This is a genomic window from Mesotoga sp. UBA5825 (assembly GCF_002432955.1).
Taxonomy (GTDB): domain Bacteria; phylum Thermotogota; class Thermotogae; order Petrotogales; family Kosmotogaceae; genus Mesotoga.
Genome location: NZ_DJHG01000022.1, coordinates 374 through 57,080, shown reverse-complemented (window position 1 = coordinate 57,080; position 56,707 = coordinate 374). Strand labels below are relative to the sequence as shown.

Genomic DNA, 56,707 nt, shown 5'->3' with positions numbered 1-56,707 from the left:
ATAGTCAATGATCATCCTGTGAGTATTGAATCTACTCCCAATCTCCTTTATGGAGTTCTTCATTCTTTTCGCCCATTGCCTTGCAACACCGTCTTTGTCTCTTGAGTAATAGAGAGGTATTATCTCCTTCTCCAGAGTGCTATATATCGAGACCGAGTCTATTCTGTCCTGGAGCTCATGGTCCTTGTAGTCTCTGTTGTCTCCTATGGCCCAGCCGTTTTCCCCATTGAAGCCTTCAACCCACCAGCCATCGAGTACGCTGAAATTCAAAACGCCGTTCATGCCTGCCTTCTCACCGCTCGTTCCGCTGGCTTCGTGCGGTCTCCTCGGTGTATTGAGCCAAATGTCAACCCCGCTGACAAGATGCCTTGCGATATTCATATCGTAGTTCTCGACGATGATTACTCTACTCTTGAACTCGGGGGTTCTGGAAATCTCATAAAGCTTTCTTATAAGCTCCTTGCCGGGATCGTCTGCAGGATGGGCCTTTCCGGCAAAGACAAACTGGACAGGTCTTTCAGAGTTAGTGATTATTGATTTCAATCTGTTGATGTCCTTAAAGATAAGAGTTGCGCGCTTGTATGTAGCAAATCTCCTGGCAAAACCAACTGTGAGCACATTTTCGGGAAGGGCTTCCTCTACTTCCAGAAGATCTTCTATCGTCTCTCCGAGTCTCATTCTCTGCTTCTTAAGCCTGCCCTGAAGAAATCCTCTTGCCCTTGACTTGAGGGACATGTGAAGCTCCCAAATCTCTTTTTCGGGAATGCTATCGACCCCTTCCCACACCTCTGGGTCGTATACCTTTTCGTGCCAGCCTTTAGGCAGGTACTTGTCGAGCAACTCGACGAGGTTAGGATTGAGCCACGTCCAGATATGGACACCGTTCGTCACGTGGGTTATTGGAACCTCAACTGCGGGCAAATCCGGATATATGTGGTTCCACAGGTTTCTGCTCACTCTTCCGTGTAGCTTGCTTACGCCATTGGCGAGCGCAGACAATCTCAACGCTAGAACGGTCATGCTGAATTGTTGGCCCCCGCCTGGAACCTTTTCGATCCCTAGATCCATGAATTCGTCTCTTTCGGCCTTCATTTTGCTCCAGAAGTCCCGGAAGTACTTGTCAATCATGTCGAGACTGAACGTATCATTGCCTGCAGGGACCGGTGTGTGAGTTGTGAAGACACTGCTCGTCTTGACAATCATAGAAGCCGTCGAGAAATCCATTGAGTCTTTCTGAACGAGCTCTCTTATTCTTTCGACCGACAAAAAGGCAGCGTGACCCTCATTCATATGCCAGACTTTTGGAGAGTATCCGAGCATTCTTAGGGCTCTAACTCCACCGATGCCTAACAGTATTTCCTGCTTTATTCTCATCTCGCGATCTCCACCATACAGAGTAGCCGTGATCTTTCTATCATCGGGCTCGTTCTGAGGGATATCGGTGTCGAGAAGATAAAGCGACGTTCTGCCTATGGCTGCCTTCCATATCTTAGCCCATATTTTTCTTCCGGGAAAATCAACATTCACGAACACTTCATCACCGGAAGCATCCAGCGCAGGAATTACCGGGAAGTCTTCAAACTCATAGGAATGATACATATTCTGCTGCCATCCAGATTCATCTATCATCTGCTCGAAGTATCCATTCCTGTACAGAAGGCCGACTGCGACGAAGTTAAGTCCTAGATCGCTTGCTGTCTTAAGATGATCACCGGCTAGGATTCCAAGGCCGCCCGAATAGATTGGAAAGGATTCATGAAAGCCATACTCCGCACAGAAGTACGCTATACACTGATTCTTTCGCTCACCATGGGCCCTTTCAAGCCAGGTGTCCTTCCCAGCAATATACTCATCGAATTGCCTTACTACGCTTTCGTACATTTCCGCGAAGTCTTTGTCTTCAGAGAGTTCATAAAGTCTGTTCTGGCTGACCCTACGAAGCAAACGGACCGGACTTCTCTTCTCCTGATACCACATCTCAGGATCCATGTATCTGAACATTTGCTGAGCAGGGTAATTCCAGCTCCACCAAAGGTTTCTCGCAATCTCTTCGAGTCTATTCAGTTTTTCTGGCAGTCTCGGTACCGCCATAACCCTTTCGAGGAAGTACATCAATATACCCTCCTAAATTCTGGTGTTATGTCCAATTATACCTTGTTAGGAACGATCTTGCTCTTGTATTGTGCTCTTGCACATTGTTACTGGTCGGTATGCCAAACAAAAAAGGGAGCACCGCTCCCTTTTTATATCTCTTGGACTATTCTGCATTATGGCCTTTTACGGATACCTCTTTTCTTGTCGAGTCTTCTCTTAAAGGCAGATATCTTCTCGCCGCTATCTCTCATGAACTTGGCCAATTTCTTTTCGAAGTCCTGACTTGTCGTTCCTTCTTCTGAACCCTTGCCCTTGAGATCCTTGATTGACAGCTCCCACTTTCCGTCCTTCGTTGTCCCAAGAACCTTTGCTTCCACTTTCTGACCGACTTTGAGATAGTCTTCAATGTTCTTCACGTACTCTCTTGCCACTTTGGAAATATGAATGAACCCTTCCTCACCGCCTTCAAGATTTACGTACGCTCCGAATTTCTTGACAGAAGTTACACTTCCCTCAACAACGGTACCCACTTTCACACTCACATGACTAACCTCCAATTGACTATATACTTGAGAGAGCGCAGAACGCTGACTCAGTAATTGTCTCCGTATTTGTTTCTGAACTTCTGTACTCTTCCTTCAGTGTCGAGAATCATTGAAGATGCATCTCCACGGAAGAAGGGGTGGCAGCTGGAACAAAGGTCAATCTTTATGTTGTCCTTTGTCGAGAAGAATTTGTGTTCTGCGCCACAGGTACACTTTACGGTAATCAGCTTCATCTCAGGGTGCATTTCTTTTTTCATCGGGGCTTCACCTCTTCATGTTGTAATTTGCACAAAACTCATTATATCATAGAGAGGAAAGCGTGTCAAAGACTTACTTATGGCTGAAAGCTGTCGTAGAATGGAGAATAGTGATGATTACAGATGTTTTGGGTAGACTCAAACAGTCGGCCTCTTCTCAGGGCTTCTATACTTATTATAGCAAAAGAAAGGAACACATCGAAAGACTGTCCAGTCACCTTAAGAAGAACCCTGTGAGTAGTGCAGCAATCGCAAAGGTAAGAAAACGGATTCCCGATCTGAGCTCTCTCTCTTATGAAGAGATGGAGTTTTCAATAGACATCCTTAGAGAACGAGACAAATCACCTGAAGAAAGGGTCGATTATGTTTCGTCTCTGTCGGAAGCTTCTCTGGCCAGTATCGGTCATTTGCTTTTCTTGATCGATCCCAGAAATAACCCGCCCGTTACCGGCCCTATCATAAAGGAAATCAAATCGGTAGACGACTATAAAGAATGGCTTTCCTTCTGTAAGTCAATCGGCAGACATGGAATCCAGAACTTCGTCATGCTTGAGGCGGCGCTACTGTACGAGAGAGACGATTTAGCCCAGAAACCCGATCTTGCTTACAGAGTTGGCCAAGCGGTGTATACTAACATCACTGAACTCGAGCTGTTGAGAGGGGCGATTTCCAATCTGTCCAGACAGGAGAGGAGAGGACTGGCGAATCTAAAGTTCACGCATCCGTATGTGAAAACGGTCCTCTTATCTAGTCACGCAAGATCGGTAGTTGTAGATGGAAGCAATATAGTATTCTCGAAGAGCGATCATGCCGATCTTAACAGAATCGATGACCTCTTCCTTAGAATGTCGTTTTGTAGAATCGCCTTGTTCCCTTACAGGATCGTCTTTGATGCCAACATCAGGTATACTCTCGGCGGTTTCCAGCAGGAAAGCCTTAACAAACTGCTCTCGTTGCCACAAGTCGAGACCTATTCACCTGCTGATGATAGGATAATCTTCCTCGCGAGAGAGAACAACTCAGTGGTTGTCACCTACGACAGATTCCTGGATCATTTGGTTGATGATATAAAGATAGTGCGGCCGGAGGACATAGATGAAAGTCTCAGACTTTGATTACGATCTTCCACAAGAATTGATTGCTCAGGAACCTGCTGATCCGAGAGACAGCTCTCGACTACTGGTGATCAACAGGGAGACAGGCCTATTTGAACACAGAGTCTTCTCAGAAATCACTGAGCTCCTTCGTCCGGGTGATGTTCTGGTGTTAAACAACAGTCGGGTCGTCCCGGCGAGACTAATAGGTAGAAAGGAAACAGGTGCCAGTGTGGAAGCCCTCTTGATAGAAAAACTGGGCTCAGGCCTCTGGAAAGCGATAGTGAGACCTGGTTCCAAGATCAAGCTGGGAAATGAGCTTATCTTCAGAAGCATCTCTTGTAAGGTCGTAGAACACTGTGAAGACTCTAGCAGAGTCCTTGACTTCCATGGAGCTGCCGATGAAGAGATAAAAGAGGCCGGTCTCCTTGCGATTCCTCCGTATATTCACAAGTATCCGGATAATCCCGAGTCTTATCAGACTGTGTATTCGCAGAGGGAGGGCTCAGTCGCTGCCCCTACCGCAGGGCTTCACTTCACGGATGAGCTTCTCGGATCCATTGAGAGCAAAGGAGTCGCTATTGAGTACATCACGCTTCACGTTGGAATAGGAACATTCAGGCCGGTGAAATCAGAGGTCTTGAATGAGCACAAAATGCATAGCGAGTACTTCACGGTATCATCGGAAACGGCAAAGAGGATAAATGACGCGAGAGCAGAATGCAGGAGAATTGTCGCTGTGGGTACCACAACAGTTAGAACTCTTGAAAGCATTGCGACACGACACGGGAAACTCGTGGGAGACAGCGGCCAGACGGATATATTCATCTTTCCACCTTACAGATTCCGGATAATCGACTCGCTTGTCACAAACTTTCATCTCCCAAAATCGACTCTCCTTATGCTCGTTTCTGCTTTTGCAGGGAGAGAATTGATTTTCTCTGCTTATAAACAAGCTATCTCTATGAAATACAGATTCTTCTCCTTTGGAGATGCATGTTTTATTATGTGAGCTTCGGGTAGATCATGACAGTCGCAGTTCGTAGCTATCTCTTACTCGCCGAGTTGACCCTGTTCCTCTTCTTCGAGCATCGGTGAGAAGAAGTGGATCCACATCATCTTCAATATAATGCCAAACGGAACGGCAACAATCGCGCCAAAAAGCCCGAGCAACTGTCCTGCCACCACAATCATCAAAATGACTATTACTGGATTGATTCTGTTGTAGCCCTTCATGAATACCAGGAAAAGGATGAAGGCCGCCGCGTGAACTATTACTAAAACGACAAGGAGTATCAGGACAAGAACGAGATTCTGTGTGGATACGGCTAGAAGAACGAGGGGCACAATTTCAAGTGGTACTCCCACTATGGGTATGAGATTAGTAAAAGCAGCCCAGAGCCCCATTAGGAGGCTGTATTTCAATCCCATCGACTGAACCACAATGCCGACTACGATCCCCACAATCAATGCTATCAGAACTACCGAGATCACGTACCTCTCAAGGTTCTTGTACGTGTCTGAAAGGAAGTTGAGAGCAATATCGCGAATCCTCTTCGGATAGAGTTTTGGAGCGAACTCCTTAACTGTCAGAAAGTAGTAGCTTAGGTAGATCGCGCCCACTATCGTGAAGAAAAGAACGAACCCCGTGGTGGTTACGAAACTGGGCACCTTTTCCAGTACTCCCGGAAGGAATTTCATAAGGCTGTTCTGCACCTGAATGAGGAAATTCCTTACGCTTTCATAAGTTGCCCTACGTCTTGCCGGATCGATGTTTTTCGGCATGAAGTATTCCACTACATCTCTCCACAGTTCCTGTGACTGAACTATCATTGCATTCTCCATTACGATGGCAGAAAGCGACTCGGCCACTTCGGGATTCAGATAGTTTGCCACGATGCCATGAATCTCGTCAAATGAAGCTTGCTTATACTTGCTACTGCTGACAATCACAAGATAGTCACTGCGCTCTTTGAGAGTCTCCTCAAGCAGAGCGAGATCCTGTTCCAACCCCTCCGGGTTTGCAGGTATGGGCCTCATTACGTCAACGAAATAGTTCTTCAGATCTTTAGACAGTAGATCGAGCGAGTCGATCTCTTCATGAGAAAGCTGTGCGAGGAGGTCTTCGTCCGAAAGAAATCTGTCGATGTTCGCATTCACTTCGAAAGAGGTAATTTCAGCCTCCTGAACGGAAGGGAAGAAATCTCTGACAATATTGTAGAATTTCGAGGCCTCCTTTGCGACAGGAGTCGTCAGGAAGACAATCAAAAGAGTTATTCCTGCGAACATAATAGTCAGTCCAATTCCCAAAGAGATTGAACGCTTGATTCTAAAATACTTTTGTGCGAACCTTGTCCAGGGTTCAAGTAAAAGAACAACTGTGAAAGTCGCAAAGAGAATAACGGCAGTTCTTAGTGAAACCGAGAATACCACAAAGCAAATTGCAAGATAGAATAATGTGAATACCGCTGCTTGAAAACGAGGTTTCTTCAGTACTTCACGTCCCACGTCATGCCCCCTTCAAAGGGAGTTTAAAGAGTCTCTCGATTTCCGCCATTTCACTTGTGATCCCCATTATAACTATCAGTTTGATTCTTGCTTTTATTGAGGACAACTCCTGAGCAAAGATCGCGCCTAAATCGGCCAGACTCTTTCCTCCACCGACATATCCATAAACTCCAAGAACCCTTCCCTTGAAACACCTTGAAGTAATGATAACAGGAAACTCTTTCGCTCTTATTAGGTATTTTACTACGTGATAGACTTCAACGGGTACGTTGCCTCTCCCAAATGTCTCAAGAACCAATCCTCTGAAGCCCAGCTCGGGCAGAATTCTGAGGATCGAGCCGTCATCGCCAGTGAAGGTCTTGACAAGGGCGACTTTCGGTTCAATCTTATCAACGTTAAAAACCGCTCTGAGCAAAGGCTTTCTGAAAAAGATAACTGAATCTTCGTCAACTATTCCAAGCGGGCCATGGCCAGGAGAGTCAAAGGTCGCAACGTTGCTGGTGTAGGTCTTTGTTACCTCTCTGGCTGCGTGGATTTCGTCGTTCAGGCAGACCATGGTTCCCATTCCAACTGCGAGCGGATTGACAGCAACTCTGACAGATGAGAGCACATTTCTTGGACCATCGGTTCCCATTTCGTCGATGTTCCTCATTGCTGCTGTGCAAATCACGGGTTTCTCGCTCCTTATTGTTAGATCGAGGAAGTAGGCCGTCTCCTCGAGAGTGTCCGTTCCGTGAGTAATGACTACTCCGCAAACTTCCTCCCTGTCTAAGAGCCCCTGCACCCTCTTAGAGAGGTTCCACATGGTCTCCGGGTTGATATAAGGGCTTGGGATGTTTGAAAACTCATGGTGCTCAACAAGAGCTACTTCTTTAAGCCCCTCGACATTGGCCACGTGTTTGTTTAACCCCTGAGCCGGAATCGAAGCCCTTGTAACAGGGTCGGTTACCATAGCGATAGTGCCGCCTGTAGTAACTAAAACGACTCTCTGCTTCATATTTGCTTTCCTCCTAGTTTTGTCCTAACCAACGATAGTGTCTTGTGCGTTTCGGGTCCCACAATCTCTACCAGTTCTTCTACCGTCTTGGGCCTCTTCATAACTAGCGATCTTGCCCTATCTTTTCCTATTCCGGGCAGATATTGGAGCTCTCTCTCACCGAGCTCATTCAGTTCAGTTCCAACGGGAAGGCCGGTTACAGATCTCATGCCGTGGTCAATAACGACAAAGTCGGTCTTCTCTTTAAAGCTTAGAGGAGTACCGACCAGAATAGGATAAGTACCCAGAGGTCTGCCAAAGTGAACCATTCCATCGCTGTATTCCGGAAGGACGCCTCGTATAACCGCTCCAACAGGGAAGACTGCCCTTAGCATCGAAGTGTCTACTGATTCTCTTATACGCCGTTTGTGATTTTCGAACAATCTATGATCGATTTTCGGCCTCTTCATCTTGGCAATCGCTGCCCCCTGAAAGACCATTACCTGCCTTATATTTATTCTTCGTACAAGTAGCCCCTTGTCTCTTATGCAGACCAGGTTTTCGTAGTCCACTTCGTAACTGTTTCTGCTATGTCCTGGAAGACCATAAAGCAAGTTGATACCCGGAAGCAGTTTCGGGACACCATCAACTCTTGTACCACCTACTTCATTGACCAGATCAATAGCGAACATTATGTCTTCAACGCTTCCTCCGAGGTTATTCCTCTCCCGAACTTCGTTGTCGAAGCTCTCCACGCCGAAAGAAATCGTGTCTCCTGCGGAATTATACCTGACTATCGATTCAAGCACGGATCTCGATTCGACGGGATGGTTGGCAATGAAAATCGGATTTCCGTTGTCAATGTGAAGCACTTCGGGTTCCAGTATGTGTCTGGCTGATCTGAAAAGTTCTTCAATTAAACGTGTATCGAGTTTGTCGCTATTCTTGTAGTAACCGTACGCGATCACGTTTGCACTCCTTCCGAACCTAATTGCCTTTACGCCGAGCCTCCTCAGAGCTTCAAATTCCGAGATAATCCCCTTTAGGTTTCTCCACTCAAAACCTCCGTAGAGAATAGATTCAGTGCAGAAAGAGCAATAGCCGTCACTTCTCTCACAGCCTGAAGATATGTCGATTTCAGCTATTACATCTGGATAAGAGGGATGAAGTACGATAATATTCGCTCCGGCCTCGTACAGCTTGTTCAGCAGCGAATAACGCGAACCGTCGTAATCTATGCCAAGCAGCTCAGCGAGCTCGAATTCGTCCCTGAAGAGATGATCTGCTCCTAGAAAGCGAGGAGCAAAGGCGGTTGTACCTCCTCTCAGAGTATAGCCAACAGACACTAAGGGACCGCTGACGATTTTCACCGGGTCCTTATTCGCTTCAAGAAGTCTCGATATTTCGGAGCTGGATATCGGGGTTCCTCCTAAGTACCTGCCTGAGGTTGTGACCCCCCCATATACTAGAAGAAAATCGTAGTCGTTTGGTCGGTTCCAATGGTTGCCACTTCTTACCTGATCTATAGTAAGGTAGTCTGTCTCAAATCTCTTAAGCAGAAAGGCGCCGGCCAAAGCCCTGATTCTTGGCGATATGTACGGCGGTACTCCGAAGGCCGCCGGTTCATCGGTGTATCCGTCTATAATGAGAGCCTTCATCAATTACCTCCATGTGCGTGCTATGTGCGTGCTATCCTATTACAGTGTATAATAAAAGCACCGATTAATGGGAGGGAAAGTTTTGCCGTTTGAGAGATATTGTTCGTTCTGTGGAAGATCAGAACCGCAGGTAAAAAAGTTAATATCGGGAACGGAAGGGTACATATGCAATGAATGTGTCGAACTATTTCATGACATAATTCAGCAGGATCAGAAAGCAAGAAAGGCGCCCGGTAAGAAGCTCCCAACTCCTGCAGATGTCAAGAAGGAGTTGGATCGCTATGTGATAGGCCAGGAGAACGCGAAGAAGACAATCTCAGTCTCCGTTTACAACCATTACAAGAGAGTCTTCAATGATGTAGATGATGTCGAGATTGAGAAGTCGAACATTATGCTAGTTGGCCCGACTGGCTCGGGAAAAACCCTCATAGCAAGGATCCTTGCACGTATTCTCAATGTGCCGTTTGCGATTGCAGATGCGACACCTCTTACCGAAGCTGGATACGTTGGAGAAGATGTTGAAAACATAGTCCTAAGGCTGCTCCAGTCTTCGAACTATGATGTGGAGAAGGCACAACTCGGGATAATATACATAGACGAGATCGACAAGATAGCAAGAAAATCTCCCAATCCATCGATAACTAGAGATGTTTCTGGTGAGGGAGTACAGCAGGCTCTATTGAAAATCGTCGAAGGGACCGTTGCGAATGTTCCGCCGCAAGGCGGAAGAAAGCATCCTTACCAGGAATTCATAAAAGTAGATACGAGCAACATTCTGTTTATTGTAGGTGGTGCTTTCGACGGTCTAGACAGCATAATTAAGCAAAGGGTTCTAGACTCCTCCATGGGGTTCGGGGCAAAAGTCAAGGGGAAGAATCAACTTAGGCTTGGTGAGGTTCTCCAGCAGGTCGTTCCCGATGACTTGATTCAATACGGCTTGATTCCTGAGTTTGTGGGTAGGTTCCCCGTATTGGCCGCTTTGAATGATCTCGATGTTGAGGATCTGAAGAGGATAATGAGCGAGCCGAGAAACGCTATCATTAAGCAATACCAGAAACTGCTGGGGCTTGATGGTGTCGAGCTGGAATTCTCCGAAGGTGCATTGTCTGCGATCGCTGAAAGAGCTATGAAGAGAGGGACTGGCGCCAGAGCTCTTAAGAGCGTGATGGAGCAGGTAATGCTTGATATAATGTATGATATTCCAACAATGAACAACGTGGAGAAGGTTGTCATTAATGAAGACGTCATAGTCCATAACTCTTCTCCGGAGATAATCTCTAGAGAATCTGCCTGATGAAGGTTCTTGCTCTTGAAAGTTCGTGTGATGAAACAGCGGTGGCCATCATTGAAGATGGCCATCTTCTCTCTTCTGTAGTCTCTTCTCAGATAGATGTTCACAGGAAATTCGGCGGGGTTGTGCCGGAAATCGCAGCAAGAAAGCATCTAGAAATAGTTGACAAGATTGTCTCCGCTTCACTCGATGAGGCGAATTTGAGTTTGGAAGAAATAGATGTCTTCGCCTCGACCATGGGTCCCGGGCTTGTGGGATCTCTGCTGGTCGGGTTGTCTTTTGCAAAAGGGATGGCCCTTGCAATGAACAAAAAGTTCATCGGTGTGAATCACTTGTTTGGTCATGTCTATGCGAATTTCCTGGAGTACCCTCAACTGAGACCGCCCTTCATGGTGCTTTTGGTATCGGGAGGCCACACCGAAATTCTTGTGCTTGAAGACTGGAATAGAATTGAGCTTGTAGGAAGGACAAGAGACGATGCCGCAGGTGAGGCCCTTGATAAGATTGCGCGGCTGCTTGGGCTGGGTTATCCGGGCGGTCCTGCAATACAGGAGGCAGCACAGAAAGGAGAAGTCAAATATCACTTTCCAAGGCCGCTTCAAGAGAAGGGTAATTTCGACTTTTCATTCAGTGGCATCAAAACTTCAGTCCTGTACTTCTTGAAGAAGAACCCGTCGGCCTCGGCTTATGATGTCGCGGCATCTGCTCAGGAAGCTATAGTCGATTCGTTGGTTACGAAGACATTCCACGCAGCCGAGAGTAAGGGTCTGAAAGAAGTCGCCTTTGCCGGTGGGGTTGCATCGAATTCTCGCTTGAGAGAGAGAGCGAATGATCTGTCGGAAGAGTCGAAGATAAGAGCTTTCTTCCCACCTGTTAATCTATGCACGGATAACGCGGCAATGATCGCGATGGTTGCATATGAAAAAGCTAAGAGGGGATTGTTCTCCCCTCTTTCAACAAACGCAGTGCCTTACCTAAGCTTAGATGTCTTTTAATTATTCTGATTTGCTAGTAGAAGTTGAAGGCTTCTTGCTGCTATCAACAGTCGGAGACTTCTTTGAATCTGTGCTGTAGTAGCCTCCACCCTTAAAAACAACTCCCACGCTGTTCACCAGTTTCTTCAGATTGCCCCCGCATGCTGGGCAAACCGTAAGGGGTTCATCGGACATTTTCTGGAAGGCTTCGGTTTCTTCTCCACAGTCTTCACACTTATATCTGTAAAACGGCATGTCGGTCCCTCCTTCGCATCAAATTCTATTTATCAACTGTATCTATTCTATTCCTCATCTGCCGAAGATGGAATCACACAGATGAATTCGAGATTTTCCTTTCCTGTGTTCTTGAACTGATGCTTCACTCCTGAAGGAACGAAGACGTAGCTCCCGGCAGATGCCTGGACCTCGCCCTGATTCGTAACAACTGTCGCTTCACCCGAGACAATGAAGACTTCATGTTCCCACAAATGACTGTGATGAGGACTATGACCTCCTTCTCCAACGGTGAACAACCTCATGACGAAGTTTTCGGCGCCTTTAGCCTTTCCTATCAATACTCTCTTGGAGACCTTCCTTGCACTTTCATTGTCGAACAGCTGTGGTTCAACTTCATGCGCTTTGCCTATCAGAATTCGGTCTGACACTTTCGTAGCGCCTCCTCTTTGGATCAGATTTTCTATCGTAAGAGTGTTTTCTCTCGCTGTATTCGACAACAACTTTCCTGTATGGCTCGAATCCTACGGAATAACTCTTGAGCTCTTCATACTGCGAGATAACTTCGTGAACGAGTCTGCGCTCAAAGGCTAACATTGGCTCCATTATGATCTTGCTTCTCTTGGAAAGAGCCGACTTTGCTGTCCTGTGAGCGATTTCTTCAACCAGTCTCTTCCTTTCAAGTCTGTAGTCCCCTATGTCGACAGTTACATTAACTTTGGTAGGAGCCATCCTGTTTGCATAGATATTCATAATATGCTGCAATGCGGCCACTGTCTTTCCGTGTTTTCCAATGAGCCTTGCCACTTCTTCGCCTTCTATTCGAACTCTGTAAGTTCTTCCGACGAGCTTCACTTCGGAAAAAGTCTCTTCGTCAAAGCTTTTGAGTATTCCCTTAAGGAAGTCGTGAAGTTTCCTTTCCCAGTGTTTGTCAAGAAGAGAGACTTCTATTACCGATTCCTTTGATCCGAAAATTCCTAGAAAACCCTTTGAGCCTTTCTCCTTGATAGTAACTTCCATTTCGTCTTCGTAGGCACCGAGATCAGCCTGAGACAGCCTTATCGCCTCTTCAACGGTCTCGGCTCTGTATTCAATTGGTTTCATCTCGAACTAACACCTCCTGAGCTCATCTCTGTCTACTTCGCAGGTTTTTCTGGCAGACTGAGCATCTGCCTCAAAGTCAGCCCCTTTATTCCGTGACGTCTGTAAACAACCCAGCTAATCATTAGCTGTAGCACACTCTGGGTTGTCCAGTACAGCAACAACCCTGATGGGAACGTTGCAAATAGAATCGGGAAAATGATCTGCATAATTACTCCGGATCTTGCAGATCGCGCATCTTGAGCGGTCAGCAACGAACTATATATTCCCACAACGACCGTGATGATTATGAAGGGAATGTTCATGACAAAGTTGCCAACGGATAGATCCTTCCAGATCAAGAAACCCGGAGAATATGCCATCGCTTCACTGAAGTACCGAATCGCGTTGTAGAGAAGAATCAGCACGGGTAACTGAAGAAGTATCGGGAGACAGCCGGAAGCGGGATTGTATCCCTTTTCCTTGTAGAGTGCCATCATTGCTTCCTGCTGCTTTCTCGGGTCCTTGTACTTCTTTTTTATTCTATCAACATCCGGTTGCAGCATCCTCATCATCAGCATTGACTTCGTCTGAATATGATAAAGGGGATAGAGGATGAATCGCGTTACTATAGTGAAGATAATCAGCGCCCATCCGAAGTTCCCAGACCACTGGTAAAGCCAGAAGAGGAAGTAGACTATCCCATGGTAGATCCATGAGAAAATGGTCACCCCGCCAAAGTCTTGGAGATCTTTGACTATTGCGTCGTAGTGTTCTGGAAGGGCCTGCTTAATATGTATTAATCTCATTGGGCCTGCAAAAGATTCCAGAACCCCTCTTCCACTTTCAAGCTCGTATCTCTGGAACTTAAATGTCCCCTGGTTCGACGCTACTGCAAACAGCGTCTTCTGGCCGCTGAACTTGTCATATGTCATATAGTAAGAGGAATCGGGTCCCAACGTTTGATTTTGGTAAGATATGAACGGCAAAGCGACCTCTACTCTCTGGTTGAAATCGAACTGAACTTTGAAATCATAGTAAGGACTGTTGAGAATAATGAAAGACTTACTGCCCTGCTCGTAATTAAATGTCACAACTATGTTTCCGTCGATATCCTCCCTGTATGAAAATGAAGTTGGAAGAAGCTCGTTTCCTTCAGCATCGAATACGTTAAAGCCGTCTTTGCCAAGACTTTCGTTGTAGACATAGAACTCGACTGTTTTGTTATCGGCATAACTCGTAACTCCAAGAATCAACCCTCTCACTGTGTCGAGGGTAACCTTGAGCGTTTTGCCTGAGACTATGAGTGTACTGGTTCCTTCCTGAGTAACTAGTTCTTTGCTCGATACAGAGAGCGTGCAAAGTGTCATGAAGATCAAAGTAAGAAGTATCGCTCTTCTCATTTTCCGTGCCTCCTCAGTAGCGTGAAGTGATCTGGTACTTCATCGAAGCCCCCTGGATTGAAGGGATTGCATCGGAGTATTCTCCATGTTCCGAGAACGAGCCCCTTGAAAGCTCCAAATCTCTCTATAGCTTCATATGTGTATGTTGAACACGTGGGACAAAACCTGCATCTTGGGCGGGTTCTAGGTGAGATCTTTCTTCTGTAGAAATCTATTAGAAACAGTAGTATCTTTTTCATCGGACGTTTCTCCAATTTTCTCAGCGATTCGTTTGATAACGAGCATAATGCCAAAGTACCCAACTTCTCTCTCTTTAAACAGGTCAGATAAATCCTTTCTAGCAATGAAAAGTATATCATACCCCGCGGGCAAGACTGATTTATTAGTCCTGTAAACCTCTTTCACCAATCTTCTGAGTCGGTTTCTCACGTGCGCCTTGCCGAATTTCCGTTTTATCGATACTCCAATACGAGAAAAAGGCAGACTATTCTTAACATACAATACAACAAAAAAAGGGTCAACAATTGACTTTCCCTTTTTGAAGACTCTGTCGAAGTCTGCCTTTCTTCTTAGTCTTTCTGTTTTACTAAGGGACTGATCCTTCAGATTCACACAGACAGTCTCTTTCTTCCCTTTCTTCGTCTACTTGCCAGCACTTTTCGGCCGCCAACCGTTCGGGATCTAACAAGAAAACCATGTGTTCTGTTCCTCTTAACTCTTGATGGTTGATATGTTCTTTTCATTATAAACAACCTCCAGTGAATTCGTCACAGTGAACATTATACGGAGTGTGGCAGGGACTGTCAAGGCGCCGATATGCCGGTGTCTTGCCGGACCGAAAGCAGAGTCACTGAAGGTACTGTTGATCGATAGTATAATAGATTGATGTATGAGTTCCACTTGGACTATACACTAAGTTGGAGGAAAATATGCTGCTATCGCTGGCAGGAAGGGATTTTCTTACATTCAGGGAGTTCTACGTTGAATTCTCTGAAGGAATGAACGCAATAACCGGTGAATCCGGAGCAGGGAAGACTATCTTTCTTAAGGCGCTCTTGACAGTGTTAGGATTCCCTCCCCAATGGGATAACGTTAATGCCGGAAGTATTGAAGGAAACTTTGTGGTCGACGATTCTTTGAGCTCGAAACTGAGAGAAACGGGAATCGAGATTCAAGAAGATCACCTCCTTGTAACGGTAAGTTTCACTGGGCAACGGACGATTTACAGGATAAACGGGAGGATGGTGCCAAGGCAGATTGTTCAGACTGCCTTCAGCGACAGGGTAGAGGTTCACTCTCAGCACAGCAGTGTTAGTCTTCTAGACGAGTCTAAGCACCACGAAATTTTGGATCATGCGCTGAAAGGCGAAGAGAGCCTTACAAATTACAGAGAGCTATATGGAGAGTTTTTGAAGGTCAAGCGCGAGTTCGAATCGTTCAGTGTAGACCCTGCTCACATAGAGAGAGAGAAGGACTTCTTGAGTTTCCAGATTAGCGAGATAGAAGAGGCGGGACTGCAGCCGGGCGAGGATGAAATCGTAGAGATGAAGTATACAAGATATAGAAACGCTCAAGCCCTCTTAGATACGTTTCATGAGCTGCGAGAGCTTCTTAAGGACGGCGATTTGTCTGTTTATAACTCGCTTAACGATGCAGTTACTATAGTCGAGAGAATTGAAAGCTTTGGATATGGTGAGTGGCGAGAAAATCTCCAAGTTGCACTAGAAGAGCTCGACTCCCTGTACTCGAAGGTCGAAGAGGAGAGAGGTTCCCTTGACATCGACGATGAAGAGTTTACATCGATTGAGAACAGAATGACCTTAATCCAGGGGCTGAAGAGAAAATACGGTGATTCTGCAGATGCAATACTCTCTAAGCTCGAGACGTTCAAAGAAGAGTTGAGGTCTCTGCAAGAGCTTGAGGAGAGAAAAGAGAGGCTGAAGAGGCGTGAAGAGGATCTGCTTGACAAATTGAAGAAGACCGGAGAGATTCTCGACCAAAAGAGATTGGCCAGGGCCAGGGAGATAGAAGAGCAAATAAGAGTTCATCTTGAAAGCCTTAGGATGAAAGGTGCAGAACTGAAGTTTCATTTGCGCCAGGAAGAGATACCGAGAAACTACGGTACTTCCAGAGTGACGATGATTGTGAAGACAAATCCCGGAATGAAATTTATGGAGATAGGTAAGGTGGCCTCCGGAGGGGAACTCTCAAGGTTCTTACTGGCGCTTGAGTCTGCTTTGAGAGAGCAGCTGGATCTTAGAACGATTGTGTTTGACGAGGTTGACTCTGGTGTTGGGCAGAGGCTGGGAGCGGTAGTGGCGGACAAACTGCGAGAGATCTCGCAGGAGATACAGACTATAGTTATAACCCATCTTCCCCAAATTGCTCAGAATGCAGACAAGCACTTTGTCGTCAGAAAAGAGCAGTTCGGTTCCAACACCATTTCGAGTATAGAAGAGCTTCATGGCTGCTCTAAAGAAAGAGAGATCGAGGAAATGAGCGGCCAGATTCCAGATTGAGAAATGAGGTGCGTCTAGTGAATAGAGAAGAGCTAATAAACAGGATAGTTGAAGAAAAGGGAACGGAGGCGATTCCTGCTCTTCTTGACCTTCTGGTCAATGAAGACAGCGAAACTGCGCACATTTGCTTTGATGCGCTCTTGCAGATGGGAGAGGCAGTTGTTCCGCTTCTCATAGAGAAGATGCGAATAACGAATATCGACCCCGTCTCCAGGCTGTACCTTGCGGACCTCGCAGGTGAAATAGGTGACAGGAGAACCGTTACAAACCTTTATGAGATGCTGAAAGATTTCAGTGACGAGAGGTCTCAAGTCGTTATCTACGAGGCTCTTGCGCGCCTGGGTGAAGGAGAGAAGGTAGTGGGTCTTCTCTCTTTGATGCTTAGTGAGAACAATGACTCGGAACTCCGAGACCAAGTCATAATGGCTCTAAGCAGCACTAATTCCTCAATGGCTGTCAAGGCGCTTGCTGAGTTGTATGGGAGAGAGACGACCGACAAGTCTACGAAGGCCTTCATTCTTGAAGCAGTTCACTCAATTCTCTCAAGGAGGTATGAATTGAAGAACTATCTCCAAAGCCTTCACAATGGTAGGGAGATCACTGAAAGGCTTTATCAATGGCAAAAAGAGAACTGACAGACTGTTTTGATATCCTCTATTCTTTGGGGGCGGATGTAAGGCTTAATGAGCCTCTGAAGTGGCATACGACGATCAGGGTAGGAGGTCCTGCAAGAGTCTTTGTTCAGCCGTATTCCGTTGAGTCGCTTGCGGAAATCGTGAGCTTTCTGAAATCTGAGGCGATTGAATTCAGAATCATCGGAGGAGGTTCAAATATCATCTGTCCCGCCCGCTTTGAAGGAGTTGTAGTCTCGACCAAGAATCTGAACTTGATGAAGTCCGAAGGAGAGAGGGTCTTCGTTCAGGCCGGGACCAGTGTCAATACTCTAATCTGGCACTGTTTATCTGAGGGGTTGACTGGCCTTGAATTTCTCACTGGACTGCCCGGTTCTGTCGGGGGGGCGATTCTCATGAACGCGGGTGCCTTCGGTGGCGAACTCGGGAATCGCGTTGCCAGAGTGACTTATCTGGATGAAAGCAACAGGGCAAGAGAAATCGACGGGAAGGCCGCTGGTTTTTCTTACAGAAGCAGTATTTTCAGATCCAGCAACAAAATCATCCTCGGAGCCGAGTTCGCTCTTAGAAGAGGAGAGAAGCTTGAGATCAGTAGAAGGATGTCTGAGATCCTGGCGAAAAGGCTTGAGAAGCAGCCGCTTCAGTATCCCAGTGCAGGGAGCGTTTTTATGAGACCGAGGCCTGACTTCTATGTAGGTTCCTTCATCGAAAAGTTAGGTTTGAAGGGTTTTAGGGTCGGGGACGCTGAAGTATCGGAAAAGCACGCAGGGTTTATAGTCAATAAAGGAGACGCCAGCCAGGAAGACGTTTTGAGTTTAATTGAAGTGATCAAGCGAAAAGTAAGAGAGGCTGCAGGCGTCGATCTTGGAACAGAGATAGAAATCTGGAAGGAGGTTGGATAATGGTTGACGTAAAAATTGAGGAACCTGAAGATAATTTCACAGGCGGTGGAGGCCCTAAGAAGAGCTTTTTATGGTCCGGGCTTTTTGTGCTGCTGGTTATTGTCGCAATCGTTGCCGTGTATTTCTTGAGCGGGTTTTTCCTGGTTGGGCCCGATCAGGTCGGACTGATCAAGAGATTCGGAAAGTATACAAATACCGTCGGTCCAGGACTTGGATACCATCTGCCATTTCCGTTTGAGAGCGTAGTCGTTGTAGATACTTCGAATTTGAGAAAGCAGGAAATCGGTTTTAGAACCGTTAGAACAGGTACTTACCAGACCCTGGCAAATGAGTCTCTCATGCTCACCGGAGATGGAAACATCGTCTCCGTGGAAATGGTTATCCAGTATTATGTTGGGGATCCGGCAAAACTCGCCTTCAATATCGTGGATGATGGCGACATCGTGAAGTTCACAACAGAGTCGGTGCTTAGGGAGGAAGTTGCTTCCAGCACTATAGACTCAATTCTCACAACCGAGAGAGACACAATCTCAATTCGGACCGCAGAGAGAGTCCAGGCCGAACTTGAGAGGCTCGGTACAGGCATATTGGTGAAAAACGTGTTCCTGCAAGAGGTGGCGCCTCCAAAACAGGTTATCGCCGCATTCGACGATGTGAACAGTGCCAAGCAGGACAAAGAGAAACTCATATATGAGGCCGAGAAATACAAGAACGACCTCATTCCCAAGGCAGAAGGAGAGGCGGCTCAATTGACTAGAGTCGCGGAAGGCTACGCACAGGAGAGGATTCTCAATGCAGAAGGAGAAGCGGATAGATTCCTTGCGATTCTCCAGGAGTACGAAAAGGCTGCGGAGGTTACTCGAACCAGGATGTATCTGGAAACGCTTGCTAAAGTACTTGGAGAGGCCAGTAAGACCGTTGTTCTTGACCAGAGCAGCGTTCTTAAACTCCTTGATCTTGAAGGGAGCGAGAGATAATGAAGTACAAATTCATCATTCCGATTGCTATTGTGGTAATAGTTGCGGCAGTTATGCTGCCTAGCTTCTTCTTCATACTTGACGAGACTGAACAGGCCGTGGTCCTTCGATTTGGCGAAATACGCGAGTCAGTTACCGAGGCCGGTCTTTACACCAAGACTCCGTTCATCGACTCTGTAAGGAAGTTCGACAAGCGAATTCAGATCTACGATGTTGATGCTGAGAGGATCTACTCTAGGGATAAAAAGACGATTCTTACAGACACCTTCGCGCTATGGAGGATAGTAGATCCCAGGAGTTTCGTAGAGACAATGAAGTCAGAACAGATCGCACTCACACGGATAGACGACATTGTGTACTCTCACGTAAGAAATACTTTTGGGAAACTTGATTACGATGACATCATCTCCGGCCAAAGAACCGATGTTCTCGACGAGATAACCAAACTTGCCGCAAATGACATGAAGGACTTTGGGATCGAGATAATATCTGTACGTGTTAAGAGGGCCGACTTGCCCGACGAAAACAGAAATGCTGTCTTCGAAAGAATGAAGTCCGAGAGAATGCAGGAAGCTTCATTGATTAGAGCCGAAGGGAATAGAGAGGCTCAGAAGCTTAGGGCGGAGGCCGACAAAGAAGCGCAGATAATGATGGCGACTGCACAGAAGGAAGCAGATATCATAACTGGGATGGGAGACGCTCAAGCTCTCACCATTTATGCAGATGCATACAACAGAGATCCGGAATTCTACGAGTTCATGAAGAGGCTGGAAGTCTACGAAAAGACACTTGCCGATGCCAATTACATTCTCGGACCTGCTATGGATTTCATAGATAAGTTTTCAAGAGGAGAGTAATGGATTGTACGAAATCACTTCTCGAAACCGGAAGCAGTGAGATAAACATCAAGAAGTCAAAGTTCATCGGCTTCAGTAAGAGGTGTGAGAACGAGGATGAAGCAAAGTCACTAATAAAGGCTGTCTCGCAGGATCACGCAGGTGCCGACCACTGTTGCTGGGCGTATCGTATTTCGCTTCCAGGAAGGGAAGTGGCTAATTACTCCGACGGTGGAGAGCCTCACGGTTCTGCAGGGCAGCCAATACTTGGATCGATCTGTCGACTCGAGTTGACCGATGTTGCAGTGGCAGTCATAAGGTACTTCGGAGGAGTTAAGCTGGGAATACGAGGACTGATAGACGCCTATGGTGAAACGGCCCTGAAGGCCTTGAGGTCAGGAAAGCCAGCTCTGTTTTGCCCGGGAGTTGAGCTAGCTGCCGAGATGAGCTACAGTCAGTGGAACGACTTCAGCAGATTGTTCGTGGAAGGAAGAGACTTCTCCGTTCGAAATGTAGACTACTCTGATAGGGTTATTTCAACGCTTGCGGTCAGAAAAGAGAATATCGATAGGGTCGGCTACTTCTTCGAAGAGAGAAGGATTCTCTTCGAGATGGGAGAAGAGTTGAGTTTTGTGAGCCCGGTGGAATGATTCTACCGGGCGTATTCTGTCACATAATAATCCATAATCTTTCTTGAGATTTGTGAAGCCAGGCCCGATCCGTAGCCGCCTTCGTGAACGAACACCGTAACAACTATCTCCGGTTCATGAAGAGGCATGAAACCTGTAAACCAGGAGTGAGCCGGTTTCGAACCTCCTTGTTCCGCAGTACCGGTCTTTCCGGCGGCCGTCTCTTCAAAACCTCTGAATGCAGAGTATGCGGTTCCCGCATCGGCGGCACTTCCACCCTTGCTTATGACATTTCCCATTGCATTGATGAGAAGATCCCAATCGCTGTCTTTCAGATTGATTGCTTCTCTGCTACTCTCTTTCTTTGAACCGATAAAAGGAATGATCTCGATCCCTCTAGTCGCGATTTCGCCTGTTAACTTTGCCAGCTGCAGCGGAGTGATGCTGAGATAACCCTGGCCTATTGATATCTGAATCGTGTCGCCAGGAAACCAGCTTTCCTCAAGCCTCTCACGTTTCCAAGTGGGGGAGGGCATCAAGCCGACTGACTCCTCGGGAAGATCGATTCCGGTAGGTTTAAAGACCTCCCACAGTTCTGCGTATCTGTTGATCGTGTTGATTCCCAGTTCTAGACCGAGCTGATAGAAATAAACGTTGCAAGATACTGTTATAGCTTTGGCAAGATCGGTCTTTCCGTGGCCGTAAAGGTTCCAATCTCTGTATACTCCCTGAACCACGCCTCGACTGTCTTTGTACTGAAAAACCCCTCCGCAGTCGATCTCCTTTGTGCTGTCTTTCCCTTCTGCCAGAGCCACCATGGCAATGAACGGTTTGATCGCAGAGCCTGGTGAGAAGGGGCTCAAAGCTCTATTTACCAGAGGTCTCGAAGGATCGAGATTAAGACGGTCCCAATCCCTGTTTGAAATCCCCGTTGTGAAAAACATGCTTTCAAAGCTTGGCACTGAAACAAGAGCGAGAACCTCTCCGTCGGTCTTCATTACAGCAGCTGCGCCGGTCTTTCCGGTTTCGTTTATGAGGTTATAGATATATTCACTCATTTTAGAATCTATTGTGATCTTCAGATCATCTCCCGGCAAAGGGGGTATTTCGCCTTCGAGGCTAATCTGCCTTCCTAAAGCATCGACACGAATGAGCTGTTCACCGGGAGTTCCTCTGAGGAGTTCGTTGTATTGCTTCTCTATTCCCATAACCGGTTCCCCATCAGACTTGATGTAACCCACTACGTGAGAGATTCCAGGATTATCCTGGTAATGCCTTATGATCCTTTCCGAGACTTCCAACTCGGGAAAGTCATTCAGTCTCTCTGCGACCGAAGCTGGTAGGACTGTCTCAACGCTGCCAAAAACCTCGAGACGCCGAATCAGCTTTTCCATTTTCTCTCTGTTTTCTGAAGCGTCAACCATCATCCTCTTCAGATCTTCAGGAAGAAAGACGACTTTCTTCGTAATCCTGTAATAAGGTGCGTCCCAAGCAAGAGGGATTCCGTTGCGATCAATAATCATGCCTCTGGGAGGAAGGATTGAAATGGATCTACGGCTTATACTCTCTACCTGTTTCGCATACTTCTCTTGGTTGACTATCTGGTAATCGTAGAGCTTATATACAAACAGTCCCATCACTAGAAGGAAAAGCACGAAGAAGAGGTCAAACCTCTTGGCACTCTTAGTCTTCAATGCTCAACCTCCTCAGGATGCAGAATGTTGCCAGAAAAGGAACCAGGACACCAAAGCTCGTACCCGAAAAAAACACTCCAGCAAGACCAATAGCTGCCGATGTAAGCGCTCCGAAACTGAGCGTCCGATATCTCCCGTGAATCGCCAACGCCGATAATGTAACGATCAATGAGAGCACTATAACCATGCTGATTCCAGACAGAGCCATCCCCACTATCCATGAAATGACCAGCGCAACAGAGAGAACAAAAGCGATGTTTCTGGTTGGAAGGAAGACGAGCAATGTCAAATATGCAGGATATAGAGGTATGAGATCTCCAAATCCGAGATCAAAGTACAGAGCAGGGACTATCAGTAATAACCAGGTCATTCCTGCCACTCCAGATAGACGAAGTAATCACCAAAAACATTTGGAGTATTTACTAGATAGTCGCTTCCGTGGAGTCCGGCGATTTCGCCGATTAGATCAATCTTCATGGTCTTGTAGTACCCATAACCCTGAACCGTCGAAGCGATTCTTACTTGATCACCGCTCTCCAGATAATAGGGGTCGAAAGTAGAGAAGTACAGCTTACCTCCACTCGAGTAGACAGCTCCTTCAACTGTTCTGTTATCCCTCTGTACTACGGCGGAAATCCTCACACCAGGAGCCGTTAATGGTGAGACCATAACATATCCGTCATGCGAGCTCTTCACCACACCATAGATGGTCGAAGAAAAGACCGAAACAACAGGAACTCCCTGAGCCGCGCTTCTATCAGTAGTCATGATGGCGGTGTTGTTTCGCTCGAAGCTGAAGAATGCGACTCTCATTGGCAGAGGATATGGAAACCTGTTGCTGAAAGACTCAGCATACCTGTTCAGGTCTCTGATGACTCGATCGATACTCCTGAGTTGAAATACCGATCTGAAGAAGTTCTCTATGTCTACTCTGATATTTATCAGCGGCAGGGCAAGGGTTTCAAGCAAATCACTCATCTTTCTGTTCACTCCAGATACTTCTGAAAGTGTCAGAAGGATGAGAAAGATCATAAGAATCACTACTGCCGCCTCGGCGAACTTCACCTGCGAAGCTCCTCCTATCTAAGGTTGCCTTTTTCGAGTCGTTCAAGAATGGGGACTCTCTCAAGAACCTGACCGGCGCCTCTGGCTACACAGGTTAGGGGGTCTTCGGCAACAACAACCGTGATTCCAGTCTCACCCTGTATTAGTTCCTTCATGCCATTGAGGAGCGACCCTCCGCCCGCAATGACTATACCGCTCTGAACAATATCCGAGATGAGTTCTGGAGGCGTATTTTCAACAGTGAGTTTAACCGCCTCGACGATTCTCGCCACCGGTTCTACAATGGCTTCGCGTACTTCTGCGCCTGAAACGGAGATCTTTCTCGGCAATCCGGAATTGAGATCGAGACCTACGATTTCTGAATAAGAGCTATCGGCCTCTTCTGCCTCAACAACATTACCAACCTCCATCTTTATTCTCTCGGCAGTCTTTTCACCAATCAAGAGCCGGTATTTCTCCTTGATATACTGGACAATATAGTCATCCATCTCATCTCCGGCGACCCTTATAGACTGGCTCAAAACGATACTCCCAAGAGATATTACGGCGATTTCGGTTGTGCCGCCGCCGATATCGACAATCATATTTCCTGTCGGCTCTTCAACATTCAGCCCGGCGCCTATTGAACTTGCCATCGGCTCTTCAATGAGAAAGACCTTCTTGGCTCCCGCTTCAATACCGGCATCGACGATCGCCTTTCTTTCGACTTCGGTCGCACCCGAAGGAACTCCGACAACTATTCTGGGTTTGACGAAGCGCCGTCTGCCCGTTGCTCTGCCCATGAAATACTTCAACATTGCGAGAGCGATATCATAATCGGCAATAACTCCGTCTTTCAACGGGCGGGTCGCCACAATGCTTGCAGGTGTCTTTCCCACCATTCTCTTTGCCTCCAGGCCTACCTGAAGGATCTTGCCTGAATTCACGTCAATAGCAACAACCGAAGGTTCATTTGTTACCACACCCTGTCCCTTCACATAAACCAGGGTGTTGGCAGTTCCCAAATCAATACCCATGTCTTGCCTTAAGAACATTCGAAGGCCTCCTGTCGGGGAAAGTCTTTACTCTTAATTCTACCATCAGGATGCGGCCCAATGACGAAGAGTACAGAAATCAGGGAATTTCGTTCATTGAGCCCTTAGATAAGGCATTCCGCAAGTTTGACTATGCCTTAATCAAAGTGATAGAATCCATTTGGCCTAAGTAGAAAAGTAATTGTGACAAAAGCTTTGAAGTCTTTATAAGCTTTGAATAGTGTGAATTAATCATTGTAGTGTTCCAGACCGGTGAGATAATTGTGATGATAACGCGGAGGTGAAGGAATGGAAGATAGAGAGTTGAGGACTTTGAATCATCTAATGTTCATGGAATACTATACGGGAGGGAATGCAGGTCTTTTTATGAAAATGAAGCGACTTGTATATTCTTACCAGAGTCCCTTTCAGAGAATAGATGTCTTCGAACACCCTGAGTTTGGCATGGTCCTGGTTTTGGACGGGATAACAATGTTCACTGAAGCCGATGAATTCATGTACCATGAGATGCTGGTTCACGTACCTCTCTTCACGCATCCCGATCCGAGAAGAGTTTTGATCATTGGAGGCGGCGATGGGGGAAGTCTGAGGGAGGTTCTGAAGCATCCTTCCATTGAGGAGGCGATTCTCTGCGAGGTCGATCCCTATGTAATAGACGCGGCAAAACTCTATCTCAAGGAGATGTCGGTCGAACTTGACAATCCCAAGGCATCAATAATAAACGAAAACGGAGCCGACTTCGTGAGAAGGAACGAGGACTACTTCGACGTAATAATAGTTGATTCAACCGATCCCACGGCAGGCGAGGGTGGCCATCTTTTCACAAAGGAATTCTACGCTAATTGTTACAAAGCCCTTAGAAAGGATGGAGTCTTCTGTGCAGAGACCGAGGATCCTTTCTACGACAAGGGATGGGTGGCGATAGCCTACAACAGAATCTCTTCAGTCTTCCCGATTTCGAAGATGTACACGAGTTTCATGACCACTTATCCTTCAGGAATGTGGACATATACTATTGGATCTAAGGAAGCGGATCCGAGAGAAGATTTCGATGAAGAGAGAGTGCTTGATTTCGGAGCACCTTTGAGATACTACAATACGGAGATTCACAGGGCTTCGTTTGCTCTTCCGACGTTTCTTAAAGAGTTGACCGGTCAATTTTAAGTGTTAACTCGTTAAGGCCTTGGTGATAGACTAAACCAGATTATTCATAGACGAGATGGCTCGTCCAGCTTTTTTGCTGGATATGTTTTCATTCTTTTCTGTTCAATTCAACTTGCTTAACCTACGCCGTGATAGAATCATCCTTGACCGGCAGGAGGGAGTTCTAATGTATAACAGAGATCGTATAAGAAACATATCGATTATTGCTCATATCGACCACGGCAAAACGACACTTGTCGATAGACTTCTCGACATAACCGATATAGTGGACAGAAGACATAAGCAGGATCAATTCATGGATTCGATGGACATAGAAAGGGAGAGAGGCATAACTATTAAGTCGAAGCCGGTTAAGCTCAACTATAAGGCTGATGACGGAATTACTTATGAGATAAATATCATCGACACGCCGGGTCATGTCGACTTCAACTACGAAGTCTCGAGAAGCCTTGCGGCTTGCGAGGGAGCAATTCTTCTGGTAGATGCTTCTCAGGGAGTTGAGGCCCAGACCGTGGGGAATACGTACCTGGCTATCGAGAATGATCTGGAACTCATACCGGTTTTGAACAAAATCGATATCCCTAACGCAAATATTGAAGAGACGCTGGCAGAGATAATCGACCTCATCGGCTATTCTTCGGACGATTGCCTTCAGGCAAGCGCGAAGACAGGTCAGGGAGTGAGGGAGATACTGGAAGCGGTAGTCAGCAGAGTCAAGCCTCCTTCCGGAAAGCTTGAAGCCCCATTGAAAGCTCTAATCTTTGATGCCATTTACGATAAGTATAGAGGAGTAGTAGTTCATGTCAGAGTTTTCGATGGAAGCGTCAAGGCCGGAGACAAGATAATGATGATGTCTTCGGGAGAGACCTTCGAAGTTGTAGAAGTCGGATACTTTCTGCCTCAAATGGAAAAGACAGACTCTCTAGATGCCGGCGAAGTAGGCTACATCATTGCCGTCATAAAGGACGTTTCGAGTGCGAAAATCGGCGATACGATAACCTCGGCCAGCAACCCCACCGCGGAAGCGATGCCGGGGTACAAAGAGGCGAAGCCGATGGTCTACGCCGGAATGTTCCCCGGGATGCCGGAGTACTACGATGAACTGAGAAAGGCGCTGGACAAATTCAAATTAAACGATGCAGCACTCGTCTTCGAGCCAGAAAACTCTCCGGCACTTGGTTTTGGATTTAGGGTTGGCTTTCTTGGACTGCTTCACATGGATGTAGTGAGGGAGAGGCTTGAAAGAGAGTTCGACATCACCTGCATTCTGACCGCTCCAAACGTTGTCTATAGAGTTACGATGCAGAACGGGGATGTTGAGGAGATAACGAATCCCGCAAGTTTCCCCGAGCCGGGAGAGTTTCTGAAGGTTGAAGAACCGTTCGTAGATCTTTCTATTATCACCCCCTCCGAGTATATGGGGAACCTCATCGGTTTCATAACTTCAGAGAAAAGAGGGGAGTTCAATGCGGTGGAGAACGCCGGAAAGAACCGTGTCGTTCTGAGATTCGAAGCCCCGCTCTCTGAAATCATGTTTGATTTCTTTGACAGGATGAAGGCTATTTCTAGGGGATATGCATCGATGGATTACGAGATCCTCGGCTATAGAGAATCTGATCTGGTGAAAGTGACAATCCTGGTCAACAGAGAAACCGTTGACTCACTATCGTTCATCGTCCATGTCGATAAGGAGTATCCAATTGCAAAGAAGGTTGTCGACAAGCTGAGCGAATTAATACCTCAGCACCAGTTTCAGATTCCCATACAGGCGAAATCAAGAGGTAGGATAATCGCGAGGAGTGACATAAAGGCCTTACGAAAAGACGTGCTGGCGAAGTGTTATGGAGGGGACCTGACGAGGAAGATGAAGCTCCTTGAGAAGCAGAAAGAGGGGAAAAAGCGGATGAGAGAGATTGGGCAGGTATCGATTCCGCAAAACGCTTTCCTCGCTATTCTAAGGATTGGCGAAGAAGAGCGATGAGGTGAACCGAATGATAAAGCTTGGAGCACACATGTCCACATCGAAGGGCTTTGACAGAGTCCCAAAAGAAACTGTTTCGATAGGCGGCAACGCCTTCCAGATATTTCCTCACAGTCCCAGAATGTGGAGAGCATCGCTTCCAAAAGAGGAGATGTCGAATAGCTTTAAAGATGAAATGAAAAGGGAATCGCTGGATCCCTTTGATTCTATGGTACATTCGGGTTATCTGATCAACATCGCCTCTCCTAACGAGGAAGTTTGGGGAAAATCCGTTACTTTGCTTTCCCTTGAGATGAAAATAACCGCTTCCCTCGGTCTGAAGTATTTGAACTTCCATCCCGGGAGCCACCTTGGAGATGGTCTCGAGGAGGGAATTGCGAGGATTCTGAAAGGTATAGAGATTGTACTAGGCGAGAACCGGGAAAATGATGTCATGCTGCTGCTCGAGAACGTTGCTGCGAAAGGAAATCACATAGGCAGCAGCTTTGAGGAACTCAAGTCAATTATTGACGGAGCCGTACAACCAGAGAGAATCGGAATAACGTATGATACTTGTCACGGGTTCGATTCGGGTTTCGAGATAAGAAACAAGGAAGGTACCTCGAGACTAATCGACAAGATTGATTCTACGGTGGGCTACGAAAAACTGAAGATGATACATCTTAACGATAGCAAGTTTCCTCTAGGTGCCGGCAAAGACAGACACGAGATGATCGGTAAAGGCCATATCGGAAAAGACGATGGTTTCAGAGAATTTCTTTCCAATGAGAGAATTCAGGAAAAACCTTGGCTTCTGGAGACGCCTGGGGACGATGAGGATCACGCTTCTGAAATTGAGTATATTAAGAGACTACTCGGATAGTGGAGGACTGTAATCGATGAAGAAGAAGTTCGTTGTGGTTACCGGAGGTGTAATAAGCGGAATTGGCAAGGGGATACTCTCTGCCTCCATCGCGCGTGTAATGAAGGAATGTGGGGTAGAGGTTAACACCCTCAAGATCGATCCCTATCTAAATCTTGACGCCGGAACGATGAATCCTAATCAGCATGGTGAAGTCTTCGTCACAGAAGACGGATACGAGGCAGATCTCGATCTTGGACACTACGAGAGATTTCTCGGAAAGAACATGAGAAGAGAAAATAATATGACCGCGGGCCAGGTATTCAAGACAATAATCGATAAAGAGAGAGAGGGAGACTTTCTCGGGGCGACCGTACAGATGGTTCCTCACGTTACAGACGAAATAAAGTCACGAATCAAGAGTGTTCCCGGTGAACTCATAATGATAGAAATCGGTGGTACCGTCGGTGACATTGAAGGTGAGATCTTCCTTGAAGCCGTTCGCGAACTATGGGTCGAAGAAGGTCCTGAGAACTTCCTCTTTATTCATGTAACATATGTTCCTTACCTCAGAGTGACCAACGAATTCAAGACCAAGCCTACTCAACAGTCTGTCCAGCTTCTCAGAAGAATTGGCATTCAACCTCAGATGATCGCTGTCAGGTCCGAAAAGCCTATTGAGGAGAATGAGCTTGCCAAGATCGCTCTCTTCGGTGGAGTTGATCGACAGATGGTCTACAATCTGCCCGACTCCGAAAACGTCTATGATGTTCCTCTTATAGTCTACTCGTACGGGATTCATAGAAAGATTGCCGCCTGGCTCAGTATAGAAATTGAGGAAAGGTTCGATTGGAATTACCCCAGATCATTCCTTCCAGCAAGAATCGCGCTGATCGGAAAATACCTTGGCACCGATGATGCTTACAAGAGCATTTCGGAAAGCATCGCGCTTTGTGGAGTAAGCAAACCCGAAGTTATCGACTCGCAGTGTTTTGAGGACATGACGGAAGAGCAAATAAAATCTGAGCTCAGGAAGTACGACGGGATAATCATCCCCGGCGGTTTCGGAAAGAGGGGAATAGAAGGGAAGATCTCAGTAATAAAGGCCGCCAGAGAAGAAGATACTCCAATTCTTGGAATATGTCTTGGGATGCAGCTTATGGTTATCGAGTTTGCAAGGAACGTCGCCGGATATGAGGGAGCCAATTCTACGGAGTTCGATCCGTCGACCCCTTATCCCGTAATTGACATTATGGAAGAACAAAAGGAAATCATGAAACTCGGCGGAACCATGAGACTTGGTGCCCAAGAGACTCCTATTGAGCAAAACACCGTCCTTTTTGAAGCTTATAACGAACCGTTAGTCTATGAAAGGCACAGGCATAGATACGAAGTCAACCTTGATCGCTTCCCCGAGCTCTTCAGAATGCCCGGAGAAATCGATGTAAAGAAACTCTCAATATCCTCAAAAGCGACTTTCGTGGAGGCAGTCGAGCTTCCCGAAAAGAGTTTTTTTGTCGGAATTCAGTATCATCCCGAGTTCAGATCGAAAGTGGGCAAGCCTAATCCGGTGTTCGAACTCTTCGTCAAGCGAGTCATAGAGAAGCGAAGGAATCAATAGTGATCTTCTGCGGTGGAAGAAAGCTCGATCTCTCCAGCCCCGTTATTATGGGGGTACTCAATGTGACTCCGGATTCTTTCTTCCCGGGCAGCAGGTACCAAGGCGGAGTTACTGCCGTAGAAGCCGCGATAAGGATGCTAGATTGGGGAGCTTCGATAATCGATATAGGTGGAGAGTCTTCAAGGCCGGGCGCGGAGAAGGTAAGTATCGGCGAAGAGATTTCCAGAGTAGTCCCGGTCATAAGGCAGCTGCGCAACAGGAGGCCGGATGCCGTTATTTCTGTTGATACTTACAACAGCGAAACTGCCCGACTCGCACTTTCTGAAGGAGCGGACATAGTAAATGATATTACGGGGCTTAGTTCAGAGGAGATGATCCACGTCATCTCGGAGAACAATGCGGCAGTAATAATTATGCATATGAGAGGAGACCCTGCTACTATGAGCGCGATGACCGATTACCGCGATGTGGTCGGAGAGGTTTCGGCATGGCTGGTTGAAAGAGCAGACCGCGCAATTAGAGCGGGGATAAGTAGAGAGAGGATAATCCTCGATCCGGGGATAGGTTTTGCCAAGAATGCGGAGCAGAGCATCGAGATACTGAGAAACATCTCTAAGTTCAAGCAACTGGGGTTCCCTCTTCTTGTAGGGCATTCAAGAAAAAGTTTCATCTCCAAGATTACGGGAACACAGGTAGAAGAAAGATTGGAAGAGACGCTTTCAATCTCAACTTACCTGTATCTGAAAGGGGTCGAGATAATTCGCATCCATGATGTTCAGGAGCACGGTCGAATCTTTGGTATACTTAAGATACTAAACCCATGCATAGCAAATGGGAGGGAATGATTTGCCTTACGCTAAGCGTTCAAAGAAGTATTGGAAGGAGACTTGGCAAGCGTATCTTTTTCTATTGCCTTCGATAGTGATCTTGAGTGTGTTTGTCTTTTGGCCGATCGGCTTCTCTCTTGTTCTGAGTTTCTTCAAATGGGATTATACTTCAACTACCCGGTACTTCATAGGTCTTGACAACTATAAGGAGCTTTTCAGACTTACATATCCCGTTCAGTTGAGTTTTGTCAACTCGCTGATAAACACGGCAGTATACGTCGTTGTTGTTCTTGTGGTGATTCAGATTCTCTATCATCTGTTCGGGCTAATGAGCAAATACGACAAAACAAAGAAAGGCCACTCGCTTTTGTACGGATTGTTCGCTGCTGCGCTAATCGGCTATATCCTGCTGCGCAACTTATCGAGTGATCTTTCCGCTGCAGGACTGTTCGCTGGACTTGGATTGATGGGTTTGGGGCTCTTTGTGCTTCTCCGAAGGAGAGGAAGCATTCAGAGCATTAAGATGAGGTCCAGCCAGTGGTCTACGATGATTCTCTTCGCTGCCCTATATTACGTATTGGCCTTTGTAGTATTGAAGCAAAGCGCGGACTTTGTTCAGTACTTCACTCTTGCAAAAGAGAGCTCGGACTTTCTGAAATCTATCTACAACACCGTCTATTACGTCTTGCTTGCCGTGCCTACTCAGATAGGTCTTGCTCTGATCATAGCGATGCTTCTCAACAAAAACATCAAGCTTCGTTCTCTGTTCAGGACTGCCTACTTCATACCCTTTGTCACGTCAGTAGTAGCCGTGTCTCTGGTATGGCAGTGGATGTTCAATGACCAGTTCGGGTTACTGAACTATGTTCTCTCGATCTTCAATCTGCCGAGGATCGCCTGGCTTAAGGAAGAAGTGTGGACCATTCCGACTATCGCCATAGTCTCGGTTTGGCAGCACGTTGGCTACACCACTGTAATCTTCCTTGCCGGTCTTCAGAATATAGATAGATCGTATTATGAGGCTGCAGATGTCGATGGAGCAAGCGGCATGCAGAAGTTCAAATTCATCACGTGGCCGCTTCTTTCGGGTACGACGTTCTTCATTATGATAATAACGATGATAGGTGCATTCAAGGTCTTCTCGCAGATTTTCATACTATACCAGGGACTGCCCGGACCTGTCAACAAGAGTGGGTTGACACTTGTCTACTATGTATTTGATGCCTTCTACAATCAGCAGAGAATGGGAGTCGCAAGCGCAGCTGCCTACATACTATTCGTGATAATCCTGATTCTTACTATGGTACAGATGTACGTAGGCAAGAAGCGCGTTCACTATGAGGGTTGAGGTGCGCAGATGACCACATCATCGACTAAGATAATCTCGAAAATCCTTCTCTATGTAGTAATTATTGGGGGAGCATTCCTGATGCTCGTTCCATTTGCATGGATGGTTGCCACGTCGTTCAAAGCTCCCAGCGAGGTTTCTAGCTGGCCGCCAGTTTGGACCACGAAAAATGCAGCAAGCTCCTTCACCTTTAAGACTCAGATTAAGCAGAAGAGCACCAGCGCCTCTGTCGATCTTGCGACGCTGAGTCTTAGCGAATTCAGGAACTTCGCGGCACTGATGGAAGAGTCAGTTAGTTTTGATACCCTTTCTGTTAATTTGAACGATGACCCCATAAGGAGAGGCGAAATAGAGATCCAGCTGCTTGGCAGAGATGGCGCTCCTGCAAACTACGCATCGCAAGTTGATGAACAGCTCTTTGCCGAATTGGTCGACAGATATAGCGCGATCAAGGATAACGTACCGGATGCTCATGCAAAGTCATTAAGAGATCTACCGGTAGAAGATGCAGGGAGATTTCTTGACGGATTCTTCAACGCAGCTGTCTATAGTGATGGTGGGTTTGTGAAGAGAGTAGTCCTGGTTAGCTCTCTAAGAGCGCAGTACTCAAGAGCGATCGAAAGGCTATCTCAAAGCGTTGAGACTGCGATGAAGGAACTGCCAATAGATACCGATGCAACCAAAGAGATGAAGGCAAGAATCCGCGAAGAGTCGGCTGTACTCCTTGAAGGGCCTGTTGCTGCTCTTGCAAAGTCAATAGAGTCACTTGAGTCTTACAGAACCGGTACAACAGGAGTTACCGAACTGAGCGAACTAGAAAGGATCGTGGCCGATCTTAGAAGCAGCACAGATGAAATTCGGAAGGCTGTCTCCGAGATTATCGCTTTGTCTGAAGAAGTCTCTGCTGGAGACGCTCGGATGTCCCTGTCTGTACGCCAGCTGGAGCGTTCATTGGAAAGCATCCCTGATGGGCTGGTGCAATGGTCGGATTTGCTTGACCTTTACTCCGACATAAAAGTCTTTTACAACGAATCTCAGAACGCCAATCTTTCAGGTTCTTCGATTGTGGGTAGAATCAGAACCGATGCTGAGGTCCATGCGTTGCTTTCGCAATTCATAGAGAGTTGGAATGTTGAGCGGGAGCTGAAGGATTATCTGCTTTCCGCAATTAATCCATCCAATGTTCGAAGTGCAGTTACGATCTTTTTGAACTATCTCGACAGGGATTTCAAGAACAGCCTTTCGCAGTACTTCACGAATACTCAAACACCGCTAGAGGTCGTCAACGACGCAATGAACTTCTTGAGGACATCACTACTTGTTGCCGCTAATCCGGAGCTTGACAGGAAGGTCAGAAGCGCAATGGATCAGAACACAACTTATGCTGATCTTGTGGCCCTTTTGAGAGAAGTGGCCTCATCTGCCGGTCAAACGATAGGGGTCGGAGGAATAGTAGCCAACCTTGATAGACAGGCGAACATAAGTGGTCAAGAACCGTTTGCTGATTTCATCAGACGTAGATGGAAAGAGACTTCTATGGTCGGTACTTTCTCGAAGGTACATTCCGACATTTTCAGCGAGCTTGACCTTTCAATCAAGCCGGTCGAGGTTGAGAGGGTCTATTACAGGGGAATAATCTCTCCTTCCGGAGCGAAGTCCTTTGACATAAAGCTTGCGGGAATACACGCAGTCTGGCTTAAAGACGATGTTCCAGCGGGCAAGGCGAATTTCACATTTGCTGAAACGTTCAAGAACTTCTTCCAGAATTACGTTTCGGCTTGGAATGCGGCTCCGTTTGGCAGGTACTACTTCAACACTGTGTTTGTGGCGATGGTTACGACTTTTGTAGAGATAATCTTTGCGGCGATGGCCGCATTCGCCTTTGCGAAGATGGATTTCTTCGGCAAGAATCTGTTGTTCACGCTCTTTTTGGCAACGATGATGGTTCCTGGCGAGGTCCTGTTGGTCCCGAACTATATCACGCTTACGGCGCTCGGTTGGGTGGACTCGTACTATGCTCTAATCGTTCCGTGGGTTGTCTCCGTCTTTGCGATATTCCTTCTGAGGCAGCATTTCATGACGATTCCTAATGAACTCTACGATGCGGCTATGATAGACGGACTCTCAAAGTGGCGTTTTCTCTGGACGATTCTCGTTCCGCTCTCAAAGCCGGCGGTGATTACTGGTGCGCTGCTGAAATTCGTTGGAAGCTGGAATTCTTTCCTCTGGGTTCTTATTGTTACAAAGAGTCCGGAGATTAGAACTTTACCTGTCGGGCTCCAGAATTTCAGTTCGGCTACCGGAAGCGACTATCACCTTTTGATGGCCGCTGCCACTTTCTCGATAATTCCTGTTGTAATTCTCTTCTTGATTACGCAGAAGTACTTCATTGCCGGAATTGCCAGGAGTGGTCTCAAATAAAGAGCAAGAAGGATAAGTCAAGATTCCCGCTCGGGTTGTTCTTGTTCATGGCTCTTCTCTTATCGCTCCTGGCGATAACGAATGTCAACGCTTACCTTAGCTACAAACAGGCTCAAAGAAGACTGGAGAATCTCCAGAAAGAGTATGATGCGCTCGAGAAAGAGATAAGAATCAAGGAATCCGAACTTGATCTGCTTAGAGAGTTGATTCCTGGCATCAACAATGGAGAAAACAGATGAGATTCGTGGTTACGACTTCGTACAAACCGACGAAAGAAGAGGTGTCTTCTGCGAGAGAGCTGGCCGAAGAACTCGGTGTTAAATATGTTTCAAGAAGCCGGCTTAAGCAATTTGAGAGCGAGCATTCGCTCGACTTCTACTATGTTTTCGATAAGAATGGCCAGTTAACCATTAGAAATAGGGAGACGGTTTTCTTCTTTCACCCCGGAATGTCAAAGGTAAGATTCAAGAACATGAGGCTTCAAGACTCCGACTATTTGATCAAGAGCATGGATCTCTCCGGAAGTGAAACTGTGTTGGATACAACGTTCGGTCTCGGAAATGAAGCGCTTCTTATCGCGCACTATCTGCCTGAGGGCAAAGTGATAGGCCTGGAGGCGTCCGAACACATATACAGGATCGTTTCTCACGGTCTTCGCAACTACCCCTATGCAGATGAATGGTTAATAGAGGCTTCGAGAAGGATAGAGCTTCATAATAGAGATTTACGAGACTTTGTGAAAGGCTGTGAAGACAATGCCTACGATATAGTCTATTGTGATCCTATGTTTGACAGCCCGCAGATGAGGTCTCATTCGATTAACCCTCTAAGGCCATTTGCGATGTATGAAAGGATAAATAGATCGGACGTCGATGAAATGATCAGGATTTCATCAAAGAGGTTTATTATCAAAAGCAGAACACGAGACAGCCTCTTCGAAGAGCTCGATCTCGAGTTTGACAGGCTCTGGGGCAGCAAAAAGAGCGGTGTCCTGTACGGGGTTATTGATAAAGAATGATACCAATTCTCCTCGGACCGACCGCTGTGGGAAAGACATCGCTTCTTCTGGATTTGGCTCAGAGACTCCCGATAGAAATTGTATCCGTTGATTCGCGTCAGATCTACCGTTTCATGAATATCGGCACGGCCAAGCCGACCGAGAGTGAACAGGCCGTCCTTAAGCACTGGCTGATCGACATACGTGATCCTGATGAAGACTTTGATGTGATGGAGTTCAGAAACCTTGCTCTGGAAAGTGTTGCGGACATAACTGCTAGAGGGAAGATCCCGATTCTCGCCGGTGGAACTGGCCTTTACGCCGAGGTCCTTATGAAGGGTTTGGTGGACGTCCCTCCTAGAGATGAAACGGTGCGAGAGGCCCTTCTTCAGATAGAATCCGAAAACAAAGGATCGCTGAGGAAGATCCTGGAAAGAGTCGACAAGAATGCCTTTGAAAGATTCCACGAGAACGATCTCAAGAGAACTATAAGGTATCTTGAGGTTTTCTTCAAAACGGGAAGACCGCTAACTGAGTTGCAGAACGAGAGAGATCACAATCGTGAGTTTTTTCTTGTCATTCTTGAAAGGGATAGGAGCGAGCTCCATGCCAGAATAGAGAGTCGTCTACATGAGATGATTCGCGCAGGCCTTGCCGATGAGACCGAGAGCCTTCTGTCGAAAGGCTATGGGCCCGAGCTCAACGCATTTAAGACAATAGGTTACGCCGAAATGGTACAATATGTTAGGTGTGGTGTATCCCTTTCGGATACCATCGAGCGGATTCTTGTGAACACAAGAAGATACGCTCGTCGTCAGATTATGTGGTTTAGAAGATATTCAGAAGCTCTGAGAATTGACCTGTCCAGTCTGGAAGGTGAGGCTGCTCGGGTTTTAGAAAATGCGATTCTCTCAGTTTGGGGGGGTAAGAATGGCTGAAAAGTTCAATTTGCAGGATCGTTTCCTGAATCTTCTTAGGGTTAACAGGATCGAAGTGAAGATGTACCTCGAAGGGGGATTCCAGACGAAGGGTTTGGTCAAGTCGTTCGACAATTTCACGGTGCTGCTTGAGGACGGTCAGGAGCAGACTCTGGTCTACAAACATGCAATCAAGATGATGGTTCCCCAGAAGTACGTGAAATTGACGAATACTACTGGCAAGAAGGAGGACTGAAGCGAGCATAGACACTTTACTTGTCGCTGTTTTTTCGTCTGAAGAGCAGAATATCAAGTCAGAAATACTGGGCGAGCTTAACGAGCTCGCCCGGACTGCTGGGTACGAAATCGTTGAGACGGTGGTCCAGAACCTCGATTACCCTGATCCCCGTCACTATCTGGGCAAAGGCAAGGTGGATTTTGCGAGGAGAACACTGGAAGCTTTTGGTGCAGTCCTCATTATCACCCGTCATGAGCTGTCTCCATCTCAGGCAATGAACCTGGAGAAGCTTCTTGGAGTCCCCGTAATGGATAGGACGCAACTTATCCTGAAGATCTTTGGGGACCACGCATCGACCAAGGAAGGGAAACTCGAAGTTGAGATGGCCAGTCTTAAGTATCAGTTGCCGAGGCTGAAAGGCTTCGGAAGGATGCTTTCACAGACTGGAGCGGGAATAGGAACAAGAGGGCCCGGAGAGAAGAAGCTTGAAACGGACAGGCGGCAGGCGCAGGACAGAATCTCTCGGCTTCGCAAAGACATAGAAGAGATGGGCAGGCAGAGAGAGATCTCGAGGAAGAAAAGACTCGTTTCGTCGATCCCACTGGTTTCCTTTGTAGGATATACGAATGTTGGGAAGTCATCGCTGGTATCTGAAATCAGCAGTGAAGACCTTCTTGTAGAGAACAAATTGTTCGCGACTCTTGATACTCGAGTCAGGAGAGCTAGACTACCTGCAGGAATGCAGGTTCTCATTTCAGATACCGTTGGATTCATTAGAGAACTGCCACACGAATTGATGGAGAGTTTCAGATCGACGTTAGATGAAGTCAAATACTCGGATCTCCTGGCTGTAGTTTCCGATGCCTCTGACATGGCAGTCAAAGAGAAATATGAAATCGTCGATCGTACCCTGCGGGACATCGGCGCCGGTGAAATCAAGAGGATCCATGTCTTGAATAAGATCGATCTATGCACGAATGAGAGACTTGCGGAGCTCGGGACGATCTTTCCAGAAGCCGTGATGGTTAGTGCTCTGAAGAGTTACAATATCGAAGGTATATTGAGCGAGATATCAACGCGGCTATACGGTAAGAGATCTCGGAGAAAACTTAGACTTAAACCTACCGAGTTTTCGAGCTTCATGAGGTTCAGGGGTTCGGTTGAAATTCTTTCTGAGAACTACGAAAAGGATCTTATTGAGGTTGAGTATGTGTCCTCCGATGAGATAAATAAAAGGCTCATTTCTTCTATTTGTGAGGAGGGAAGGAAATGAAGAGATTATTGTCGGTCACAGCGGTACTCTTATTAGTAGGTGTGCTGTTTTCTGCGACTTTGCTGTTTCCGCTGAAGAGGGCTCCAGAAGTAACAGGTTACTTTGGCGAGTATCGTGGCAACTCAAGAAACATCAATTATCCCGAGCACTTCCATATGGGAATGGATTACTCCACGGGAAGCATCGTTGGATTAGATCTCCTTTCTCCGGACAACTCGTATGTTCACCAGATATACTTAAATCATCCCATATACGGGATCGGTATAGCTCTGATGCTTCCAGAGGTTACGAACATTCTCACAAACGAGAAAGGAATCAATGTTATATTCGCTCACGTTAACGAGATTGGAGATACTTCCTCTCTCACCGGAAGAAAACTCAACGATCTTTATCATCAATTGATCTCCGAGTTTGGAGATCAATATATCGAAGTAACCTTCGACCCGAGAGAGCTTCCGTTTAGGAAAAGCGATGTTGTTGCGAAATCCGGAAACAGTGGAAATGTGCCGCCTCATCTTCATCTCGAAGTAAGAGATTCAACTATGAAGACGATAATCAATCCCGGATTCTATTTTGACACAGGTAATCCGACATCTGCGGTTGAGATTCTTGACATAAGGGCAGGCGGAAAGACCTATTCTTTCGCACAGGGAAAGCCAACGATCGAAATGACCCCCAGCACCCCTCTGGATCTCCATGCCAAGGTGCAACTGAGGCATCCGGTCAGCCCGAAGACGATCGAGCTTTATGTTGAAAACAATCTCGTGTATCAGATTGACTTCGTTTCTTTCGATTTGGACGAAGCAGACAGGGTCCACGAAATATACTCTTCGCCATCGACAGAGTCTGACTACTGGTTTAACCTTAACTCCAGGATATCTCTCAGTTTGCTTCCGATAAACATCTGGGACGACATAGACTGGACGAATCCAAGAGATGCCAGGGTAGTAGTTCGTGATCACTGGGGCAACGAGGCTTCGAAGGACTTCAGAATAGTCATGAGGAGGTAGTTTCGGATGTTTTTCAAGAAGAAGCCGCGTGACATAAGTAAGAATCCGTTTTACGACAGTGGAAACACAATTATCGTGCATTTTGAATGCAACAAGTGTGGGGAGAAGTTTAGAAGTCACTTGAGAAAGTACTACGATGTGAGCGTCAATTACGGAAAGGGAAAGGGAGCCTATAGACTGGATAAAGAATTTGTTGGCAGCAAGTGTCAGAACAAGATCCAGATCATTGCCGACTTCAGCAGAGCATTCAGGCCCTTGTCCTTCGAGATAATTGGTGGTAGATTCTTGTCCGAGGAAGAATATGGAGAATAGATTCAGTTTATAGGAGGCAGTCATGAAGACTTGGTTGTTCACCAGTGAAAGCGTTACCGAAGGCCATCCCGACAAAATGGCAGATCAGATTTCAGATTCGATACTCGATGCGATGTTGACTCAGGATGAAGATTCTAGAGTCGCGGTTGAGACTCTTCTGGCAACGGGCGTTGCAGTAGTTGCCGGAGAAGTAAGCACAAAGGCTTACGTAGATATTCCCAGGGTAGTAAGGGATACAATTCTCGATATCGGTTATAACAGGGCAAAGTTCGGCTTTGACGGAGAGACCTGTGCAGTTCTTACAAGTATCGATGAGCAGTCGCCGGATATTGCACTTGGAGTGAATAAGTCCTTTGAGGCGAAAAAGAATGATACAGATAGATATGCGCTTATCGGCGCGGGGGACCAGGGTATGATGTTCGGCTATGCAACGAATGAAACTACCGAGATGATGCCGTTGCCTATAGTCCTTGCCCACAGGCTGGCCCGTAGGCTCAGCAAAGTGAGAAAGGATCAATCGGTTCGTGGTTTTAGACCTGACGGAAAGACCCAGGTCACAGTTAAATATCAGGATGGCAAGCCCGTTGGCGTAACTGCGATAGTGGTATCGACCCAGCATGATCCTGACTTGACTGCAGAGGAGATCGAAAGACTCGTAGTTGACAACGTAATTGCTCCTGAAATAGACCACGAGCTACTTCTTGAAGGGGTGGAAATCTTTGTGAACCCGACGGGCAGATTCGTCAGGGGAGGTCCTTCTGCAGATACGGGATTGACTGGCAGGAAGATCATCGTCGATACTTACGGAGGCTGGACACCTCACGGTGGAGGGGCCTTCAGTGGAAAGGATCCTACGAAGGTAGATAGGTCTGCTCACTACATGGCGAGATATGCTGCCAAGAATATCGTGGCAGCCGGCCTTGCGGATCGAGTCACTCTTCAGCTTGCCTATGCGATAGGTGTTGCTAAGCCCGTATCCTTCATGATCGATGCCCACGATACAGAGAAGGTCGACCTCGAGAAGCTCAGAAAGGCGGTCCTTAAGGTCTTTGATTTCAGACCTGCGGCAATAATCGATCGTCTCAACCTGAAGCGCCCTATCTACAGACAGACAGCTTCATACGGTCATTTTGGAAGGATCGACGTCGAGCTTCCGTGGGAAGAAACAAACGCCGTCGACCAATTGAAGAAAGCATTAGATTGATGATAGAATTAACAGGTAAATCTCGAAAGGAGGAGAAGTGATAAGTGCCTAATAATGCATCAGCAAAGAAGAGAGTAAAGCAGACGGCTAAGAGAACCGTAATGAACAGGGCCGTCAGGACAAAATTCAGAAATGCTTCCAAGAAGCTGTATAAGGCTATGGAACAGGGCGAAGATCCACAGTCCGTTTCTTCCATGCTTAGCGAAGTATATTCTACTCTCGACAAGGCGGCGAAGTCAGGAACTATTCATAAGAATACGGCTTCACGTAAAAAGGCAAGATTGACCGCCAGAGTCAAGACTTATGTCGAAGCGAGAGGTTAATTGAACCAAAAAATAAGAAAAGGTGGCCTAGGCCACCTTTTTTTCATGATAACTAAATGTTGACAGGGGTAGCGTCCTGGTGAGTACCGGCGAGGACGTTCTCCTCGGTTTCAGGATCAAACAGGTGCATCATAGACATATCGAAGACCAGATCCATTTTGTCGCCTGCAGACGCTCTGCTCTTCGGATCAACCTTTGCGACGATTTCGTCCCCGTGAATAGTGGCGTGGATTAGAGTTTCGCTTCCAAGGGGTTCGACAACATCTACATTGCCCTTCACCGTGAATTCGTCTTTTGGCGCAACCGCGTACATCTTGTCGTAGATGTCTTCCGGTCTTATACCGAAAGTCGTTTCTTTGCCGACAAGGTGCCCGAGCCTCTCGACCTTGTCTTCAGGAACGAGAAGCTTCATATCTTCCTTTACTACCCAGACATTTCCTCCTTCAGATACAAGCTTCGCGCTGATGAAGTTCATTGCGGGAGTGCCGATGAATCCAGCAACGAACTTGTTTCTCGGCTCGAAGTAGACTGAATAAGGATCGCCGATCTGCTGAATTATTCCGTCTTTCATAATTACGATCTTGTCGGCCATTGTCATTGCTTCAACCTGGTCATGAGTAACGTAGATAATCGTTGCTTGGAGGTTCTGGTGAAGCCTCTTCAGTTCGGCTCTCATCTGTACCCTCAGCTTCGCGTCAAGGTTGGAGAGAGGTTCGTCGAAGAGGAAGACTTTTGGGTTTCTAACAATCGCTCTCCCGACTGCGACCCTCTGTCTCTGACCACCGGAAAGCTGCTTTGGCTTTCTATCCAGCAACTGCTCTATCCCAAGAATACGTGCCGCTTCTGTTACCCTCTTCTCGATCTCCGGCTTTGGAGTCTTTCTCAACTTAAGTCCGAAAGCCATGTTTTCGTAAACAGACATGTGTGGATAAAGCGCGTAGTTCTGAAAGACCATGGCGATGTCTCTATCCTTAGGTTCGACATCGTTAACAACTTTTCCACCGATCTTGATTGTTCCTTCCGTAATCTCCTCAAGGCCCGCGATCATTCTGAGTGTCGTCGTCTTTCCACAGCCTGAGGGACCGAGTAGAACCAGAAACTCCTTGTCCTGTACTTCGAGATTCGCATCGAGAACGGCCTTGAATCCGTTCGGATAAGTCTTTGCTACCTTCTCGAGGATAACTTCTGCCATCTTGCACCTCCGTCAATCATCATCAACCTGAACGATAAGATCCTTTATCTGGACATCCATAGCTTCATCGCCAGCGTCCATTAAGTACAGATCGTAAACCCGTTCGAGAAATCTGCTGAGGAGCACGTACTTGTCGTAGTCCATCATAACTGCCTTTGGAAGCCCGTTTTTTGTTATAATTATATCGGCCTTCTCACAATCGTCAACAACCTTTGAAAAGTGAGCTTTTGCTTCGGCCAGAGAATAAAATGAGAGCTCGTGTAATTTTGACAAGAGAACCACCTCGGGACCATTATACAGTATGACCACAATTATAGTCAAGCTTTTGTTTTCGGAGGTGCCAGAGATGGCGAAAAAGTTCTTCCAGAAACAGCCGATGATGAGAAAGGTTATCTATGCTCTACTTCCAATCTTGGTATTCTCCGTTGGAAATTTCGGCTGGGTAGTCTTCTCCACGGTTCTGCTTTCGGTTCTGGTTTCAGTCCTATGCGAATGGCTCTTTGAAAGGAAAAAGGGAAAATCGGTGAGCGAGGCTTCTATAGTCACCGGTATTTTGATGGGTCTGGTACTTCCTCCTGCAGTACCGTTCTGGATCGTCATAGTTGCCAGTTCTTTTGCAATTGTTTTTGCGAAAATGGCATTCGGGGGCTTTGCCAAAAACCTGTACAATCCGGCTCTTGTTGGCAGGGCCTTTGTCTACGTGAGTTTTCCGGCTGCAGTTCAGCAGAGCTGGACGCCGGCCGTCCAGTCATGGGGACAGGGCTTCAGTAGATGGATCAGCTCCGACGTTATTACTATGGCCACCCCTATGAATGTCATCAGGAGCGGAGAAGAGGTTAGCGCATGGAGAATGATCTTCGGGAACATCTCCGGCACTGCGGGAGAGACTGCGAAGTGGCTGATTGCTGCGGCGGCCGTTTACCTGATACTAACCAAGACCGCATCGTGGAAGATCATAGTCTCCACTCTCGTTTCGGCCTTCGCGATGTCGGGAATACTCTTCTTATTCGGACTTTCAAGCATAAACCCGGTCCACTCAATAATCGGGGGTAGCATTCTGTTCGGGGCTGTGTTCATGGCAACTGATCCTATCAGTGCTCCTAAGAAGGATACAGCAAAGTGGATATACGGAGTTATTATCGGGTCTCTAGCCATAGTAATCGGCACATTCTCACTTTTTGGTGCCGGTCTGATGTTTGCGGTGCTTATCGCAAATACATTCGCATCTCTTCTTGACTATCTGGTGACCCCAAAGAAGGTGAAAGCATGAGTGAAAAGCTTTACTCTGTAGTATTCACTTTCATTCTTACAACCGTATTCGTTATCTGTCTTGCAGGAATCAACGCAATTGCTTCAGGCACTATTGAAAGGAACGAACAGCTTGAATTTCGTCGTTCTTTGATCTATGTTTTCAATATTGTAGAGGATGCGCGTTCTCTGACGGGTGAAGAAGTGCAAAAACTCTATCTGGATAGAATACAGGAGATCGACGGTGAGCAGACCGTCTACATTGCTGATAATGAAGGAAAGAGAGAAATCGCATTTACAGTTCAAAGCGCAGGTCTATGGGGAACTATAACGGCCCTTGTCGCAGTTGATGAGAGTGGTTCTAGAATAGTTGGGATTGATTTTGTGAACCACTCAGAGACCCCAGGACTGGGCGGGAGAATCGACGAAACAGCTTTCAAGGAACAGTTCAGGGGAGAAAGGATATCATCGAGTTCTTCTGCCCGAATCGCCGTAGTGTCTGGACAGGATACTGGTTCGAAAGACGACTCAAAGGTAGATGCGATTACTGGAGCAACAAGGACTTCGGAGTCGATTCAAACTCTGCTTAATAAGGCAATCAACGATGTATTTCCTGCAGTTCTTGAGGCGGTGAATTAGAAATGGCTGAATCAAAGAAGTCGGTTTTTCTTACAAATATCTGGAAAGACAACCCCGTCATTGTTCAGATATTGGGAATCTGCTCGGCTCTGGCTGTAACAAACAACCTCACAAACACTCTAATAATGGGCATCGGCCTTATCTTCACCACCGCTTTCTCCTCGTTTACAATCTCGGCTTTGAGAAGGCATATCCCAAAGAATGTCCGTATGATGGTGCAGGTTCTGATAATAGCCACCTACGTCATAATTCTCGATATTGTCTTGAAGGCCTATTTGCCTTCTATAAGCAAAGCACTTGGCCCTTATGTGGGCCTTATAATAACCAACTGCATTATCATGGGTCGTGCAGAGGCTTTCGCACAGTCGCATGGGCCTGTGCTCTCTTTCATAGATGGAATCTCTGCGGGAATAGGTTATTCGTTGATCCTGCTTGCCGTGGCTTTTGTGAGAGAACTGCTAGGCTTCGGTACTCTGTTCGGATTGAGAGTCATGCCTGAAGGCTTCACTCCATGGGTAATAATGATAATGGCACCCAGTGCCTTCTTCATATTGGGTGCGATAATCTGGATCGCAAGGACTCCGATCGTGAAGAAGAAGTGAGGGGGGAGATGTAGATGGGAGTTCCGCTTAATCCTTTTGTGATAATGATCGCTGCAGCTCTTACTAGCAACATGGTTCTGAGCAACTTTCTGGGGATGTGCTCGTTCATTTCGGTATCGAAGGACATAAAGACGGCCAATGGTCTTGGCATGGCGGTAACCTTTGTTCTTACCTTGACATCTGTGCTCAATTACATAGTGTATTACTACATTCTTGTCCCGCTGAATTTAGTCTATCTAAGGTACATAGTGTTCATTATTGTCATTGCCGCATTCGTTCAGTTTCTGGAGATGGTCATAGACAGATTCTCTCCAACGCTCTACATGAATCTCGGGATCTTTCTGCCTTTAATTACAGTGAATTGTGCGATCCTTGGGGGCGTACTGTTCATGATTATCAGAGAGTACAGCCTGATTCAGTCGTTATTCTTCGGTTTCGGCTCTGGAGCCGGCTGGTGGCTTGCGATAGTTGCTCTGTCTGCAATGCGAATGAGACTTAGAGAGAAGGACCTGCCTCCTCAGTTGGTGGGCCCGGGAATAACAATGATTATCATCGGCATTATGGCCCTGGCCTTTATGGGTTTCTCGGGCATGCTGCCCGTCCAGTAAGGTGGTGTTTGGCTTGCAGATAATCGTCACGGCTCTGGTCGTTGGAGGGATCTCCGCAGTACTCGCTGCCGTTCTTACAATTGCAGACGCTCTTGTGAACAATTATGGAGAAGTAAGTATCACTATCAACGACTCGAAGAGTCACAAGGTCAAGGGCGGATCTACTCTTCTTTCGACTCTTGCTGGAGAAAAGATCTTCATTCCATCTGCCTGTGGGGGAAAGGGCAGCTGCGGTCTCTGTAAGGTTAAAGTGAAGACGGACGTTGGGCCTATACTTCCCACTGAACTTCCTTATCTTTCGCCTAAGGAGAAGAAGGACAATGTGAGGCTTTCGTGCCAGATCAAAGTTAAGGGTGATATGTCAATCGAGATTCCCGAAGAGTTGTTCAACATTCGCGAATATGTGGCGACAGTCTCTTCCATAGAAGACGTTACTCACGACATTAAGGAAGTCTTTTTCAGTATTCAAGATGAGATAAGTTTCAGAGCCGGTCAGTACGTCCAGCTGGTTGTCCCTGCCTATGGGGATATAAGAGAAGAGACCATGAGAGCCTACTCGATGTCCTCCCAGCCGTCCGTGAAGAATGGAGTGGAACTCCTTATAAGACTGGTTCCAAATGGAATTGTTACCACTTACGTCCACAAAATGCTCAAAGTGGGTGACAGGATTAGAATCCTCGGACCATTCGGAGATTTCTTTCTAAGAGATACCGATTCAGATATAATATTCATTGCCGGAGGTTCTGGAATGGCTCCGATCAAGTCAATCTTGTTGGATATGATGGAAAAGGGAGTTGAGAGAAAGGCGTATTATTTCTTTGGAGCAAGAAGTAAGAGGGATCTTTTCTACCTTGAGGAGATGAAGGAAATCGAAAGCAAGATGCCAAATTTTAACTTCATTCCTGCGCTGTCCGATCCGCAGCAGGAAGACAACTGGCAAGGCGAGATAGGTCTCATTACTGATGTTGTCGACAGATATCTTTCCGAACAGGGTGATGATGTTGCAAGAGAAGGGTATCTCTGCGGCAGTCCCGGAATGATAAACGCCTGCATAGATGTTTTGACGAAGCACAAAATCACTGAAGAAAAGATCTACTTCGACAAATTTGGATAGTTTTGGAGGTGAGATTGTGAAACAGACTCCGGACTTCGATAAGATCCAGGAAAATATGAGAGCCGGCAGTATTACCGGCCCGGGTTTTCTTGGTCACGACGAAAGAAATCTGGTAGATATTATTAGTGAGGATCAGGCGAAGGTAAAGGAACTGGGTTTGACAAACGAGATAATCGCGAACAAACTGGAAATGTTTATGAAGCAAGGCGAGAGAGGATTCGGTTCGCCTGTAAAGGTCGATGACCGATTCGTTGTAATCGTTGAGGAGAGCCGTGGCTACATACCCTGTCCCTTTCGTCACGGTCATCTTTCAAAGAAAGCCAACGTCAATGTCAGGAACATAGCTCGAAAGGAAGAAGTCGACTACTCACCTATTTCAATCCATCTGATTAGAGAACATGGCTTTTATCAAGGGAAGGGGTCTCCTTACAGGCTTGATCCAGCAAAGGTAGCAAGGATTCTAGAACTTATCTGAATGATGGGAGCAGTGAAAGTGAAAGGCGCTAAGGTGAAGCGTTATAGAAACAGGGCGTTGTTCACAGTCGCCTTTGTGTTGGGACTGATTGCATTTGCTTCTTACTACGCATTTGGTCACAGGAAAGATGTTGTTGTGCCCAAAGATGAGATTATGCTTGACGATCTTGTTTTCAATCGAAGTATCTTCACTTTTCTCGGTGAAGCGCCATTTCCGCCAGATCAGGGACTCGCGAATGGGGTTTCCGTTAAGCAGGAAAGCGGAGAAAGCATCAGAGTGTTCTACCCTCCGTATGACAACTCGGTGCGCTGCCTGCAACTGGATCTAAGTTCAAGAGTGATAAACGTCTATGTCTGGAAAATGGAATCTGTTGAAGCTGCAAAAGACACATGGGAGACGCTCTTCCTTGTAGAAGGATCGGTTCTGACTAGAGATTTAGGAAGGATTAAGAAGTCAGATTACTACTACGCCAAAATAGTCAGGTTCGGAGGTAAAGATCAGTCCTTGCTATGGCAAAAAGGTAGATGGGTTATCCTTGCGAAGAGTCCGGGTTTTACGCTCGACGAGAAGGAAGAGATGCAGATTCTTACGGAGTTGTTTGATCCTAGTATAAGAAGCTAGTTTCTTCCTCGGAATAGACTTCGATGCCGTTCTTCATGAGCAGTTCTGCCGTTATTCCCATTCCGTCTATCATCACTCCGCTGAAGGTTCCGTCGTAGATACCTCTACAACCACAAGAAGGACTTCTCGATTTGAGAACTGCAATACTTGAACCTGAGAGTTTTGCAATCTTCAGAACCTCTTCGGCCCCCTTCTCATAGTTGCTCGTGACATCGTTTCCAAACTGATCTAGGACTATCTTGCTTGCCAGCCAGTCCTTTGAGGTAGTAACCTCCGCACGAGGCCTAGGCGTGGGGAGTCCGCCAAGCTGCTCGGGGCACACAGGCAAAAAAACAAACCTGTCGACTAGCTCTAGAAGCTTGAAAGACAGGTTGTTATCTCCACGATAGGTGCAATTGACTCCGATAAGGCACGCACTAACCAGTATCTTTGTCATTTACCACCGGCAGCGGTGCCGTCATCCTCTCTTCTTATAACATACATAAGATCACGAGTTGGAAGCATAGAAAGTGGATTCATCGTGTTGGTCTTCGGATCTCTGACTTCGAAATGTACGTGAGGACCAGTCGAGACCCCTGTGCTTCCGACCCGGCCGATCAACGAACCGGTATCCACTCTTTGACCTACATAAACACTGATCCTGCTCATGTGGCCATAGCGGGTTACGTAACCGTTGTCGTGCTGTATTTCAACCATATTTCCATAACCGCCGTTCACTCCGGCAAAGACTACTGTTCCCCTCGAAGCTGCGAAGATCGGCGTTCCTTCCGGAGCCGCAATGTCAAGCCCCGAATGGAATGAGGGCTGCCCGCTTACAGGATGTGTTCTCCAACCGTAATCAGAAGATATTACTCCATAAATGGGCCATCTGAAAGGGGTGCTCTGAGGAATGTACTGATACAGGTTGACCAAAGACATGGGAATAAAAACTCTTTGACCGGGATTGATTACAGAATCCGGCCTGAGATTATTTGCTGCTATCAATTCATCGACAGGAGAGAAAAACAACTTTGCGATGTAATCGAAGGTGTCACCAGACTGAACCTCGTAGATCAAACCGTCCGGTTGGGGTATCTTAAGCGTGTCCCCTGCTTTAATGCTGTTTGCACTTTTGATATTGTTGAAGTCAATAATAGTTGAGATGCTTACACTCAGATCTCTCGAAATAGTATGAATCGAGTCTCCCGGCCTAACCACGTATGTAACGAGGAAATACGCGAAACTGCGAGTCATTAATAGCAAAGACGATAATAGGAATAACAGAATGACCCGACGGTTCATTCCCTGCCACCTCCAAATAGCCCCAAAGAAAAGAAGACAACCAGAATTATTATACCAAAAAGCAGTCCAACGGCAAAATGCAGACCGAAAATTGATTGTAAAATAATTGATAACCCAATCAAAACAGATACCGCGCTCCCCAGAAGAACGACAGCAGCCGCTGTATCCTTGAGTACACGCACTCTTTCATCATAGTAGGGCCTCAATATGTCTGCTATCTTCTCCACCAGGGTATTGATTCCTTCGAGAAGCAGAACCATAAACGTACAGAAGAGAAGCCAGTAATAATCACCCTTGTCCAGTCCGATCAGTGCGCCGACAGTCAAGATCACTGCTCCGATTACAAGCTGGATTCTGAAGTTTCTCTCTCTCAGAAGGTGCTTGATTCCATTTGTTGCGTTGCCAAGACTCCTGATAAACTTCTTCATTCAAATCCCCGGCCGACAGAATCGATTCTTTCTCTTCTAATACTATACGATTTCTCTATTAGTGAGTAACCGAAATCAATCGCCTGGGAATTCATCTCTACGTACTTTGGTTTTATGTGTTTTGCCATGGCATCTTTCAACGACTGAGTTGTGACGAAGTTTCCTGCTCTGGCAATCAACCCTAGACCGACCATATTGGCCGGCAGAGTACTTCCAAACTTGTTATCAGTGAGCTCTGTCACTGGCTTCGATATGATCTTTCTCGTCATTCTGATTCCTTCTTTTGGAATAGACTTGACGAGAGTGGAGTCGACAATAAGAACGCCGTTCATGTGAATGAGAGGGGCATGAGCATTTACAGCGGTTTGGTGCATAGAGTAAATCAGTTCAAAGGAATGAGCCTTGGGGTAATCTATGGGCTCAGTGTTGAAGAGAACATCGCAGTGAGAGAGTCCTCCTCTCACCTGGGCTCCGAAAGACTGGGTCTGCACTACCCAACTTCCCTGTATCAAAAGGGCCTCTGCGAGAATTATCCCCATCAAAACATTTCCCTGGCCTCCAATACCGGAAATCCTTACCGAATGAGGCTGAGAGAATGCGTGCTTCATGCTTTCTCACCTCTCTCCGCTGCGATTATCTGCTCGCTCTTTGCCTTGTATCTGTCGCTGTATGTTTCCGCTTCTATATTCACAAACTCACCTGCAACGATCTTATCTTTCAGCTCTTCGGGAGTCATTGTTTTTGATTTGGCTATTTGAACTGTGTTTTTCTTGAAGTATGCAAGCATGTCTTCGGGTTTCGACATTGCGTTGTACCTGCCATAGTACGTATGGCAGTTGGTCATGATCTCTACTATCCCCATGCCTCTATGGTTGAGGGCCTTCTGAATGAACTGAACCATTTGAGCATAGTGAAATACTGTCGTTCTGGCAACATACGTTGCGCCTGAAGAGACTGCCAGGTTAACTATGTCAAACGAGTTTTCAACGTTTCCATATGGCGAGGTCGAAGCTATCTTCTCGTAAGGAGTAGTAGGAGAGTATTGCCCACCGGTCATACCGTAGATATTGTTGTTGAATATTATTGCAGTGAGATCCATGTTTCTCCTGCAGGCATGAATGAAGTGATTCCCTCCTATGGCGACCATATCACCGTCTCCACCCATAACTACCACATTGAATTCCGGTCGGGCAAGCTTCACTCCTGTAGCGAATGCTACTGCTCTTCCATGAAGAGTGTGCATCGTATTGAAGTTCAGGTAGCCCGTAACCCTTGAAGAACATCCGATTCCCGAGATGACGGCGACTCTGTCGGGATCAAGTTCTTCCTTATCGACAGCTTCTATGAAAGCCTTCATAATAACGCCGTTTCCGCAACCCGGGCACCAAACATGAGGCATCCTGTCCTGCCTTAAGTACTTCATTAACTTTGCGATAGCCATGATTTCCTCCCATTCACTTTGTGAAATGCGTCATTGTGACACCTGTTTTTTCGAACATAAACTCAGTAAGTGGATCCGGGTAACCTTCGGAGAACACAACCTTTATTATCCCCGCATTGATTATTAGTCTGGCGCAGATGGAGCAAGGGCGATGAGTAACGTATATGGTGGATCCATTAGTCGAGATTCCGAATTTCGCCGCTTGAGACAGTGCGTTTTGTTCAGCATGAGCGGCGTAACATATCTCCTGATTCTGGCCGGAAGGTATTCCCAGAGCATCCCTTATGCACTCTATCTCATCGCAATGAGGGAAACCCGAAGGCGGTTGATTATAGCCGGTCGAAAGAATCCTATTCTCCCTCACTATTAGAGCGCCCACTTTTCTATGATGGCAGCTGGATCGCTCTCTAACCTGGTACGCGAGTCTCATGAAGTAAGAGTCCCAGCTTTCGGTCTCATTACGGCGTTCGTGAATAGAGAACCTCTTCAGATAGTCGGAAAGCTCTTCCACGGCCATTATCTCAGTCCTTCCAGAAGTTCAACATGGTTCTTCTCTTCGCTGATTACCTTTTCGAGAGCTTCGACAGTATCGGCCTTTGAGTTCTTCAAAAGACTCTCGTAGAACGCTATGCTTTTCTTTTCCACTTCTATTGCATGTTCAATAGCCTTTTTATAGTCTGAGCGGCTCATCGCGTCCTTCAATTCGTCAGAAAACACACTTGCCTCGGTCAAGGCCGCCATGTACTGACGTGCATCGTCCCAGTTTATAAGTTCTATGGCCTCCTCTTCAAATCTCCTGAGAAGAGTTCGAAAGGTATCGGCGTGACTTCTTTCCTGAGAAGAGAGGAACCTAAAGACCGAGCCCTGCCGGTCGTTATGCGCGCTCTCCGCCAGTTCTCTGTAAGAGTTCTCTCCTTCAGTTTCGATTCTTAATGCAACCTCGAGTACTTCATGTGGAGAAAGCAATCTCGATCTCCTCCTTTATATCCAGGAGCTGCTGTAACACTCTTCTGGAGACATCCATCCCGGAGTCGTTCAACTTAAGCGTCTCTTCGTCAGATGAGATATAATCTCCAAGACGGGTTTTTATCTTTGAAATCAGGAGAGAAAGAAGCTCCCGGGAATACACCAGATCAGACAGATCCACTCCTTCTGCCAACCTCAGTCCCATAAAGAGAGTTTCAAACAACTCCTGAACAGCATCGTTTTCTGCGAACTCGGCGATCGGTTTTATCTTCTGGTTGACCAAACTGCTGTAAAGTTGAAGGTCCTCGGTATTGACGTATCTCTTGCGATCCAGATGACCGCCGGCAGAAACTCCGAAACCCAGATACTCCTCGTTTCGCCAGTACTTCAGATTATGAAGACATTCACTACCATCTTTTGCCCAGGATGATATCTCATATCTCTTGTATCCCATACTGGCCAAAGATTCAAGAACCATGTCGTGAAGTTCTGCAATTGCTTCGGAATCGGGCAACTCAATGATAGCATCATGTACCCGCCTCATCAATTCAGTTTCGTGATCTGAATCAAAGATATAGTATGAGACGTGATCGGGGGAAAGCTCTTTGATCAGCTCTAAATTGGCAATCACGTTTTCTCTGTTTTCACCGGGTAACCCGAGAATGAAATCGAGATTCAGATTATCGAAAGTATCTCTGCTCAAGAACAACCTGCCCATAAGATCGGCGGGAACGGGTCTATCGCAACGCTCCAATATACTCCGCTCGGATGACTGGACTCCCACTGAAAGCCTGGTGAAGCCAATAGATCTCCACGCCAGGAGATGCTCTTTATCGAGCTCCCACGGGTTGGCCTCTATGGTAGCCTCAGACACATCTGTACCCAATGAAAGATTGATATGCGATACGATTTCCTCCATTAGGTCAATAGGATACAGCGAAGGTGATCCCCCTCCGAAGTACAAGGTATCGACGATTCCCGGGACCTCATACATCTCGATCTCCTTCTTCAACGAATCATGATAGGCCTCGACCGATTCCCTGTCGAATTGGATTGTGCAGAAATCGCAATAAGAGCATTTTCTAGCACAGAAAGGAATATGCACATACGCTCCCACACCCATCAGAATACAAGCCTCATGAAAATCCCGTTAAGGTTGAAGTTTGTGACTGAGATACCTGCAAAGACCGAATCGTCGCTCCCAAGCTTCGAGATAAGCATCTGTGCATCGATCCCTCGCATGCTTACCATGACTGTCGGCGAAAGCATTAGTCTCAGGTCGCCGGCCGGGACTATGAAATTCCCGGCGAAAGCCACGCCGAGATCGAAGGAAAGATAGTTCATCCCTATCCCTATACCGTAACCGACCTCTCCGAGCGAGTCGTTAGTCTTGAGATCCACAGTGGCGACAACGTTACTCTCTGCATTCTTTATCCTTAGGCTTCGCTCATATTCCTTTGCATAAAGATACAAACCTATATCGTTAAACGAAAAGGAGTCCTCCCCATGGAGGAATACGTTGAGGCCTCCATTGAGCTGACCCAGCGGTAGACGCACCCAGTTCCTCGCCAGATACTTCATCTTGCCCACCGTTGAAAGCTCGAGTTCAAGAGTAGTGTGAGAAAAGATGGGGATCTGATTTGTGTTGGTGACGTACCTTACACCCATGAAAAGCCCCTCGTTGCTGGCAAGCAGCGATCCTCTGAAAAGGCCGTCTTTGATCTTCAGCTTAAGAAATCCGGTGGAGTATTCCTCCCAGGTGTCCACATAAGTTACCCCAACGTAGGGGATTCCCGAGGCCAAAGCTAGTGTCAGATAAATATCTTCATATGCCCGTATGTCCGCGGAAACGCTCCACCCAGCATTGTTCAGCTTGATCTGAATTTCGGAGAAGATCAGAACTCCCAGAAAAACAACTATGAACAGACAAAGTCTCTTCTTCAATCTCTAAGCAGCCTCCTTGCGATTTCATTTGCCTTGGACGGGTTTGCCTTTCCTTTGGTCGCTTTCATGACCGCTCCTACGAAGTATCCAAGGACTCCCTCCTTACCGTCTCTAAACTGCTGAACGGCTGCAGGGTTGTCATTCATGGCCTTTCGAACTGCATCTTCGATCACGGTGTCATCGTCTATCTGTTGAAGTCCCTTTTCTCTAACCAATTCAGCAGGTGACTTTCCGTTCTCCACGATCACTGAAAAAATGTCTTTTGCTATCTTGTTTGAGATCTTGCCCTGCTCAATTAGATCGAAAAGCTCCTTGAAGTTCTCCGGACTTACCTTCACCTCTTCCAGGGAAAGTTGCCTATCGTTCATAAGCCTCATAACCTCTCCCATAATCCAGTTTGAACTCTCTTTGGGCTTTCCGGTGGCCTGCGCAACCTCTTCAAAATAAGAAGAGATTTCACTATCTGAAGCAAGAACGGAGGCGTCATAGCCGGGAAGCGAGTATTGCTCCATGAATCTCTCTACTTTCTCCCAGGGAAGCTCCGGAAGACTTCTCTCAATTCTCTCTATAAGATCATCGCTTATTATAAGCTCTGGGAGATCAGGTTCGGGGAAATAACGGTAATCGTTCTCTTCCTCCTTTGATCTCATAGAATATGTTTCCTTTGAAGAGAAATTCCAGGACCTGGTTTCTTTTGCGACATCGACTCCTGAAGCCAATGCCTTGGAAATCCTCTCCTGTTCAAATTCCAGTGCCTTCTCAACGAACTTGAAAGAGTTGATGTTCTTGATTTCTACCCTGTTGGAGCTCCTCCCACTCTCGTCAACCATCGAGATGTTTGCATCGCAGCGCAATGCGCCCTTCTCCATGTCTCCAGAACAGACACCCAGGGCCCTTAGCGTATCTCTGAGGAGTTCCATGAAGATGCGGGCCTCGACCGGACTCTTTAGATCTGGTTCTGTAACAATTTCAATTAGCGGAACCCCGCACCTATTTAGATCCAGATGACTTCCCGACGATCCGGTTATTGATTCCGTTCCCTGATGAACCATCTTGCTCGCGTCTTCTTCTATGTGAATCCTGCGGATCCTAATACTTCGCTTCTCTTCGCCGTTTACGAGATACAGGTAACCGTTCTCGGCTATCGGGAAAAAGTATTGAGTAATCTGATAACCCTTCGGCAGATCCGGGTAAAAGTAATTCTTTCTGTCAAAGACCGACCGCCTATTGATGGTGCAGTTCATAGCAATTCCGGCCATTACGGCGAACTCGACTACCCGTTCGTTTAACACCGGTAAAGTGCCGGGTTGACCTGTGCAGACAGGGCAAATAACAGTATTCGGTTCAAGATCGAAAACATCGGCCCGACAGCTACAGAATGCTTTGGTCTCGGTTTTGAGCTGAGCATGGATTTCCAGCCCGATCACAGTCTTATACATTATTTCGCCCACCTTTCAGGGATCTTCGCCAGTCCGTTTTCATAAGAGGGAGAGAGATCCTCAATCCCCCCGGCAGCATTCAGTAGCGAGACATCACTGAACCTCTTCCCGGTGAGAAGCAGACCGACAGGCAAACCGTCAACCAGGCCTGTAGGAACTGAGATCGACGGAAGCCCTGCTACATTTGCAGGTATAGTATATATATCCATAAGATAGTAGGCGAGGGGATCGGTTATCTCGCCAAGTCTCGGAGCAATGACTGGCGAAGAGGGATTTACAATGTAATCATATTCATTGAGTACTCGGTTGAGTTCACCGGCCATGATCCTTCTTGTTTTCAACGCTTTTCTGTAGTACGCGTCATAATAGGTGGCGCTGAGAGTGAAAGTTCCAAGAAGAATCCTCCTTTTCACTTCTTCTCCGAAACCGCTGTCTCTGTTCTTGTTTATGAGACTTTCATAGTCTTCTGCGGGACTTCTCGACCCAAATCTGATTCCGTCATAACGGGCGAGATTCGAGCTTGCCTCGGCCGGAGCGATCAAGTAATATGTGGCGACAGCATACTCGACACTAGGAATCGAAATCTCCTCTACTTTTGCACCGGCGCTCCTCATAGCTTCCATCATTGACAGGAATCTCTCTTTGACTCCCGAATCCAAACCCGGGTAGTTAAGCATCTCTGAAGGTGCAGCAAACTTCAGCCCCTTAATATCGCTTTCAATAGAGACATTGAAGTCTAGATTCCTCCTTAGAGTATTTGAATCCTTCGGATCGTGGCCTGCGATCATCGCCATCACTTCTGCGGCGTCTTGTGCACAGCGCGTCAATGGCCCGATCTGATCCAGCGATGAGGCAAATGCAACCAATCCGTATCTCGACACAAGGCCATAAGTCGGTTTAAAACCAACGATTCCGCACATGGAAGCCGGCTGTCTTACCGACCCTCCGGTATCACTTCCCAATGCAAATGGGGCAAGACCCGCAGCAACTGCTGCTGCGCTTCCACCACTGCTGCCTCCAGGAATTCGGTCGAGATCCCAGGGATTTCTGGAAGGTCCAAACGCGGAGTTCTCAGTTGAGGAACCCATTGCGAATTCATCCATATTGGTCTTGCCAAGTATAATTCCGCCTTTATTGTTCAGCTTGCTGGTAACAGTGGCGTCATAAGGAGACTCATAGTTTTCAAGTATTCTACTCGCACAGGTTGTTCGAGTCCCTACCGCCAGAATATTATCCTTTAGAGCATAAGGAAACCCTTCCTTTTGCGAATCGGAAGGGTTGCTCACCTGAAGAAATGCATTCAGTTTGTCGTTGTATCTATCAATTCTCTCTCTATAAAACTCAAAAGAACCTCTTAAGGACATGATCTCTGAAAGCCTTAGATTCAGGGGATTCTTCGTCACGAAAGCCACCTCCAGATATTCAGGACAATTCTAACATTTTCAGAGCACTTCTAACAGCAGAAAACGACCGAAATTGAGTAAAAGGCCCATTTATGAATCTAATGCCCTCTGCCATGGTGAGACTTTAGCAGCCACAAAATGTTCGCAAGGTTGTGGTTGGACTGTATGAGACAAATAAAAGAGAAGCCCTTCGTTCCAGAGCGAGGATCTTTTATTCGTCCTATGATGCGCCGTACGCTGAAAGATCAGTTGCAAGTTCTCAGTTCCAAGTTGCAAGCTGTTGATCAAAACATCACATTCCGTCATGCTGAACTTGTTTCAAAATACTGCTCTCAAGGTTTTTCGAACCTGCAAGTTGCAAGTTATAAGAGCAAAAGCCAATACACTCTATAAGTCTTTTGAAATGCTCTTCTCGGTGGACGGCGGA

Annotated in this window: 63 protein-coding genes (1 of these 63 only partly in view); 33 read left to right on the top strand and 30 right to left on the bottom strand. The window is 46.8% G+C overall.

Annotated elements, in window-relative coordinates:
- The 3 genes from glgP to rpmE all read right to left on the bottom strand — a co-directional run.
- Positions 1–2,112, bottom strand: the 5' portion of a protein-coding gene (gene glgP, locus B3N33_RS01790) for an alpha-glucan family phosphorylase (RefSeq protein WP_292591988.1). It extends 456 nt beyond the left edge of the window; the window shows 2,112 of its 2,568 coding nt (coding positions 1–2,112); its start codon is at positions 2,110–2,112; the stop codon falls past the left edge of the window.
- Between the two features lie 155 nt (positions 2,113–2,267).
- Positions 2,268–2,636 carry a S1 RNA-binding domain-containing protein gene (locus B3N33_RS01785; protein ID WP_214059798.1) on the bottom strand — a complete coding sequence of 123 codons (369 nt, stop codon included), beginning with the start codon at positions 2,634–2,636 and terminating at the stop codon, positions 2,268–2,270.
- 50 nt (positions 2,637–2,686) lie between these two features.
- Positions 2,687–2,896 carry a 50S ribosomal protein L31 gene (rpmE, locus tag B3N33_RS01780; protein WP_099829009.1) on the bottom strand — a complete coding sequence of 70 codons (210 nt, stop codon included), beginning with the start codon at positions 2,894–2,896 and terminating at the stop codon, positions 2,687–2,689.
- Positions 2,897–2,958: 62 nt separating this feature from the next.
- Between rpmE and B3N33_RS01775 the strand changes: the two genes are divergently transcribed.
- On the top strand, positions 2,959–4,011 hold the full coding sequence (locus B3N33_RS01775; protein WP_292591987.1) for a ribonuclease: 1,053 nt from the start codon (positions 2,959–2,961) through the stop codon (positions 4,009–4,011).
- On the top strand, positions 3,992–5,002 hold the full coding sequence (queA, locus tag B3N33_RS01770) for a tRNA preQ1(34) S-adenosylmethionine ribosyltransferase-isomerase QueA (RefSeq protein ID WP_292591986.1): 1,011 nt from the start codon (positions 3,992–3,994) through the stop codon (positions 5,000–5,002). Before B3N33_RS01775 ends, queA begins: the two co-directional genes overlap by 20 nt.
- Positions 5,003–5,043: 41 nt before the next feature.
- On the opposite strand, the gene B3N33_RS01765 is transcribed toward queA, so the two are convergent.
- The 3 genes from B3N33_RS01765 to B3N33_RS01755 are packed head-to-tail and all read right to left on the bottom strand — an operon-like array spanning position 5,044 to position 9,132.
- A complete protein-coding gene (locus tag B3N33_RS01765) occupies positions 5,044–6,498 on the bottom strand; it encodes an AI-2E family transporter (RefSeq protein WP_292591984.1) in 1,455 nt (484 codons plus the stop codon).
- Between the two features lies 1 nt (position 6,499).
- Complete coding sequence (locus B3N33_RS01760) at positions 6,500–7,495, bottom strand: asparaginase (protein WP_103134008.1); 996 nt, start codon at positions 7,493–7,495, stop codon at positions 6,500–6,502.
- The gene (locus tag B3N33_RS01755; RefSeq protein WP_292591983.1) at positions 7,492–9,132 is read right to left on the bottom strand and encodes a radical SAM protein; all 1,641 of its coding nucleotides are present in this window, start codon (positions 9,130–9,132) and stop codon (positions 7,492–7,494) included. Before B3N33_RS01755 ends, B3N33_RS01760 begins: the two co-directional genes overlap by 4 nt.
- Positions 9,133–9,214: 82 nt before the next feature.
- On the opposite strand from B3N33_RS01755, the gene clpX reads away from it, so the two are divergent.
- A complete protein-coding gene (gene clpX, locus B3N33_RS01750; RefSeq protein ID WP_292589344.1) occupies positions 9,215–10,426 on the top strand; it encodes an ATP-dependent Clp protease ATP-binding subunit ClpX in 1,212 nt (403 codons plus the stop codon).
- Positions 10,426–11,418, top strand: a complete 993-nt coding sequence (tsaD, locus tag B3N33_RS01745) for a tRNA (adenosine(37)-N6)-threonylcarbamoyltransferase complex transferase subunit TsaD (protein WP_292589346.1) — start codon at positions 10,426–10,428, stop codon at positions 11,416–11,418. Before clpX ends, tsaD begins: the two co-directional genes overlap by 1 nt.
- On the opposite strand, the gene B3N33_RS01740 is transcribed toward tsaD, so the two are convergent.
- Genes B3N33_RS01740 through rpmH form a run of 7 tightly spaced genes read right to left on the bottom strand, consistent with a single transcriptional unit; the run spans position 11,419 to position 14,857 of the window.
- Positions 11,419–11,652 carry an FmdB family zinc ribbon protein gene (locus tag B3N33_RS01740; RefSeq protein ID WP_214060930.1) on the bottom strand — a complete coding sequence of 78 codons (234 nt, stop codon included), beginning with the start codon at positions 11,650–11,652 and terminating at the stop codon, positions 11,419–11,421.
- A 47-nt stretch (positions 11,653–11,699) separates the two neighbouring features.
- Positions 11,700–12,062 (bottom strand): cupin domain-containing protein, encoded by a 363-nt coding sequence (locus tag B3N33_RS01735; protein WP_292591982.1) that lies wholly within the window; start codon positions 12,060–12,062, stop codon positions 11,700–11,702.
- On the bottom strand, positions 12,028–12,735 hold the full coding sequence (jag, locus tag B3N33_RS01730) for an RNA-binding cell elongation regulator Jag/EloR (protein WP_214060932.1): 708 nt from the start codon (positions 12,733–12,735) through the stop codon (positions 12,028–12,030). The genes B3N33_RS01735 and jag overlap by 35 nt, the downstream gene beginning before the upstream one ends.
- 32 nt (positions 12,736–12,767) lie before the next feature.
- On the bottom strand, positions 12,768–14,114 hold the full coding sequence (gene yidC / locus B3N33_RS01725; RefSeq protein ID WP_292589351.1) for a YidC/Oxa1 family membrane protein insertase: 1,347 nt from the start codon (positions 14,112–14,114) through the stop codon (positions 12,768–12,770).
- The gene (yidD, locus tag B3N33_RS01720) at positions 14,111–14,353 is read right to left on the bottom strand and encodes a membrane protein insertion efficiency factor YidD (RefSeq protein WP_292589354.1); all 243 of its coding nucleotides are present in this window, start codon (positions 14,351–14,353) and stop codon (positions 14,111–14,113) included. The genes yidC and yidD overlap by 4 nt, the downstream gene beginning before the upstream one ends.
- Complete coding sequence (rnpA, locus tag B3N33_RS01715) at positions 14,298–14,726, bottom strand: ribonuclease P protein component (RefSeq protein WP_292591980.1); 429 nt, start codon at positions 14,724–14,726, stop codon at positions 14,298–14,300. Before rnpA ends, yidD begins: the two co-directional genes overlap by 56 nt.
- Complete coding sequence (gene rpmH / locus B3N33_RS01710; protein WP_102819356.1) at positions 14,723–14,857, bottom strand: 50S ribosomal protein L34; 135 nt, start codon at positions 14,855–14,857, stop codon at positions 14,723–14,725. Before rpmH ends, rnpA begins: the two co-directional genes overlap by 4 nt.
- Positions 14,858–15,043: 186 nt before the next feature.
- Here rpmH and B3N33_RS01705 point away from each other — a divergent pair, with 186 nt between their 5' ends.
- The 6 genes from B3N33_RS01705 to B3N33_RS01680 are packed head-to-tail and all read left to right on the top strand — an operon-like array spanning position 15,044 to position 20,630.
- Positions 15,044–16,633 carry a DNA repair protein RecN gene (locus tag B3N33_RS01705; RefSeq protein WP_292591979.1) on the top strand — a complete coding sequence of 530 codons (1,590 nt, stop codon included), beginning with the start codon at positions 15,044–15,046 and terminating at the stop codon, positions 16,631–16,633.
- A gap of 17 nt (positions 16,634–16,650) precedes the next feature.
- Positions 16,651–17,268, top strand: coding sequence for a HEAT repeat domain-containing protein (locus B3N33_RS01700; RefSeq protein ID WP_102819358.1), 618 nt, complete (start codon positions 16,651–16,653; stop codon positions 17,266–17,268).
- Positions 17,250–18,167, top strand: coding sequence for a UDP-N-acetylmuramate dehydrogenase (murB, locus tag B3N33_RS01695; protein WP_103134017.1), 918 nt, complete (start codon positions 17,250–17,252; stop codon positions 18,165–18,167). Before B3N33_RS01700 ends, murB begins: the two co-directional genes overlap by 19 nt.
- Complete coding sequence (gene hflK / locus B3N33_RS01690) at positions 18,167–19,144, top strand: FtsH protease activity modulator HflK (protein WP_099828533.1); 978 nt, start codon at positions 18,167–18,169, stop codon at positions 19,142–19,144. Before murB ends, hflK begins: the two co-directional genes overlap by 1 nt.
- A complete protein-coding gene (gene hflC, locus B3N33_RS01685) occupies positions 19,144–20,001 on the top strand; it encodes a protease modulator HflC (protein ID WP_292591977.1) in 858 nt (285 codons plus the stop codon). Before hflK ends, hflC begins: the two co-directional genes overlap by 1 nt.
- A complete protein-coding gene (locus tag B3N33_RS01680; protein WP_102819362.1) occupies positions 20,001–20,630 on the top strand; it encodes an IMPACT family protein in 630 nt (209 codons plus the stop codon). The genes hflC and B3N33_RS01680 overlap by 1 nt, the downstream gene beginning before the upstream one ends.
- Before the next feature lie 2 nt (positions 20,631–20,632).
- Here the strand turns inward: B3N33_RS01680 and B3N33_RS01675 are convergent, their stop codons facing one another.
- Genes B3N33_RS01675 through B3N33_RS01660 form a run of 4 tightly spaced genes read right to left on the bottom strand, consistent with a single transcriptional unit; the run spans position 20,633 to position 24,402 of the window.
- Complete coding sequence (locus B3N33_RS01675; protein ID WP_292591975.1) at positions 20,633–22,303, bottom strand: penicillin-binding transpeptidase domain-containing protein; 1,671 nt, start codon at positions 22,301–22,303, stop codon at positions 20,633–20,635.
- A complete protein-coding gene (locus tag B3N33_RS01670) occupies positions 22,293–22,673 on the bottom strand; it encodes a hypothetical protein (protein ID WP_102819363.1) in 381 nt (126 codons plus the stop codon). The genes B3N33_RS01675 and B3N33_RS01670 overlap by 11 nt, the downstream gene beginning before the upstream one ends.
- A complete protein-coding gene (locus B3N33_RS01665) occupies positions 22,670–23,368 on the bottom strand; it encodes a hypothetical protein (RefSeq protein ID WP_292591974.1) in 699 nt (232 codons plus the stop codon). Before B3N33_RS01665 ends, B3N33_RS01670 begins: the two co-directional genes overlap by 4 nt.
- A 14-nt stretch (positions 23,369–23,382) precedes the next feature.
- Positions 23,383–24,402 (bottom strand): rod shape-determining protein, encoded by a 1,020-nt coding sequence (locus B3N33_RS01660; protein ID WP_103134023.1) that lies wholly within the window; start codon positions 24,400–24,402, stop codon positions 23,383–23,385.
- Positions 24,403–24,690: 288 nt separating this feature from the next.
- Here B3N33_RS01660 and speE point away from each other — a divergent pair, with 288 nt between their 5' ends.
- From speE to rpsT, 16 genes are all read left to right on the top strand, one after another.
- Complete coding sequence (gene speE, locus B3N33_RS01655) at positions 24,691–25,566, top strand: polyamine aminopropyltransferase (RefSeq protein WP_292591972.1); 876 nt, start codon at positions 24,691–24,693, stop codon at positions 25,564–25,566.
- Between the two features lie 166 nt (positions 25,567–25,732).
- The gene (lepA, locus tag B3N33_RS01650) at positions 25,733–27,547 is read left to right on the top strand and encodes a translation elongation factor 4 (RefSeq protein ID WP_102819367.1); all 1,815 of its coding nucleotides are present in this window, start codon (positions 25,733–25,735) and stop codon (positions 27,545–27,547) included.
- Between the two features lie 10 nt (positions 27,548–27,557).
- A complete protein-coding gene (locus B3N33_RS01645) occupies positions 27,558–28,409 on the top strand; it encodes a deoxyribonuclease IV (RefSeq protein WP_292591969.1) in 852 nt (283 codons plus the stop codon).
- 16 nt (positions 28,410–28,425) lie between these two features.
- On the top strand, positions 28,426–30,009 hold the full coding sequence (locus tag B3N33_RS01640) for a CTP synthase (protein WP_292591967.1): 1,584 nt from the start codon (positions 28,426–28,428) through the stop codon (positions 30,007–30,009).
- Entirely contained in the window at positions 30,009–30,854 is an 846-nt protein-coding gene (folP, locus tag B3N33_RS01635) for a dihydropteroate synthase (protein WP_292589381.1), read from the top strand. The genes B3N33_RS01640 and folP overlap by 1 nt, the downstream gene beginning before the upstream one ends.
- 1 nt (position 30,855) lies before the next feature.
- A complete protein-coding gene (locus B3N33_RS01630) occupies positions 30,856–32,184 on the top strand; it encodes a carbohydrate ABC transporter permease (RefSeq protein ID WP_292591965.1) in 1,329 nt (442 codons plus the stop codon).
- Between the two features lie 9 nt (positions 32,185–32,193).
- Positions 32,194–34,605, top strand: a complete 2,412-nt coding sequence (locus tag B3N33_RS01625) for an ABC transporter permease subunit (protein WP_292591963.1) — start codon at positions 32,194–32,196, stop codon at positions 34,603–34,605.
- Between the two features lie 47 nt (positions 34,606–34,652).
- A complete protein-coding gene (locus tag B3N33_RS01620; RefSeq protein ID WP_258394188.1) occupies positions 34,653–34,844 on the top strand; it encodes a hypothetical protein in 192 nt (63 codons plus the stop codon).
- Entirely contained in the window at positions 34,841–35,623 is a 783-nt protein-coding gene (locus tag B3N33_RS01615; protein ID WP_102819374.1) for a class I SAM-dependent methyltransferase, read from the top strand. The genes B3N33_RS01620 and B3N33_RS01615 overlap by 4 nt, the downstream gene beginning before the upstream one ends.
- Positions 35,620–36,540, top strand: a complete 921-nt coding sequence (gene miaA / locus B3N33_RS01610; RefSeq protein ID WP_292591961.1) for a tRNA (adenosine(37)-N6)-dimethylallyltransferase MiaA — start codon at positions 35,620–35,622, stop codon at positions 36,538–36,540. Before B3N33_RS01615 ends, miaA begins: the two co-directional genes overlap by 4 nt.
- A complete protein-coding gene (hfq, locus tag B3N33_RS01605) occupies positions 36,533–36,775 on the top strand; it encodes an RNA chaperone Hfq (protein ID WP_099828549.1) in 243 nt (80 codons plus the stop codon). The genes miaA and hfq overlap by 8 nt, the downstream gene beginning before the upstream one ends.
- Entirely contained in the window at positions 36,750–38,030 is a 1,281-nt protein-coding gene (hflX, locus tag B3N33_RS01600; RefSeq protein WP_349682097.1) for a GTPase HflX, read from the top strand. Before hfq ends, hflX begins: the two co-directional genes overlap by 26 nt.
- Positions 38,027–39,040 (top strand): hypothetical protein, encoded by a 1,014-nt coding sequence (locus tag B3N33_RS01595; protein ID WP_214059934.1) that lies wholly within the window; start codon positions 38,027–38,029, stop codon positions 39,038–39,040. The genes hflX and B3N33_RS01595 overlap by 4 nt, the downstream gene beginning before the upstream one ends.
- A 6-nt stretch (positions 39,041–39,046) precedes the next feature.
- Entirely contained in the window at positions 39,047–39,352 is a 306-nt protein-coding gene (locus B3N33_RS01590; RefSeq protein ID WP_292591958.1) for a hypothetical protein, read from the top strand.
- Between the two features lie 22 nt (positions 39,353–39,374).
- The gene (gene metK / locus B3N33_RS01585) at positions 39,375–40,556 is read left to right on the top strand and encodes a methionine adenosyltransferase (protein ID WP_292591957.1); all 1,182 of its coding nucleotides are present in this window, start codon (positions 39,375–39,377) and stop codon (positions 40,554–40,556) included.
- A gap of 44 nt (positions 40,557–40,600) precedes the next feature.
- The gene (gene rpsT / locus B3N33_RS01580) at positions 40,601–40,879 is read left to right on the top strand and encodes a 30S ribosomal protein S20 (protein WP_099828554.1); all 279 of its coding nucleotides are present in this window, start codon (positions 40,601–40,603) and stop codon (positions 40,877–40,879) included.
- Between the two features lie 52 nt (positions 40,880–40,931).
- On the opposite strand, the gene B3N33_RS01575 is transcribed toward rpsT, so the two are convergent.
- Both B3N33_RS01575 and B3N33_RS01570 read right to left on the bottom strand, forming a co-directional pair.
- A complete protein-coding gene (locus tag B3N33_RS01575) occupies positions 40,932–42,071 on the bottom strand; it encodes an ABC transporter ATP-binding protein (RefSeq protein WP_292591955.1) in 1,140 nt (379 codons plus the stop codon).
- A gap of 12 nt (positions 42,072–42,083) precedes the next feature.
- Complete coding sequence (locus B3N33_RS01570) at positions 42,084–42,353, bottom strand: type II toxin-antitoxin system Phd/YefM family antitoxin (protein WP_292592007.1); 270 nt, start codon at positions 42,351–42,353, stop codon at positions 42,084–42,086.
- A 64-nt stretch (positions 42,354–42,417) separates the two neighbouring features.
- Here B3N33_RS01570 and B3N33_RS01565 point away from each other — a divergent pair, with 64 nt between their 5' ends.
- The 7 genes from B3N33_RS01565 to B3N33_RS01535 are packed head-to-tail and all read left to right on the top strand — an operon-like array spanning position 42,418 to position 47,378.
- Positions 42,418–43,341 (top strand): RnfABCDGE type electron transport complex subunit D, encoded by a 924-nt coding sequence (locus tag B3N33_RS01565; RefSeq protein WP_292591954.1) that lies wholly within the window; start codon positions 42,418–42,420, stop codon positions 43,339–43,341.
- Positions 43,338–43,958, top strand: a complete 621-nt coding sequence (locus tag B3N33_RS01560) for an FMN-binding protein (RefSeq protein ID WP_214060230.1) — start codon at positions 43,338–43,340, stop codon at positions 43,956–43,958. Before B3N33_RS01565 ends, B3N33_RS01560 begins: the two co-directional genes overlap by 4 nt.
- Positions 43,959–43,960: 2 nt before the next feature.
- The gene (locus tag B3N33_RS01555) at positions 43,961–44,560 is read left to right on the top strand and encodes an NADH:ubiquinone reductase (Na(+)-transporting) subunit D (RefSeq protein WP_099828559.1); all 600 of its coding nucleotides are present in this window, start codon (positions 43,961–43,963) and stop codon (positions 44,558–44,560) included.
- Positions 44,561–44,574: 14 nt separating this feature from the next.
- The gene (locus B3N33_RS01550) at positions 44,575–45,168 is read left to right on the top strand and encodes an NADH:ubiquinone reductase (Na(+)-transporting) subunit E (protein WP_099828560.1); all 594 of its coding nucleotides are present in this window, start codon (positions 44,575–44,577) and stop codon (positions 45,166–45,168) included.
- Between the two features lie 13 nt (positions 45,169–45,181).
- Positions 45,182–46,282 (top strand): NADH:ubiquinone reductase (Na(+)-transporting) subunit F, encoded by a 1,101-nt coding sequence (locus tag B3N33_RS01545; protein ID WP_292591953.1) that lies wholly within the window; start codon positions 45,182–45,184, stop codon positions 46,280–46,282.
- Positions 46,283–46,298: 16 nt separating this feature from the next.
- Positions 46,299–46,757 (top strand): hypothetical protein, encoded by a 459-nt coding sequence (locus B3N33_RS01540; protein WP_214060228.1) that lies wholly within the window; start codon positions 46,299–46,301, stop codon positions 46,755–46,757.
- Positions 46,758–46,775: 18 nt separating this feature from the next.
- Entirely contained in the window at positions 46,776–47,378 is a 603-nt protein-coding gene (locus tag B3N33_RS01535; protein WP_292591952.1) for a hypothetical protein, read from the top strand.
- Here the strand turns inward: B3N33_RS01535 and B3N33_RS01530 are convergent.
- From B3N33_RS01530 to gatA, 11 genes are read right to left on the bottom strand one after another with little or no spacing between them, the layout of a single operon-like run.
- Positions 47,362–47,814 (bottom strand): DUF523 domain-containing protein, encoded by a 453-nt coding sequence (locus B3N33_RS01530; protein WP_099828563.1) that lies wholly within the window; start codon positions 47,812–47,814, stop codon positions 47,362–47,364. The two genes, B3N33_RS01535 and B3N33_RS01530, sit on opposite strands and share 17 nt — an antisense overlap.
- Entirely contained in the window at positions 47,811–48,659 is an 849-nt protein-coding gene (locus B3N33_RS01525; RefSeq protein ID WP_292591951.1) for a M23 family metallopeptidase, read from the bottom strand. The genes B3N33_RS01530 and B3N33_RS01525 overlap by 4 nt, the downstream gene beginning before the upstream one ends.
- Positions 48,656–49,087, bottom strand: coding sequence for a diacylglycerol kinase family protein (locus tag B3N33_RS01520; protein ID WP_292591949.1), 432 nt, complete (start codon positions 49,085–49,087; stop codon positions 48,656–48,658). Before B3N33_RS01520 ends, B3N33_RS01525 begins: the two co-directional genes overlap by 4 nt.
- Complete coding sequence (locus tag B3N33_RS01515) at positions 49,084–49,695, bottom strand: 2-oxoacid:acceptor oxidoreductase family protein (protein ID WP_292591947.1); 612 nt, start codon at positions 49,693–49,695, stop codon at positions 49,084–49,086. Before B3N33_RS01515 ends, B3N33_RS01520 begins: the two co-directional genes overlap by 4 nt.
- The gene (locus tag B3N33_RS01510) at positions 49,692–50,528 is read right to left on the bottom strand and encodes a 2-oxoacid:ferredoxin oxidoreductase subunit beta (protein WP_292591945.1); all 837 of its coding nucleotides are present in this window, start codon (positions 50,526–50,528) and stop codon (positions 49,692–49,694) included. The genes B3N33_RS01515 and B3N33_RS01510 overlap by 4 nt, the downstream gene beginning before the upstream one ends.
- 13 nt (positions 50,529–50,541) lie before the next feature.
- Positions 50,542–51,045, bottom strand: a complete 504-nt coding sequence (locus tag B3N33_RS01505; protein ID WP_102819389.1) for a deoxycytidylate deaminase — start codon at positions 51,043–51,045, stop codon at positions 50,542–50,544.
- Positions 51,045–51,494, bottom strand: a complete 450-nt coding sequence (locus B3N33_RS01500; RefSeq protein ID WP_292591943.1) for a ferritin-like domain-containing protein — start codon at positions 51,492–51,494, stop codon at positions 51,045–51,047. Before B3N33_RS01500 ends, B3N33_RS01505 begins: the two co-directional genes overlap by 1 nt.
- A complete protein-coding gene (hemW, locus tag B3N33_RS01495; protein ID WP_292591941.1) occupies positions 51,478–52,617 on the bottom strand; it encodes a radical SAM family heme chaperone HemW in 1,140 nt (379 codons plus the stop codon). The genes B3N33_RS01500 and hemW overlap by 17 nt, the downstream gene beginning before the upstream one ends.
- Positions 52,617–53,438, bottom strand: coding sequence for a hypothetical protein (locus B3N33_RS01490; RefSeq protein ID WP_292591940.1), 822 nt, complete (start codon positions 53,436–53,438; stop codon positions 52,617–52,619). The genes hemW and B3N33_RS01490 overlap by 1 nt, the downstream gene beginning before the upstream one ends.
- A complete protein-coding gene (gene gatB, locus B3N33_RS01485) occupies positions 53,435–54,880 on the bottom strand; it encodes an Asp-tRNA(Asn)/Glu-tRNA(Gln) amidotransferase subunit GatB (RefSeq protein WP_349682112.1) in 1,446 nt (481 codons plus the stop codon). The genes B3N33_RS01490 and gatB overlap by 4 nt, the downstream gene beginning before the upstream one ends.
- The gene (gene gatA / locus B3N33_RS01480) at positions 54,877–56,280 is read right to left on the bottom strand and encodes an Asp-tRNA(Asn)/Glu-tRNA(Gln) amidotransferase subunit GatA (protein WP_292591937.1); all 1,404 of its coding nucleotides are present in this window, start codon (positions 56,278–56,280) and stop codon (positions 54,877–54,879) included. The genes gatB and gatA overlap by 4 nt, the downstream gene beginning before the upstream one ends.
- Between the last annotated feature and the right edge of the window lie 427 nt (positions 56,281–56,707).

Coding starts and splice junctions, on each gene's coding strand:
- rpmE (WP_099829009.1), bottom strand. CDS start 2,896: ATGAAAAAAGAAATGCACCCTGAGATGAAGCTGATTACCGTAAAGTGT.
- queA (WP_292591986.1), top strand. CDS start 3,992: ATGAAAGTCTCAGACTTTGATTACGATCTTCCACAAGAATTGATTGCT.
- B3N33_RS01760 (WP_103134008.1), bottom strand. CDS start 7,495: ATGAAGCAGAGAGTCGTTTTAGTTACTACAGGCGGCACTATCGCTATG.
- B3N33_RS01755 (WP_292591983.1), bottom strand. CDS start 9,132: ATGAAGGCTCTCATTATAGACGGATACACCGATGAACCGGCGGCCTTC.
- tsaD (WP_292589346.1), top strand. CDS start 10,426: ATGAAGGTTCTTGCTCTTGAAAGTTCGTGTGATGAAACAGCGGTGGCC.
- B3N33_RS01740 (WP_214060930.1), bottom strand. CDS start 11,652: ATGCCGTTTTACAGATATAAGTGTGAAGACTGTGGAGAAGAAACCGAA.
- jag (WP_214060932.1), bottom strand. CDS start 12,735: ATGAAACCAATTGAATACAGAGCCGAGACCGTTGAAGAGGCGATAAGG.
- yidC (WP_292589351.1), bottom strand. CDS start 14,114: ATGAGAAGAGCGATACTTCTTACTTTGATCTTCATGACACTTTGCACG.
- yidD (WP_292589354.1), bottom strand. CDS start 14,353: ATGAAAAAGATACTACTGTTTCTAATAGATTTCTACAGAAGAAAGATC.
- rpmH (WP_102819356.1), bottom strand. CDS start 14,857: ATGAAAAGAACATATCAACCATCAAGAGTTAAGAGGAACAGAACACAT.
- B3N33_RS01705 (WP_292591979.1), top strand. CDS start 15,044: ATGCTGCTATCGCTGGCAGGAAGGGATTTTCTTACATTCAGGGAGTTC.
- murB (WP_103134017.1), top strand. CDS start 17,250: ATGGCAAAAAGAGAACTGACAGACTGTTTTGATATCCTCTATTCTTTG.
- hflK (WP_099828533.1), top strand. CDS start 18,167: ATGGTTGACGTAAAAATTGAGGAACCTGAAGATAATTTCACAGGCGGT.
- hflC (WP_292591977.1), top strand. CDS start 19,144: ATGAAGTACAAATTCATCATTCCGATTGCTATTGTGGTAATAGTTGCG.
- B3N33_RS01680 (WP_102819362.1), top strand. CDS start 20,001: ATGGATTGTACGAAATCACTTCTCGAAACCGGAAGCAGTGAGATAAAC.
- B3N33_RS01670 (WP_102819363.1), bottom strand. CDS start 22,673: ATGACCTGGTTATTACTGATAGTCCCTGCTCTGTACTTTGATCTCGGA.
- B3N33_RS01660 (WP_103134023.1), bottom strand. CDS start 24,402: ATGTTCTTAAGGCAAGACATGGGTATTGATTTGGGAACTGCCAACACC.
- speE (WP_292591972.1), top strand. CDS start 24,691: ATGGAAGATAGAGAGTTGAGGACTTTGAATCATCTAATGTTCATGGAA.
- lepA (WP_102819367.1), top strand. CDS start 25,733: ATGTATAACAGAGATCGTATAAGAAACATATCGATTATTGCTCATATC.
- B3N33_RS01645 (WP_292591969.1), top strand. CDS start 27,558: ATGATAAAGCTTGGAGCACACATGTCCACATCGAAGGGCTTTGACAGA.
- B3N33_RS01640 (WP_292591967.1), top strand. CDS start 28,426: ATGAAGAAGAAGTTCGTTGTGGTTACCGGAGGTGTAATAAGCGGAATT.
- B3N33_RS01625 (WP_292591963.1), top strand. CDS start 32,194: ATGACCACATCATCGACTAAGATAATCTCGAAAATCCTTCTCTATGTA.
- B3N33_RS01620 (WP_258394188.1), top strand. CDS start 34,653: ATGGCTCTTCTCTTATCGCTCCTGGCGATAACGAATGTCAACGCTTAC.
- B3N33_RS01615 (WP_102819374.1), top strand. CDS start 34,841: ATGAGATTCGTGGTTACGACTTCGTACAAACCGACGAAAGAAGAGGTG.
- miaA (WP_292591961.1), top strand. CDS start 35,620: ATGATACCAATTCTCCTCGGACCGACCGCTGTGGGAAAGACATCGCTT.
- hfq (WP_099828549.1), top strand. CDS start 36,533: ATGGCTGAAAAGTTCAATTTGCAGGATCGTTTCCTGAATCTTCTTAGG.
- B3N33_RS01595 (WP_214059934.1), top strand. CDS start 38,027: ATGAAGAGATTATTGTCGGTCACAGCGGTACTCTTATTAGTAGGTGTG.
- B3N33_RS01590 (WP_292591958.1), top strand. CDS start 39,047: ATGTTTTTCAAGAAGAAGCCGCGTGACATAAGTAAGAATCCGTTTTAC.
- metK (WP_292591957.1), top strand. CDS start 39,375: ATGAAGACTTGGTTGTTCACCAGTGAAAGCGTTACCGAAGGCCATCCC.
- B3N33_RS01575 (WP_292591955.1), bottom strand. CDS start 42,071: ATGGCAGAAGTTATCCTCGAGAAGGTAGCAAAGACTTATCCGAACGGA.
- B3N33_RS01565 (WP_292591954.1), top strand. CDS start 42,418: ATGGCGAAAAAGTTCTTCCAGAAACAGCCGATGATGAGAAAGGTTATC.
- B3N33_RS01560 (WP_214060230.1), top strand. CDS start 43,338: ATGAGTGAAAAGCTTTACTCTGTAGTATTCACTTTCATTCTTACAACC.
- B3N33_RS01555 (WP_099828559.1), top strand. CDS start 43,961: ATGGCTGAATCAAAGAAGTCGGTTTTTCTTACAAATATCTGGAAAGAC.
- B3N33_RS01550 (WP_099828560.1), top strand. CDS start 44,575: ATGGGAGTTCCGCTTAATCCTTTTGTGATAATGATCGCTGCAGCTCTT.
- B3N33_RS01530 (WP_099828563.1), bottom strand. CDS start 47,814: ATGACAAAGATACTGGTTAGTGCGTGCCTTATCGGAGTCAATTGCACC.
- B3N33_RS01525 (WP_292591951.1), bottom strand. CDS start 48,659: ATGAACCGTCGGGTCATTCTGTTATTCCTATTATCGTCTTTGCTATTA.
- B3N33_RS01520 (WP_292591949.1), bottom strand. CDS start 49,087: ATGAAGAAGTTTATCAGGAGTCTTGGCAACGCAACAAATGGAATCAAG.
- B3N33_RS01515 (WP_292591947.1), bottom strand. CDS start 49,695: ATGAAGCACGCATTCTCTCAGCCTCATTCGGTAAGGATTTCCGGTATT.
- B3N33_RS01510 (WP_292591945.1), bottom strand. CDS start 50,528: ATGGCTATCGCAAAGTTAATGAAGTACTTAAGGCAGGACAGGATGCCT.
- B3N33_RS01505 (WP_102819389.1), bottom strand. CDS start 51,045: ATGGCCGTGGAAGAGCTTTCCGACTATCTGAAGAGGTTCTCTATTCAC.
- hemW (WP_292591941.1), bottom strand. CDS start 52,617: ATGGGTGTGGGAGCGTATGTGCATATTCCTTTCTGTGCTAGAAAATGC.